This is a genomic window from Streptomyces sp. NPDC014889, from assembly GCF_043081205.1.
Taxonomy (GTDB): Bacteria; Actinomycetota; Actinomycetes; order Streptomycetales; family Streptomycetaceae; genus Streptomyces.
On sequence record NZ_JBIBWH010000012.1, the window covers coordinates 226,330 to 274,161 of the forward strand.

Here is a 47,832-nt window from a genome sequence, read left to right on the forward strand (position 1 = left end):
CACCGCGCGGCGCCGCTCGGGGGTGTCGTAGATGTCCCAGAGGGCGAAATCGAAGTTGGACGTCTTGGCGGTCACCAGCGCTTCGAAGGATGCGTTGACGAGCTTGATCTTCTTGAGCCCGGCCCGGTTGGCGATCTCCGCGTCCAGGCAGTACATGTAGCCGCCGTCGACGGAGTCGAGCGTGTTCCCGCGGTAGCCGGCCGGATAGGGAAGCGACGCGGCCACGGTCAGGGCACCGCTTTCGCGGGTGTCCATCTTGTGGATCGTCGGATTCTTGGTGATCGCGCAGTCGCCGAAGGGGTGTCCCCCCTGTGCGTTCCCCGAACCCTGTGTGCTTGAGCAGCCGGTGAGGGCGAACAGCCCCGCGGCCACCGCGGCGGCGCTGCCGCGCCAAAGCGACTTCTTCACTAGAACCTCGTCTCGTGGGGCCGTTTCCGGCGACATCGGAGCGATCGACGCCAAGCCCCCGACGTCAGTGGAATTTCACTGACATGTCAGTGATGTGGGCGTGACGCTACCGAACCCCCGGCCCGCTTGACCAGACCCGCCGAACGACTTTTTGCCATGAGCGGGCGCTTCGGTCGCGCCAGTGGTGGCCCGGGACGCGCCTCAGCTCTTTCTCGCGGCGGCGGCGCGTGCTCCCCTCGTCGCACCGGACGGAGTGCTTGACTTCACGACAACACAGGGCATTTATGACTACTCGTATCAAGGTGCGTCTCTATGCAGGCAAGCAGGGCAGGATCCCCGTACCCCTGGACCGACGAGTTCGAGGCCGTCGTCCGAGAGATCGTCGGACCGCTCGCCGACGACGTGGACCGAGCCGGCCGTTTCCCCAACGAGGGGATCCGGGCACTGGGCGAGGCAGGCATGCTCGGCCTGCTCCTGTCGCGCGACAGCGGCGGCGCGGGCGCGGGACTGCGCGAGGGCGCCCAGGTGATCGAGCGGCTCGCGGGCGCCTGCGGGTCGACGGCCATGGTGCTGCTCATGCACTACTCGGCCATGAGCGTCCTCGACCGGTACGCTCCCGACGACGTACGGCGCGACATCGCCGCCGGCCGTCATCTGAGCACCCTGGCATTCTCCGAGCGGGGCTCCCGCAGCCACTTCTGGGCCCCGGTGGGCACCGCCACACCCGACGGGGCCGACGCGGTGTGCCTGGACGCGCAGAAGTCATGGGTCACCTCGGCCGGCCAGGCCGACAGCTACGTCTGGTCGAGCAAGCCGGTACAGGCGGACGGCGCGATGTCGCTGTGGCTGGTGCCCGGCGGCAGCGCCGGGCTCGAAGTGCGCGGCGAGTACGACGGGTTCGGGCTGCGCGGCAATGCCTCCAGCCCCATGTCCGCGAAAGCGGTCTGCGTTCCCCGGACCGCGCTGCTGGGCACCGACGGGGAAGGGCTGACCACGGCTCTCGACGTGGTGCTGCCCTGCTTCCTGGTACTCAGCGCCGCCTTCTCGCTCGGTGTCACCGAGACCCTGCTCGGCCTCACCGCCGCACACCTTCGCGACACGCGACTGGAGCACCTGGACCGGACACTCGCCCAACAGCCGCTGACGCGCCACGAGTTCGCCCAACTGCGGCTGCGTGCCGACGCGCTGCGCGCGATGGTGGGGGAGACGCTCACCGCGATGCAGAGCGGACGCCCGGAGGCGACGCTGCGGGTCCTGCAGATCAAGGCACTCGCCGCCGAGACCGCCGCCGCGGTCGCGGACGGCGCGATGCGGCTGTGCGGCGGCTCCGCCTTCCGCCGTGAGACGGGCCTCGAACGACGCTTCCGCGACGCGCTCGCGGCCCGTGTGATGGCACCGACCACCGAAGCCCTGCACGACTTCTGCGGCCGCGCGGAACTGGGCCTGCCGATCTTCGACGAGGCCCGATGAGAGAACTGGTGCTCGGCGCCGTCGCCTACGACCCCAAGGTCGTGACCATCTGGTCCGGATTCCGGTCCTGGCTGCGCGCGCAGGACCTGCCCTTCGACTTCGTGCTCTACTCCCACTACGAACGGCAGGCTCGCGACCTGGTCGACGGGCGGATCGACGCCGCCTGGCACTCCCCGCTGGCCTGGCTGCGCACCCGCCGGCTGGCCGCCGCGGCGGGGGCGGCGGTGCGACCGCTCGTCATGCGGGACACCGACCGCGACCTGACCTCCGTGGTCGTCGTCCGCTCCGACAGCGCGCTCCGCTCGCCGGCCGACCTCAAGGGCAGGACCGTCGCCGTCGGCGCGGTCGACTCGCCCCAGGCGACCCTGATCCCGCTCCAACACCTGGCCGATCTCGGCCTGCTCGCGGGCGCCGACTTCGAACTGCGCCGCCACGACACCGGAGTAGGCCTGCACGGCGACCACATCGGCGGTGAACGGGACGCGGCACGCGCCCTGATGGCGGGCCGGGCGGAGGCCGCCTGCATGATCGACGCCAACCACCTGCTGTTCGGGCAGGAGGGCACCCTCCCGCCCGGCGGCACCCGGCTGCTGTCCCGCACCCCGCCCTACGACCACTGCGTCCTGGCGGCGGGACCGTCCCTCGACACGGAACTCGGGGACCGGTTCGCGGCGTTGCTGCTGGCCATGTCCTACGACGACCCCGAGGTCCGCCGGCTCCTGGACCTGGAGGGGCTCACCCGGTGGATGCCCGGGCGGGAGACCGGCTTCGGCCCGCTGACCGAGGCCGTCGACGCCACGGGCTTCTACGACGCGGACGGCCGGATCACCGCGGACGGCTACCGGCCGTGACACCCGGCACGGCCGCGGTCGACCTCGGGGCGCTCGGCTTCGAGCAGGGCGCGCACCTGCTGCTCGACCGCGCCCTGCGGCAGGCGCCCCCCGGCAGCCGGGTCGAGGTCCTCGGCACGGACCCGGCGCTGCTGCCGCACCTGTCCGTCTGGTGCCGCCGTGAAGGACACGAGCTGGAAACCGCCGGGCCACGGGAGGCGCCGGTGGTGGCGCGCCTGCGGGCGGGGCCCGCCGCGGGCGCCCGCCTCCACGCCGCGGAACGCGCCGGCGGCCCGTCCGCCGCGCAGATCGCCGAGCGGGCGCCCCTGCACTGGGGCCTCGCGGCACGCGGGGCGCTGGTGGAGGCGGGCGGCCCCGAGGTCCCCTTCACGGTGGTCGACCGGGACATCGCGTGGGCGGACCTCGCGCCGCGCCTGTACCGCCAGGCGGCCGCCTCGCAGTGGGACCCGGTCGAAGCGGTCGAGTGGGACGCCGACTTCACCCTGCCCGACGAGATCGAGGCCGCCGTCGTCCAGGTGATGACGTACCTCGTGGAGAACGAGCAGGCCGCCCTGGTGGTGCCGGGGCGGCTGCTGGTCCAGGTCCATCCCCACTTCCGTGAGGTGCTCCAACTGCTCGCGGTCCAGGCCGCCGACGAGGCCCGGCACGTGGAGGTCTTCACCCGGCGGGCGCTGCTGCGGGGCGGCGCGATGGGCACCTCCTCAGTGGGCGGCAGGGCGTCGCTCGCGACCCTGCTGTCCGAGCCGGACTTCTCCATCGTGTCCTTCCTTCTCTCTGTGCTCGGGGAAGGCAGCTTCCTGAGCCTCCTGGCGTTCCTGGAGCGGTACGCCCCCGACCCGGTCACCCGCCGCGTCAGCCGTCTGGTCCGTCAGGACGAGGCCCGGCACGTGGCGTTCGGGGTCGGGCACCTGGAGCACCGGGCCACTGTCGACCCGCTGCTGCATGACCGGTTGCGGGCCGCGGTGGAGCGGCGGCACGACGCGCTGGTCGGGACGGCGGGACTCAACCGGGACGTCTTCGACTCCCTGGTACTGCTGGCTGCCGGCTCCTTCGAGCCGCAGGACGTCGCACGCGGCTGGCAGGCGGTGCAACGGCTGCGGACCGACATGGACGAGGGGCGCCGCCACCGCCTGTCCCGCCTGGGCTTCTCCGACGGGGAGGCGGCCGCCCTGTCCGCACTGCACACCCGCAACTTCATGTGAGACGCTCCGGCGCCGTGGCCCGCGCGACGGTCGCCGCACGTGTCTTCCGCGGGTGGAGCGTGATGGCGACGGTCGGCGTGGTCGCCGGTCCAGCGGTCTGCCATCATGAGTGAAGCGGAACTTTGTTCCACCAGTGATACGAAGCATGTTCCGCTTTGCGGGTTCACGGAAGGACCACCGCGGTGAACGACAGCGGCCAGAGCGCGAAAGACGCAGCCGGACCCAAGCGCAAGGACGCCCGGCGCAACCAGCAGACCCTGCTCGACGCGGCCGCCGCGGTCTTCGTCACCTCGGGCGTGGAAGCCCCCGTACGCGACATCGCAGCCAAGGCCGGCGTCGGCCTGGGCACGATCTACCGTCACTTCCCCACCAGGGCGGACCTCGTCATCGCCGTCTACCGGCACCAGGTTGACGCCTGCGCCGAAGCCGGGCCGACCCTGCTGACGACCAGCCCGACCCCTCACGCGGCCCTGGAACGATGGGCCGACCTCTTCGTCGACTTCCTGGTCACCAAGCACGGCCTCGCGGCCGCACTGCAGACCGACAACGCCGGCTTCGAGACGCTGCACGCCTACTTCCTCGACCGCCTCCTGCCGGTGTGCACCCAGCTCCTCGACGCTGCCGCCGCCTCCGGTGAGATCCGCTCCGGCCTCGACGCCTACCAGCTCATGCGTGGCATCGGAAACCTCTGCATAGGCGCCGACAGCGACCCCCGCTACGACGCGCGCCGACTGGTCGCGCTGCTCGTCGCCGGGCTGCGCCGACCCAACTGACCACGCCGACGAGGGAGGCTGTCGATGCTGGCTGCCGTCGCCGACGCGCCCGGACCGCTCGCCGAGGTGCTGACCGTGCGCGACGTGGACGGGCCCGCGGCTCCTGGCCCGGGTGAGGTCGTGGTGCGCATGGTCGCGTCGACCGTCAACCCGTCGGACGAGGTCACCGTCTCGGGTGCCTACGGGTCGCGGACCTCGTTCCCCATGGTCCCGGGATTCGAGGGCGTCGGTGTGATCGACGCTGCCGGCCCGGGGGTGCCTGCCGGGGCGGTGGGCCGGCGTGTCCTGCCGCTGGGGTCTGCCGGTGCCTGGCAGCAGTACAAGCGGCTCGACCACTCCTGGTGTGTTCCTGTGCCGGACGACCTTCCCGACGACGTCGCCTGCTTCGCCTACGTCAACCCCTTGACGGCCGTGACGATGGTCGAGCGGTTCTGCCCGCCGGGCGTGCGGAACGTGGTGGTCACGGCGGCGACATCGGCCATCGCCCGACACCTGGCGGAACTCCTGACCGATCGTGGTGTGGCACCCGTCGGGGTCGTGCGGGGAACGCCGGGCCGGACCGTGGCCGAGCCGTCCCGGTGGCGGGCCGTGATCCGGACGAACGAGCCCGGGTGGCGCGAACAGCTGAGGTCGGTGACCGGCCCCCGAGGCGTCGATGTGACCTTCGACTGCGTCGGGGGAGGCGTGGGCGAGGAGGCGTTCACACTGACGGCCGGCGGCGGCGTGTTCGTCCACTACGGCCTGCTGTCGGGAACGCCGCTCTCGGCGGAGTGCCTCACCGGCCGCGGGGACGTACGCGTGGAGTTCTTCCGCCTGCGCGACACCGTCCACAAGGACGGCGGGCAGCACCTGTCCGACCTGTTCGTACCGGTCTTCGAGAGCCTGCGCCGCGGACGCCTGCGCACGGCCGTCGGGAAACGCATCGGGCTCGGCGAACTCACCGGCCACCTCAAGAGCCCGGCGACGGTACCCGCGGGGAAGCTCCTCATCGAACCGCAGAGGTGACCACCGCGGCGGACCCGGCCGGCGCCGTTCCCGGCGGAAACGCCCCAGGCGTCGCTCATCCGCGCTCGCGGAGGTACGCCTCCAGTTCGGCGGCCCCGGTCAGCATCGCCCGTCCGCGGGCGGACAGCCGGCCGCGCCAGTCGCCCAGTGCGGCCTGCAGCGGCTCCAGCCCGCCGGCCGCCCGCACCTGGGCGATCAGCGGGGCGATCTGCTCCAGCAGGTAGCCGCCGCGTCTGAGTTGGTGGGCCAGCCGGACATCCCGTACGTCGGCCTCGTCGTAGACGCGGTAGCCGGTCCGCGGGTCACGGCGTGGGCGTACGAGCCCGGCGCGTTCCCATGTGCGCAGGGTCGCGGGCCGGATGCCGAGCCTGCGGGCCAGCGGTCCGATGAACGTGCCACGGGGCCCGGACACCGCGTCCGGCCCGGACGCCGCCGTGGGCTCCAGGTCACGGAGGGCACCCTCCACGGCCTGGAGGGTCCGCCGGTCGTCGAGGAGCTGGGCGTGGCCTTCGTCGATGAGGCGGAACGCCTCGTCGGCCGCGCCCTCGTTCACCGCGCGCATGATCGACGTCGCCGCCGGGTGGCCGTGGCCGGGCACCAGGGCGAGGAACGCGCGCAGGGCCGCCGCGTGCAGCGGGGTGTAGGTGCGGTAGCCGTGGGGTGTGCGATCGGCGGCCGGGAGGATGCCGGCTTCCTCGTAGTTCCTGATCGCCTGCGTGGACAGCCCGTGCCCGCGCGCCAGATCAACCGGCCTGAGCCGCTCACCGCTTTGAGAGTTTCTCCCCATGGAGCCGACGATATCGCCGAAAAGTTTCAATCGAGCCTTCAACGATAGCGTTGAAGGCATGGCTACCGACATCAAGGACACCGCCCATGCCGTCGAAGCGGCGGCCGTCATGAGACTGCTCCCGGCGCGGCCGCGGCTGCTCGCCCTGGGCGAGCCCACCCATGGCGAGGACGCTCCGCTCGCCCTGCGCAACGAGCTCTTCCAGGAACTCGTCGAGCAGGAGGGTTACCGGACGATCGCGATCGAGAGCGACTGCCTGAAGGGCCTGGTCGTGGACGACTACGTCACCTCCGGAACGGGCACCCTCGACGACGTCATGGAGCATGGCTTCAGCCACGGCTGGGGCGCCTTCGCGGCCAACCGCGAGCTGGTGCGCTGGATGCGCGCCCACAACGACGGCCGGCCCGCGTCCGAGCGGCTCCGCTTCGCCGGCTTCGACGGCCCGCTGGAGATCACCGGCGCCGCGAGCCCCCGGCCGGCCCTCACCGCACTCCACGGCTACCTCTCGGCCCGGGTGGACGCCGACCTGCTCCCCTGCACCGGGGCAACACTCGACCGCCTGCTCGGCGCCGACGAGCAGTGGACCGATCCCGCCGCGATGATGGACCCGGCCCAGTCCGTGGGGCGGTCGGCCGAGGCCGGGCAACTGCGGCTGCTCGCCGACGATCTGGTGGCGCTGCTCGACGCGCAGACACCCCACCTGCTCGCGGCGACCTCGCAGGACGACTTCGGCCGGGCACGCTTGTACGGGCGCACCGCCACCGGTCTGCTGCGCTACCACTACGGGATGGCCGACACCTCACCGGCCCGCATGACACGGCTGTGCGCGCTGCGGGACGTGATGATGGCCCACAACCTCCTCGCCGTCGCCGCCCGGGGCCCGGCACTCGTCCACGCCCACAACTCCCACCTCCAGCGGCAGAAGAGCACGATGCGCATGTGGCAGGGGCCGGTGGAGTGGTGGAGCGCCGGTGCGCTGGTGAGCGCCCAACTCGGCGAGGAGTACGCCTTCGTGGCCACGGCCCTCGGCACCATCCGGCACCAGGGTGTGGACACGCCGCCCCCGGACACCGTGGAAGGACTCCTCTACGCGCTCCCGGAGGACCGCCGCGTCATCGACACCCGGCGGCTGGCCACCGCCCTCGGCGACACCCTGCCCTCGCCCCGGGTGTCCCCCTGGTTCGGGTACGCTCCGCTCGACCCGGCCCAACTGGCGGACACCGACGGGCTGGTGTTCGTCAAGGACGTCCCACGGACATAGCACCTCCGGCTTCGGCTCCGATCTTGAACGGCCTCTCGGGTCAGTCGCCATCGCCTCTCGGCCCGCTCGGCTACGTCGCCCGGATGGCGTCCGCCGGTGCCGTGCGCAGGGCCTAACGGGTCGGCAGCTCGATGGTCAGGAAGGCCGTGGCCACCACCGTGGCCGCGAGGGCCGGAAGGAGCCAGACGGGGCCCGCCGGCCAGGGGCGGCCGAGGAAGCCCTGGCCCAGCAGGGCCAGGGGAAGGGCGGAGAGCAGCAGACCCGCGGCGAGCGCCGCGGTGGCGATCACGGCCGCCTCGCGGCGCATCATCGCGCGGACCTGGCGCGGGGTCGTGCCGACCAGGCGGAGGGCGGCGATCTCGGTCCGTCGCTGGGCCGTCGCGGCGACCAGCTTGTTGGCGATGCTCAGCAGCAGGTAGCCCAGGAGTACGACGATGGTCGCGAGGTTGATCCACACTTCTGGCGGGGTGTCCTGCTCGCGGCCGGAGGCGTCGGCCGCCCGTTCCAGGACCAGGCCGGGGCGCGCGGCGGTCAGCGCGGCCAGCCGGTCCCCGGCCGTGGCCCTCCCGTCGGTCCGTACCAGCAGGCTCGGGGTGAGGGGGGAGGTGGTGTGCCCGGCGGCCAGGTCGCGGGAGAGGACCAGGGGGCCGAAGCCGAGCCCCCGGTCGTAGACGGCGACGACCCGCGCCTGGACCTTCGCGCCGTCGCCGAGGAACAACGCGATGCGGCGCCCGAGTCCGGCACCACGTGATGCCGCGGCTTCGCTGCTGACGGCGATCGTGGCCCCGGTGAGCCGGTCCAGACCGCCCTCGCGCACCCCGACGTCGAGGACGCCCGCCATCCCGGGTGCGGCGATCAGCGCGGGCACGGAGTCGGTTTCGGTCTCGCCGAACTGCCGGTACGGCCACACCACGGTGGTCGTGCCGACGGGCACGGCGGCCCGCACGCCCGGCACCTCCCGTACGGCCTTCTGCGTGTCCGCCGGCAGTCCGCCGAGGGCGGGCGCGGTCACGCGGTAGGCGGCGAGGGTGCCGGTGCGGGTGTCCTGCACGGTCGCGGCGAGCACCGTGGTCTGCGCGAGGGCGTACGTCAGGACGAAGACGACCGCCATGGCCAACGGACTGATCACGCCGGCGACCCGCAGCGCGTAGGCCCGTACGTTGGCCACCGCCAGCCAGGTCGGGGCGGCGGCGTGGGGCCGCAGCCGCCGTACCGCCGCCTCGCCCGCATGCCGCAACAGCGCCGGTGCACAAAGGGCGAGGCCGGTCGCGGCGATGATGCCGGCAATGGAGGTGGCCGAGGCGCCGAGCAGGGTCCGTGACAGCAGCGGAGTGACGGACAGCGCGCACGCGCCGGCGATCAGCACGACTCCGGTGAGGGTGCGCCCGGCCGACGGCCTGCGCAGCTCGCTGCGGGACTCGGCGACCGCCTCCGTGGCCGGCATCCGCGAGGTGCGCCAGGCCGCGGCCCGGGCTGACAGCTGTACGACCGCGGCCAGCAGGACGGCGGTGGCCAGAGCGGGCAACGGGCTGACCGTGAGCGGGAGTTCGGGCGGCAGTACGCCCCGGTCGGCCAGCAGTTCGCGGAACCGGCCCGCCAGCAGGTAGCCGGCCACCACCCCGGGGACCGCGCCCACCACGGCCACGGCCGAGGACTGCGCGGCGGCCAGCCGGCGGATCTGCCTCGGTGTCGCCCCGACCGCCCGCATCAGTGCCAGGTCACGGCGCTGCCCGGCGATGGACACTCCCAGCGCGCCTGCCGTGACGAACCCCGTGATCAGCAGCACGATCCCGTCCAGTGAGCCGGCCAGCAGCACCAGCAGCGAGCGGGCCGCGCCCGCGCCTGGTGCCACGCTCTGACCGATCGCCGCCCCGGTGAGGACCTTCAGGCCGGTCCCGGTCAGCCGGTCGCGGACCGCGTCGGCGGCCCGGTCCGTGGCGCCGGGCTCGGTACGCAGCCCGATCAGGTCCACCGTGCTCTCGCCGGTGCGTCCGGTCAGCCGCGCGGCGGTCGTATCCGTGAAGTAGATGCCCGCGCCCGGCGCGTCGACCACGGCAGTGACCCGGTAGTCCGCGGCGGGGCGGCCGGCGGCGACGACCCGTACCCGGTCGCCGGCGTGCGGGCCGGCCGAGGCGGACACGGCGACCTCGTCCGCCGCGGCGGGGGCCCGGCCGGTGAACCGGGGACGGGTGAGGAGCTGTGCCGAGGACCAGCCGTGTCCGGCCGCCGCAGGGTCGTCCCCGGTCGGCACGACCCGGCCCCGGGTGTCGACCAGCGCGGCGGGGAAGCCGATGTCGCCGATCACGGCCGTCACTCCGGGCACGGTGGCCAGCCGGCCGGTGAGGGCGGCCGGGACGCGGGCGCGTTCGGGCAGCGCCAGGGGCGGGGCGGCGTCCACGTGGTGTTCCTGGTCGGCGGCGACCACGATGTCCCCGCCGCCGAGCCGGCCGGGCGGCAGCTGTGAGCGCAGTCCCGACTCGGCGAGCACTCCGGTGACGGTGATCAGGGCGGCCCCGCCGAGTACCGCGCACACCACGGCGAGCAGGGCGGTGATCCGGTGGGCGGCCATCCGTACAGCGAGCGGGAACATGGTCTAGCGTTCCCCCAACGCGATGAGCCGGTCGGCGAGTTCGGGCGCGGTGGGGGAGTCGAGGGCTTCGACCACCCGGCCGTCGGCCATCACCAGCGCGTGGTGCGCGCGGGCCGCGGCGGCCGGGTCGTGGGTGACCATGACCACCGTCTGACCCAGTTCGTCGACCATGTCCCTGAGCAGGGCGAGGACTTCGTGGGCGCTGCGCAGGTCGAGGGCGCCGGTGGGTTCGTCGGCGAACACGACGGCGGGCTTGGCCGCCAATGCCCTGACGAGGGCGGCTCGTTGCTGCTGGCCGCCGGAGAGTTCGGCGGGGCGGTGGCGCAGCCGGCCGGTCAGACCGACGCGTGCGACGAGGGAAGTCACCCAGTCCCGGTCCGGTGTGCGGCCGGCCAGGCGCAGCGGCAGCGTGATGTTGTCCTCGATGCTGAGCGAGGGGAGATCAGGTTGTACGCCTGGAACACGAACCCGACGCGTTCGCGCCGCAGTTCGGTGCGGCGGGACTCGTTCAGGCCGGCGATCTCCCGGCCGTCGATGCGGACGCTGCCCGAGGTCGGCGTGTCCAGGCCGGCCGCGCAGTGCATCAGGGTGCTCTTGCCCGATCCGGAGGGGCCCATCACGGCGAGGAAGGTTCCGGACTCGACGGTCAGTGACACTTCGCTCAGGGCCCGCACCCCGCCCGGGTAGGTCTTGCTCAGTCGCTCCAGGGCGATGGCGGGGGCGCGTACGGCGGTCGTGGCGTGGTTCATCGACGGCTCCGCAGACGCTGTACGACGAGGACGGCCGCGCAGAGTCCGGCGACCGCGCCGCAGGCCAGGTGGAGGCCGACGCCGGCGCCGGCGAGGGAGACCACCGTGTTGACGGCCACGCTGACCACCAGCAGCACCCAGAGCAGGACACGGGCCACGGCGGCACGGCTGACGGCGGGCCGTGCGGGATCTTGGTGCCGGGTATCGGCGAGTCCGTAGGGGTCGGTGGTCGTCATCGCGGGGCTCCTTCGACGGGCGCGGTTCCTTGGCGGCCTGCACCGGTCACGCTATGGATCACGCACCCCCCGGGCCGATCCCGCAGCCCGCCCAAGGGGAAGTACAGCCTGCTGTACTTCACGCCGCAGCCGTGTGAGCCGTAGGGTCGGCTGCGCACAGGAGCGGAGCGAGTATGACGACCACCCCGCAGGACGCCGCCGACAGCCTTGGGGACGTCCTGGTACGGGCCCTGAGAGCCTCCACGGCCGCGCTCCGGCAACTCGTCTCCGGTCTCCGTACGTCCGTGCCGGCGTCGGCGGTACTGGTGCTGGCGGCGGTCTGCCTCGTGACCGCGCCGGTGGGCGTGGGCCTGCTGCCGGCGCCCGTAGTGCTGCGCGCGTCGCACGCTCTGGCCGACCGGGAACGGAAGCGGCTGGCCCGTTGGGGGATGGAGGTGCATGCCCCGGACCGGCCGCCGGTCCGGCTGCGGGCAGCCCTCGTCGACCCGACCACCCGGCGTGAACTGCGCTGGCTGCTGCGTCACTCCACGCTGGGGCTCCTGCTGGGGCTGCTCGGGTTGTGGCTCCCGCCGGCCGCGTTCCGCGACAGCGTGTTCCCGCTGGTGTGGCCGCTGTTGCCGTCCGGCGCCACCAGTACGTCGCTGGGGTTCGGGACCGTGCACTCCTGGCCCGGCGCCGTGTCGGTGAGCCTGCTGGGAGTCGGCTGGATCGCGGTGATCCTGGGCCTGACACCCGGCATGGCCCGCCTTCAGGCCCGCCCCGGGCGCAGCCTCCTCGCGGCCGGCCCGGACACCGACCTCTCCCTGCGGGTGGCCGAGCTGACGGCCAGCCGCGCCGCCGCTCTGGACGCCCACGCCGCTGAACTGCGGCGCATCGAGCGTTCGTTGCACGACGGCACGCAGAACCGGATCGTCACGGTCGCCGTGCTGCTCGGCGCCGCCCGCCGCATGGCCGCCCGCGATCCGGAGCGTGCCGACGAACTCCTCGAACGCGCGCAGAGCGCGGCCGAGCAGGCGCTGGCCGAACTGCGGGCCGTCTCCCGCTCCATCCTGCCGCCGGTGCTGTCCGACCGGGGCCTGGCCGGGGCGCTCGCCGGTCTCGCCGCCGAGTGCGCGGTGCCGTGCCGGACCGACGCGGACACGACCGAACGGTGCGCCGCGTCGGTGGAGGCGACCGCGTACTTCGTGGTGGCCGAGGCGCTGACGAACATCGCCAAGCACAGCGGCGCCGCACAGGCCGCGGTGACCGTCCGCGCGCGCGGCGGCCGGCTGCATGTGCGGATCGAGGACGACGGCCGGGGCGGCGCGGACGAGGAGGGCGGGACCGGCCTGGCCGGTATCCGCCGCCGTGTGGCGGCCCACGACGGTACGCTCCGCGTGACCAGCCCGCCGGGCGGCCCGACCATTCTCCAGGTGGACCTGCCCTCCGGGACCTGACCGCCCCGAACTGCCCTGTGAGACAAGTGAGTTGCCGACATGCGAATCGTGATGGCCGAGGACGACCCGCTGCTGCGCGAGGGGCTCGCCCTGCTGCTGGGCGCGGAGGGCCTGGATGTGGTGGCCAGGACCGGCACGGCCGATGAGGTCCTGGACGCCGTCGACGAGCACGCGCCCGACGTCGCCATCCTCGATGTGCGTATGCCGCCCACCCACACGGACGAGGGCATCCGCGCCGCCGTCGAGGCCCGGCGCCGCCACCCCCGTCTGGCCGTCCTCGTCCTGTCCGCGTACGTCGAACAGAGCTTTGCCACCGAGCTGCTCACCGGCGGGGTCGGCGGCCTCGGCTACCTGCTGAAGGAGCGGGTCGGCCGGGTCGAGGAGTTCCTCGACGCCCTGCACCGTGTGGCGTCGGGTGGCACGGCCATCGACCCCGAGGTCGTCGCCCAGCTCTTCACCCGGTCCCGTCGGGACACCCGCCTGGAACGCCTCAGCCCCCGTGAACGGGACGTGCTCGGCCTGATGGCGGAGGGCCTCGGCAACAGCGCCATCGCGGAGCGGCTCGTCGTCACCGACGGCGCCGTGCACAAGCACATCCGCAGCATCTTCGCCAAGCTCGACCTGTCCCCGGCGGACCGGCTGGACCGGCGGGTGGCGGCGGTCCTGCACTACCTGGAGGGCGCGCGGCAACGGACGTAGCACAGCCGGGGCCTACGCTGCGGTGCCGGTGGCGCGGGCCGGCGGGAGGCCGAGCCGGCCGCGGGTGGCGATGAGGAGGACGACCGTCGCGGCCCCGGAACTCACCAGGAACGCGTGCGTGGTGGAGGCGGGCGGCAGCGACGGGAACACGTCGCTCCAGCCGAAGGAGAAGAAGTTGTTGACACTGGCGTGAAGCAGCATGGCCGGCAGCAGGGTCTGGCCGGTGTGGTTGAACACCCAGGTCATGACGAAGCTGAACGCGGTCGTGGCGGCGACGAACTCCACCGGCGCGCTCCAGTGCACGTCCGGCCATCCACCCCACTCGGTCAGGAACAGCGGCAGGTGCCAGACGCCCCACAACGGGCCGAGCACGAGGGTGCCGAGGAAGGGACCGTACCTGCGCTGCAGGCGGGGCATGGCGTAGTCGCGCCAGCCGGGTTCCTCGGCGAGCCCTGTGGTGATCATCTGCAGGACCAGGCCGGGCAGGAGCCCGATCAGCACCGTGGCGGCCGGCAGCACTGGGCGCGCGCCGGACAGTACGGTGGTGACCAGCGTGAGCGCGGCGGGCACCGCGACGACGATGCCCGCGTACCAGCGCCATCCGACCCGCCACTTCGTCATCCGCGCGGTCCAGGACCGCAGCCCCGGACGGCCGTCGGAGACCGCCGTCACCAGCAGAGCCGACACGATCGGGCCGAGGTAGGCACCGGGAAGAACGCCCACGAGCTGTGTGGTGCCGAGCACGGACGGAAAGCCGAAATCCATGACGCCCAGGCCGTCGCCGGACAGGACGTACGGCGTCCACGCCGCCCAGCTCATCAGGAAGGCGAGAAGGAAGAACCAGACCAGCGGGCGGCGCCGGACACGGTCCCGTAGGCGCGTGCGCGTGCGCGCCCGCGGACCGGCGTCCGACGGAGGACGGACGACGTTGACAGATGCCTGATGGCTCACCTCGGTGACCTTTCCGGGCTGTGGGGCATGACGCTCCCAGCACACCGGGCGGACCGTCGCCGATCATTGCCGTACGCACCCCAACTTCCGGTACAGCAGGCCGTACCCGCCCGTCAGGCGCCGCCTGCGAACCGCCGCTGATCTGCATAAACACACTTCGGCGAGTCGGACGGGGCGTCGCTTCTGCCCGGAACCCTCCACCCCAAACGCGTTATGACGCAGATCACATCGTCCTGGCTTTCTCGCGCATGCCCGCACTTGATACAAATTGCCCCGCGTTCCTGTCCGTCGACGGTCGCCCCCTTCCTCTCTCCATCCCCCTGCCGCTTCCGCATGCCCTGGGAACGCCCGTGTCCTCCCTCGCGCCCGCGCACTCGCGCGGCTCCTCCTGGCCCCTCGTCGCCCTCTTCACGGCGGGCTACCTCGCGCCCTATCTGCTGCCCACCGTCGTCGGCCGCCTCGGCGACCGGCTCGGCCTCGGACCCGCCCAAGCAGGGCTCGTCGGCAGCGCCCTGCTGCTGAGCTCGGCCGCGGCGGGCTTCACCCTCGCCGCACGCGTCGAGCGGTTCGGGCCACAGCGCCTGGCCCGAACCGGACTGCTGCTCGCGGCCCTCGGCTACGGCTGCGCGGCCCTGTCCGACAGCGTGCCGGTGGTGGTCGCCGGGGCGATGGCGGGCGGCTTCGGCTCGGGCACGGCCACGACGGTCGCCGCGTCGGGCATCGCGGCCCAGCGCGACCCGCACCGCACCTCGGCCTTCGGCCTGCTGAGCGTCTCCGCGCTCGCCGGCACCGTGTACCTGACGATCCCGCACCTCGGCCCCGGACACGGGCTGCCGTTCGCCGCGATCGCGCTGACCGCGCTCCTGGTGTGGCCGGCGACAGGCCGACTCGCCGGCGCCATGGCGCCCGGTCACACGGCGGCGCCGCGCGGCCCGCTGCCCTACCGTCGCGCGGGGCTCGTCCTCGCGGGCTCGATGCTGTTCTGGTCCATGGCGCAGAACTCGCTGTGGGGCGTGAGCAGCCGCATCGGCCTGCACCAGGCAGGACTGAGCGAGGTCACCGTCGGCGCGGTCTTCGCCACGGCGCTGGGCACCGGACTGCTCGGCGTCATCGGCGCGAGCGCGCTGGGCGCGCGGCTCGGGCGGGCACTGCCGATCGGAGCGGGCACCGCGCTGATCGCCTGCTGCATCGCGGTCAGCGCCTCGGCCGACGACCTGCCGTCGTTCGCGACCGGCGAGATCGCCTGGAACACCGTCTACCCGATCGTCCTGTCCTACCTCATCGGACTGGCGGCCTCACTCGATGCGCGCGGCCGGTGGGCGGTGCTGGCCGGATCCGCGTCCTCCCTGGGCACCGCGTGCGGCCCGCTCACCGGAAGCCTGCTGTCCGCGAGCGCCGGCTACCCGGCGATGGGCCTGGTACTGGGTGCCGGACTGCTCCTGCTGGCGCTGCCGCTGACGGCGGTCGCCCTGCACACCGGCGGCCGCCCGCTCGTCCCCGGCGCGGTCCGGCGCCGGGGCGGCGCCCCGGCCGCGGTGGTCGCGGTCACCACGGGCACCGCGTCCAGCACCGTGCCCCAAGTCGGCGCCCCGGAACAGCCGGTCGTCGAGATCGAGGTCCCGCTCACCGGCCCCGCGCTCGACCGGCAGGCATTCGGCACCGCGGGCCCCCACGGACTCACCCCCACCCAGGCAGCCCCGGCCACCCACTGACCCCGTACACGGCCCCGACCAGGCCGCCACGAGTGCCGGGCCGGGGCGAACACCGGCCGTGCTACGGGGGAGGGGCGCCGGGCGACCTAACCCGTCGCCGGGCCCGCCCTGATCGGTGACCGCGACCAGCACCGGGCGGCGCATCGGCGGCCACTCCGGCAACACGTCGCTCACACTGCCCTGTTGACGCGTGTCAATGATGATCATAGGCTCCCACGCCGTCGGCTCCGGCGCGCCACCGGAATCCGGATTCCGTCCGCCCGCGCGCGACCGTTCCTTCGTCGACCCGTCGACGGCGGGTCCGGGGCCGCTGCCTGACAGCGCCACCTGCACCGCCCCGTACCTACAACTCCGGGAGGAGCAAGTGAAAAGACGTCGCACGGCCCCCTGGGCCGCCTCGGCCGTCATCACCACCTTCGCGTTGACCGGCACACTCGCCGGACCCGCCGCCGCAGCACCCGATACGACACCCGCGTCCGCCACCGCGGCGCAGACCCGGCCGCAGTCCGCGGCCACCGACCCCGTCACGCACGCGGAGAACGACCGCGTCCCGCAGGGCGCGCTCTGGACACAGCACTACTTCCCCTCCTCGGACGGCAGCGGAGTCGAACTGCACGCCGACGTGCTGCGCCCGGCCAACCTGCCGGCGAACGCGAAGACGCCGGTGATCCTCTCGGTGGGCCCCTACTTCTCCCACGCGGGAGAGACCGCCCCCGCGGGCTGGGACAAGGTCGGGCCGTCGGCACGCTTCCAGGACTTCATCGACGGCGCCCGGCTCATGGAGCGCGGATACACGTTCGTGATGGTCGACCTGCGCGGCTTCGGCGGCAGCACCGGCTGCCTGGACTTCCTCGGCCCCGGCGAGCAGGCCGACATCAAGGCCGCCGTCGAATGGGCGGCGAGCCGGCCGTGGTCGACCGGCAAGGTCGGCATGTACGGCAAGTCCTACGACGCCAACACCGGCCTGGCGGCCAACACCCTCAAGCTCAAGCCCCTGCGAGCGATCGTCTCCCAGGAACCGACGTGGAACAGGTACAACTACCTGTACAGCAACGGGGTACCGCGTTCCAACGTGACCAGCACCCCGCGGAGTTACTACTCGATCGCGACGATGGCGCCGCTGGCCGACGACAGCGACCACTACAAGGCGAACGCGGGATACGAGAAGAACCACCCCGAGTGCGAGAGCGACAACCTCACCAACACGCAGAACCCCGACCCGAAGTCGTCGTTCTGGCGAGCCCGTGACTTCGCCTCCCGCGCCGCCGGATCCCAGACGCCGCTGTTCGTCACCTCGGGCTTCATAGAGGACAACACCAAGCCCGAGGAGATGCAGAAGTACCTGGCCAACCACCAGGGCCCGGAACGCGGTTGGCTCGGCCAGTGGGAACACGTACGCGGCAACGAGACCACCGCCAAGGGCCAGCTCAAAATGGGACGGGCCGGCTGGTTCGACGAGGTCATGCGGTTCTACGACCAGTACCTCCGCGGCATCGAACCGTCGGTGACCGACCCGGCCTTCTCCCTGGAGGACAGCCTCGGCCACTGGCGCGCCCAGCCGACCTGGCCCATGACCCACGACGCGTACAAGGTGCGGCTGGCGCCCGGCCAGTACGTCGACGACGGCGGCAAGACGCAGAAGGCCACCCTGTCAGCGCCGCAGCAGCAGTCTCAGGGCTGGGACATCGAGTACGGCCCGGAGGCCGGCTCACTCACGACCGACCAGCCGAGCACACTCAGCACCGGCACCCCCGCCAACAGTTACTGGACCTGGTCCACACCCGCCGCTGAGCAGGTACGGATCACGGGCAGCCCGCAGATCACACTGAAGACCAGGGGCCACGGCAACGTCTGGGCACGCCTGTGGGACATCGCCCCGGACGGCAGGGCGACCATGTTCAACGAGAACGTCGCCCTGCTGAACAACAGCGGATCGACCTCCTTCGCCCTGAAGGCCACGGACTGGACCTTCGAGCAGGGACACCAACTGGGCGTCCAGCTCGGAACCATCACCTCGAAGGGCTGGCAGAGCGTCCCCTCGGGCGAGACGATCACGGTCTCCGACGCCCGGCTCTCCCTCGAGGTGCAGGACCCCCGGTCCGACGCACCGACCCAGGGCGACCGCTCCCCGTACCTGGACACCTACGTGAGGGCGAACACCACGACCCTGACCGACATCGGCACCCCCACCTTCCCCCTGCACATCTCGAAGAACCGATGACCCCGGCGCTGCCCGGCACCCGCCCCTGTGCGGGCGCCGGGCAGCCCGAATGTCCGGGCCGGAGTCTAGGGAGTCGACGGGAGGACGGCTCCGGTGGCCAGTTCCGCGTAGCCGCGGACGAGGCGTAGCGCAGTCGGGCGGTCGAACTGGTGGTCTCGCGCCACGATGCGGTAGCCCAGGTAGTCCTCCAGGGCCATGATCGACTGGGCCAGGTCGCGGGCAGGGCCGGCCAGCGTGAAGCGGCCCGTAGCGGCTCCGTACTCGAAGATCGCTTCGTAGAGTCCGACCTGCCGGTGGTAGATCTCCTGCACCTCGGGCCGCTTGTCGAACTCGAACCCGGCGGCGAGAACGGCCCGCCAGATCACCCGCCACTCCACGTCCTCCGCGCCGCTGGGCAGGCCCGCGGCGATCGTGACCGCCAGCCGCTCGGCGGCGTCCTCGAGCGACTCCGCGACGCGCAGACGTTCGGTGTAGAAGCGCTCGTTGGAGTGTGCGCACAGCTCGGAGAGCAGATCGTCGATGTCCTTGTAGTAGTAGCGGATCGCGTTCGGGGTCATGCCCAGCTCGTCCGCGACGTCGCCGATCCTCAGCGCCGCCAGGTCATGCCGCTCCAAGAGGCTCTTCGCCGCGTTCAGGATGTCCCTGCGTCGTTGCTGCTGAGTGCTCGGGCGAGCCATGCCGGCGGTCTCCCTTGGTTGTCACGGTCGTCCTTGTGTCCACCACACCTTCGCACGACTCGGCGAGAAGACCTTCCCGAGGGTCTTGCGTCGGCCGGCTCCCGGAGTCATTCTTTTCCGCACCGGAAAATAACTCTGTGGGAGACGGTACGAGATGCGGGCACGCGACCTGGGCATTGTCATCGGCCGGCACGAGACGGGCCGGCACAACGCCATCACCGACGTCGAGGGAGTGCGAGTCGGTCACGTGACCCTCGTGGACGGCGAGGACGGCAGGCCAGGCCCGGCGCCCGCGGCAGGGGCCGGTCCGGTGCGAACCGGGGTCACCGTCGTGGTCCCGCACGACAAGATCTGGGACGAGCCGGTGTTCGCGGGCACCCACCGCCTCAACGGCAGCGGCGAGATGACCGGCCTGGAGTGGATCCGCGAATCCGGCGAGCTCACCTCGCCCATCGCGCTGACGAACACCCACAGCGTCGGCGTCGTGCGGGACGCCCTGGTGCGTGCCCAGGTCAGCCGACGCGGCGAGGGCACCTACTGGTGTCTGCCGGTCGTCGCGGAGACCTACGACGGCCTGCTCAACGACATCAACGGGCACCACGTCAGCATGGCCCACGTGGACCAGGCCCTGGAGGCGGCCGCCTCCGGACCGGTGGCGGAAGGCAACGTCGGAGGGGGCACCGGCATGATCTGCCACGAGTTCAAGGGCGGCATCGGCACCGCGTCACGGGTGGCACGAGGAGGGGGACGTCCGTACACGGTCGGCGTCCTGGTCCAGGCGAACTACGGCCGCCGGGAACGACTTCGCATCAACGGGGTGCCGGTCGGGGAGAAGATCGGCGCCGAGGCCGTCCCGTTGCCGGACCGTCCCGCGACCCTCGAGCGCGGGAGCGGCTCGATCATCATCATCGTCGCCACGGACGCGCCGCTGCTGCCGCACCAGTGCACGAGGATGGCCCAGCGAGCCGGTCTGGCCGTCGGCCGGATGGGCGGCACCGGCGAGCAGTACAGCGGCGACATCTTCCTCGGGTTCTCCACCGCGAACCGGCTGCCTCCCTACGCCTGGGACGAGGACCGCGACACCGGCCGTCCCGAGATCGCGGTGCGCATGCTCGCGCCCCAGCTCCAGACCCTGCTGTTCGACCTGACGATCGAGGCCACCGAGGAGGCCATCGTCAACTCCATGGTCGCGGCCCGGACCATGACGGGACGCGCGGGCGTCACCGCCCACGCGCTGGACCACGACCTCCTCACCAAGGCCATGGCCTCCGCCTGACTCCATGCCGCCTGCCAGGGCCCAACCAAGGAAGAGGGACACCATGTCGGACCACACAGGCAGCGACATCGGCTCGCTGACGGTCGAGACCCATCCCGCCGAGCCACCGGGCAAACGGCTGACCGGGCGCCTGGGCACAGCGGGAGTCGTCTTCATGGTCATCGCCGCCGCGGCGCCACTGACGGTGATCGGTGGGAACATGCCCCTGGCCATGGGCCTGGGCAACGGCGCGGGAGCACCCGTCGGCTTCATCATCGCCGCGGTCGTCCTGCTGCTGTTCTCCATAGGGTTCGTCACGATGACACCCCACGTGCGTGAGGCGGGCGCCTTCTTCTCGTACGTCACCGAGGGCCTCGGAAAGCGCGCCGGCATGGGGATCGCCGTCGTGGCGCTCATCGCCTACACCGCCATCCAGGTCGGGATCTACGGCTACATCGGCTGGGCCGTCGACGACACCGTCGAGTTCTACGGCGGACCCAGCGCCCCCTGGCCGGTCTACTCGCTGCTCGCCCTGGTCATCGTGGCCTTCCTGGGCTACCGGCACATCGAGCTGAGCGCGAAGGTGCTCGGCGTCGCCCTGGTGCTCGAGATCGGCATCGTCCTCGTCCTCGACGCGGTCGTGCTGGCACGCGGTGGCCAGGACGGGATCAACTTCGACTCGTTCACACCGCATGTCGTCGGCTCGGGCTCCATCGGCATCCCGGTCCTGTTCGCGCTCACCGGGTTCATCGGCTTCGAGTCCACCGCGGTGTTCCGGGACGAGGCCAGGGACCCCGAGCGCACCATCCCGCGCGCGACCTACCTCGCGGTCGCCATCATCGGCGGATTCTACGCGCTGACCTGCTGGTCCTTCGTCATCGGCAACGGCAGCGACAAGGTCAGGGCCATCGCGCAGGACACGTTGGCCGGCCGGGGCAACATGCTGCTGGACACGACCGCCACGTACCTCGGCACCGTCGGCCGTGACATCGTCAACGTGCTGCTCCTCACCAGCCTGTTCGCGTGTGTCCTGTCGTTCCACAACGTGATCGCCCGCTACCAGTACGTGCTGGCTCGCAAGCGCCTGCTGCCCAAGAAGCTGGCGGAGGTCCACCCCGTGCACGAGGCGCCGTCCGTCTCCTCGGTGGTCCAGACCGTGACGGCGGCGGCCCTTCTGGCGCTCCTGGCGATCGCACGCGTCGACCCGCTCGTCGGAGTCTTCGGTTCGATGGCCGGAGTGGCCACGGTGGGCATGGTCATCCTCATGCTCGCCACGGCCGTCGCCGTCGCGGCGTTCTTCATCCGCCGTCCTGACCTCGTCCGCGGGCGGCACTGGCAGACCCGGGTGGCCCCGGCACTGGCATCCCTCGGACTCCTCGCCAGCGCGTGGATCATCCTGGCCAACTTCACCCTGGTCACCGGCGGTAACGCCGGACTCAGCACGGTGCTGGCGCTCATCCCCTTCCTCGGCCTCGCCTTCGGCGTCATCGTCGGTCAACGCACCAGGACCAGTTGACCGTCGCGCCCCCGTCGCGCCCGCGGCAAGCGGCGAAGGGCGCCTACTCAGGCGCCCGCTCTTCCCGCTGGTTGAGCACGCCGGCACGGTAGGTCCCGGGGGCGGTGCCCATGGCCCGGGCGAAGACGTCGACGAAGGCGCTGGTCGAGGCCCATCCACAGGCGTGGGCGGTGTCGGTGACGGTGGCGCCTTCGGCGAGCATCACCATGGCGTTGAAGAGACGGGTGCGGGTGGGCCATTGGGGATAGGTCATGCCGAACTCGTCGCGGAACAGGCGGGAGAGAGTGCGTTCGCCCGTGTGTACGTGGCGGGCGATTTCAGCCAGGGTGTACGGACGGCTGAGGTCGGCCTCCACCAGGTGGCAGGCGTCCCCGAGCCGCTGCTCCCGGGGTGCGGGCAGCATGATCGGCTGTTCTGCCATGCGGCGGAGCCGGTCGCGCAGGACGGCTTCGATGTGACGTGTCTCGGTGCGGGTGAGTTCGGGGCTCGTGAGCGCGACGATCAGTTCGCGTACGAGCGCGGCGACGGCGATGACCGCCAGTGTCCGGGTGTTGAGCAGGGGGTTTCGTGTCCTGGGCGGGGAAGCCGACGGTGTGGAAGCGGCTGGGGCCGTAGAAGCGGTGCTCGTGCCAGGTGTGCGCGGGGATCCACACCGCCCGGTCGTTCGGTGCGATCCAGGAGCCGTGTTCGTTGCGGATCGCCAGCACGCCGGAGCTGACGTGGATCAACTGGTGGTCGTCGTGGCGGTGGCGGTCGATGACGTCCCCGCCGGCGCGCGACTGACTCCTATCCGCTGGTGTTCGCGCTGCTGCTGCTGCTCGCCGGCGTCGGCATCGCGATGTTCCACCCGCCTGCCGGGCGTGACGCCCGCCGCGCGGCCGGGGGCAGCGCGACCGCGATGAGCTACTTCGCGGCCGGCGGAAGCGTCGGCGCACGAGGCCGGACAGGGCCGCCCCGATGCCCGCAAGGCTGATCCCGAGCGGCGACATCCACCGCAGCCGGTGCCGGTCGGCGAGCAGGCCGATCGGCACCTGGGGCAGCGCGCTGCCCAGCGTCGCGGCCGCGCGAGCCCGGAGGCCTCGACGTAGCTGAAGTGGCGTTCCAGCACGAAGTAGGGGACTGCGGCGGGCACGAGGCCCTGATAGAAGTCGTCGACGGCGTGGGCGGTGGCCCACACCCGCATCCGGCGCCAGTGGCAGGGCGGATCGCCGACGCCACCGGGACAGGTCGTTTCCTGGAACGAAGTCACACCTCAACGATCGACAATCCAGCTCAGGCGTGCTTCCCGTATTCTGCCTGCCAATACCTGAAACCCGCCGGCTCACGGGGGTCGTCGACATTCCGGCGGCGCGGACCGGCCAAGGGAACGACCGCGCGCGGCCTGAAGCGCGCGATCACGCGGGCGGTCGCGGGTCCGCGCTCATGTTCAGGCCGTTCAGGAGCATGTCGAGGCCTGTGAGGAACTGGTCGCGGTCGTCGTGGTCGCGCAGGTCCTAGGTGGTGCGCTTCAGGAAGGGGTAGTCGGCGGGGTCGAGTTGCTGCCGGCGTTCGGCGGTCAGGTCGAGGAAGGCGTCGCGGCTGGTGGCCGTGTCGAGGGTGGCGGGCGGGGCGATGATCTGGGCGCTGACGCCTGTGACGTAGTACGAGATCGCGGTTCGGTCGCCAGCGGTCGCGCCGTCGCCCGCGCCGCCGCGGACAGCCTCAAGCGCGTGCATCTCGAACTCGGCGGCAAGGCACCCGTGGTGATCTTCCCGGAAGCCGATCTCGCGGCCGCCGCATCGTCCCGCGCATCGCGGGCTTCTGGAACTCCGGCCAGGAATGCGGGGCCGCCTGCCGCGTCCTCGTCGACGGGCCCGGCTACTTCGTGGCCCCGACCGTGCTGGTCGACGTCCCCGAAGGAGCCGAGGCCGCCCGGGAGGAGATCTTCGGCCCCGTGGTCACGGTCGAGTCCTTCACCGACGAGGAAGAGGCGGTACGGCGCGCCAACGACGTCCCCTTCGGCCTGTCGGCATCGGTGTGGACCGAGAACGCCCGCCGCAGCCACGACATCGCCGCGCGCCTCGACTTCGGAACCGTTTGGGTCAACTCGCACCTCGTGCCGGCCGGTGAGGTCCCCTGGGGCGGCTTCAAGGGCTCCGGCTACGGCCGAGACCTGTCGGTCTACGCCCTGGACGACTACGCGCGCACCAAGCACGTCATGCACAACCACGCACGCTGATCCGTTCCTTCCGGGGGAGCGCGGGTCCGTGACCGGACGGCGGGGTTGTGAGTTCAGGTGGGTGCGCGGGATCGTTTGACGCGACACTGCCGGTGCCGTCTGCTGGAGGACCCTCCGTGACCGATCCCACGCCCGCGTCGCTGCCCGTCCCGCCGTACTACGCCGTGGTGTTCACCGCCGTGCGGACCGCCGGCGACAACGGCTATGCGGAGACGGACGAACGGTTGCTGCAACTGGCTGCCGAGCAGCCGGGGTTCCTCGGTGTCGATTCCGCTCGCCGTGCGGACGGCCTGGGGATCACGGTGTCGTACTGGAGGGACGAGGACTCGATCGCCGCTTGGCGGGATCACGCGGAGCACGTCCTGGCCCGTACGCAGGGACGCGAGCACTGGTACGCCTCGTTCTCGCTCCACATCGCCAAGGTCGAGCGCGCCTACGGGTTCACCCGTCCGGCAGATCTGTAGGTGCCACCGCCGCCCATCCCGGCCGCACCGCCGGGGCTACCGGCGACGCGGACGCCGAGACCAGCGCCCCGGGCCACGCCTTCGCCACCGAACCGTCTGCACCTTGACTGGTACAGACCAATACGGTTGAGTGGGCCTCACACCCCCCACCACGGTCGGCCCCGCGCCCCGTCCGGTTCCGCCGGCACGCGCCCAAGGCTCGCTCCGTCCTGCCTGCGCCGGGTACGACCGTTCTCCGTCAAGGAGTTGATTCCGTGTCGAGGCGTCGTATCTCCGCGGTCGTGACCGCGCTCGCCCTCTCCACCGCCGTACCGGTGCTGCTGCCGACCAGCAGCGCGTCCGCCGCCGCCTGTTCGAGCTACCCCGACTGGGTGGCCGGCAGGTCGTACGTCACCGGTGACATCGTCCGCTACACGGACGGCAAGGCGTACATCGCTGAGCACGACAACCCGGGCTACGACCCGGTCATCAGCACCTGGTACTGGGAGCCGTACAGCTGCGACAGCGGCAGCGGCACGCCCGTCGGCAACTTCGTCGTCTCCGAAGCCCAGTTCAACCAGATGTTCCCGAACCGCAATGGCTTCTACACCTACAGCGGTCTCGTCGCCGCGCTCGGCGCCTACCCCGGCTTCGCCAACACCGGCGGGGACGAGACCAAGAAGCAGGAGGCAGCCGCTTTCCTCGCCAACGTCAGTCACGAGACGGGCGGACTGGTCTACGTCGTCGAGCAGAACACCGCCAACTATCCCCACTACTGCGACTGGAGCCAGCCGTACGGCTGCCCGGCCGGACAGTCCGCCTACTACGGGCGCGGCCCCATCCAGCTCAGCTGGAACTTCAACTACAAGGCCGCGGGTGACGCGCTCGGCATCGACCTGCTCAACAACCCGTCGCTGGTGCAGAACGACGCCGCCGTCGCGTGGAAGACGGGCCTCTGGTACTGGAACACCCAGTCCGGCCCCGGCAGCATGACCCCCCACAACGCCATGGTCAACGGCGCGGGCTTCGGCCAGACGATCCGTTCCATCAACGGTTCCCTCGAGTGCGACGGCAGGAACCCGGCGCAGGTGCAGAGCCGTGTGAGCACCTACCAGCAGTTCACGCAGATCCTGGGCGTGTCGGCGGGCGCCAACCTGTACTGCTGACCCGGCCCCGGGTGGTGCGCGGTGTCATGTTCCGGGGACTTCGGAACGGGACACCGCGCACGGACCCCCGGGGCACCTCTGTGAAACACCGGTGCCGACGCGGCCGCTCCTCAAGGCGGCGGCATACGGGGTCGGACCGTGGGAAAAGACGGAACGCCGGATAACGGTTCCGTAACCTTGACTGTATTGGTCCAGTCCAATAATGTCACCCGCGCACAGAACCCCACATGAAACAACACCCCCCAACCGTCGATGGTTGACGGACCGTCACCCCTTCCGGGAGGGCCCCTGTGGTTTCCCGACGTTCCTTCCTGGCCGCGGCCGGTGCCGTCACCGGCGCGGCCGCGCTCAGCCCGTTCTCACCGGTCTCGCCGTTGACTTCCAGCGCGGCGGCAGCGGGAGTCTCACTCCCCGTGAAACTGGCGAACAACTCCGGCCACGACACCGTCTACGCCTACATATCCGGCACCGACAGCAGCGGCTTGCCGGTCTTCGTCTCGGCGAACGGCGCCCTGAACCGGCTGCCCAACCCGTCCTCCCCGGTGACCCCCATCGCCGACTACTCCATCGCCCTGGGCGCCTCCGGTTCGGCTGCCAAGACCGTCACCCTGACCGACTACATCATCGGCGGCCGTGTCTGGTTCTCGGTCGGGCAGAAACTCCAGTTCTTCGTCAACCCGGGCGCCGTGCCCGGCGTGGTGCAGCCCGCCCTGGTCAGCGCCGACCCCAACTGGGCCACCAACTGGACGTTCTGCGAGTTCACCTTCAACAGCGCCAATCTCTACGCCAACATCTCCTACGTCGACATGGTCGCGCTGCCGATCTCGATGGCCAGCACCGGCAGTGGCGGCACCCAGTCGGTCAGTCCGCTGCCCTCCGGCGCGCTCGCCTCCATCGCCGCCGGCCTGCAGGCACAGCACGCCGCCGACGGAGCTCCCTGGGACAGGCTGGTGGTCACCGACTCCTCCGGTGCGGTGCTGCGCGTCATGTCGCCCTCGCACTCGCCGGTGGACTTCGGCAACTACTGGGACGACTACCTGAACCGCGTCTGGAGTCACTACGCGTCCACCCCGCTGACCATTAACGGCCAGGGCGGCATCGGTTCCTACACCGGCACCGTCTCCGGCAACGCCATCGTCTTCTCCGGTCTCAACACCAACGGCGTGCCGTTCACCAAGCCGAGCGCCGTCGACATCTTCGGCTGTGCGTCCGGCCCGCTCTACAACTCCGGGTCGGACGCCCGCGGGGCGATCGCCGCCCGGCTCGCCGCCGCGCTCAACCGCAGCTCGCTCCTGGTCCCGGGCGGCAACAACCAGCCCGACGGCGTGACACCCTCGCAGTACTACCAGGACTCGATCACCAACCACTACGCCCGGCTCGTCCACAAGTACGCCAGCATCGGCTACGCCTTCCCCTACGACGACGTCGGCCCCACCGGCTCGGCCCCCGTCGACGGCCACATCCAGGACGGGGCGCCCACCTCGTGGACGATCACCCTGGGCGCCGGCGGCTCCGGTGGCGGACCGGGTGGCGGCTCGGGCGCCGTCAGCGCCTACAGCACCATCCAGGCCGAGTCCTACTCGGCACAGTACGGGACCACCACCGAGAGCTGTTCCGACTCCGGCGGCGGCAGCGACGTGGGCTACATCTCGAACGGCGACTGGCTGAAGTACTCCTCCGTCGACTTCGGTCCGGCCTCCCCGAACCAGTTCAAGGCCCGGCTGGCGTCGGGCGCCGACCCAGGCGTCAGCGGTGCCATCCAGGTGCGCCTCGACAGCACCAGCGGCACGAAGATCGCCGAGATCAGCTTCGCCAACAACGGCGGCTGGCAGAACTGGCAGACCGTACCCGCGAACATCATCGCCCCCGCGACCGGAGTGCACGACGTCTACCTGGTCTTCGCGGGCAGCAGTTCGGACTTCACCAACATCAACTGGTTCACCTTCACCCGCTGATGAGACGACGGTCTCGTGCTCACTCGGCTCAGCGCAGGATGCGGGCGTCACGCGCGGCGGCCAGCCAGGAGGGGAACTCCTCGAGCAGTTGGTCGTACACCAACTGGTCGTCGACCGTACGCGGATCGCGGCCGGCATGGAAGAAGCCGGCGTTGTCGACGACGCGGCGGGCCGGCACGGCCAGCTCGTCGAGCCTGCGCAGGAACGCGAACTCGTTGTCGTCCGGGTCGCCGAACCCGATGAACTGCCAGAACAGGGGAAGGCGGGCGGCCTTGCACAGGTAGCGCTCGGCGGCGGCCCGGCTCGTCGGGCCGCCGTCGGTCTGGAAGACCACCAGGGCCGGGGCGCGGCTGCCGCAGTCGAGGTAGTGGTCGATGACCGCGTCCATGGCCCAGTGGTAGTTCGTACGGCCCATGTGGCCCAGGTTCTGGTGCAGTTTTTCGATACGGCCCCGATGGCCGCTGAGTTCGAGGTCGGTGGCGCCGTCGACATCGGTGGAGAAGAACACCACCGGCACGGTGCCGTCGTCATCGAAGTGCGCGGATAACGTCAGGACCTGCTCGGCGAGGTGCTGAACGGTGCCGTCCTTGTAGTACGGGCGCATGGACCCCGAGCGGTCCAGTACGAGGTAGACCGCGGCGCGTAGCCCCTCCAGGCCGTGTCGGCGGATGCTCGCGCCGGCCGTTTTGTAGAGGCTGACCAGGTCCGGCGCCGCCTGTTGGACCTTGGTCAGGCTGATGGCCGCGGTGCCTTCGCCGAACCGCGGTGCGGGCGGCCGGATGTGTTCGTGGGGCGGGCGGGTCGCCATGCGGATCTCCTGAGCTCTCGAACGGGCGTGGACAGCGTCTCGCGAGCTGTAGAGCGGCGTAAGCCGTCCACTGGGTGATCACTCTGCTGGCCGCCGTGGATGACTTTCAACGCTTTCACCCAACCGTGACGGTGGCCGGCCGTCCGCCGGCCGGCACCGGTCTGCATCGTCCTACAACCCCCAACACCCCTTGATCGTCAAGGAGATGTGGCCAGGCGTGGTCCGCCGATCGGCGACCACGTCGACCGCGTGACCTGACCGTCTCTCACCTGGAGATGTCATGAGAGCTGACTCCGTCCGCCGCGCACTGCGGCTCGGAGCCTGTACGACGCTCGCCGCCGGACTCGTCGCCCTGGGGCTCACCACCGCTCCCGCGTTCGCCGAGACCGAGCCGGAGACCGACCAACTCTGGATCACCGCCCCGTACGAGCCGACCCTGCCGCTCGGCATCGACGGCGGGACACCGCTGACCCGCACGCTCGATGTCAGGCTCAACCACGACAACGACCATGTGACGGTGACCGACGCCCGGCTCACCGTGGACGCCTCCGGCATCGCCGGGGTCGCCGAGATCACCTGGCCGGACAACTGCACGCCGAGCGGCGCGACCGCGGTGTGCGACGTGGCCGAGGTGCCGGTGACCGGGAACACCGGCGGCGAGGTGCATCTCAAGGTCCGCGCGGCCGACGGGGCGGCCGTCGGGGCGCGGGGCCGCATCACCTTCAAGGCGACGGCCAGCGGCGGCCCGAACGGTACGCTCACCGCCGCCCGGGACAGCACCACGGTCACGGTCGCGTCGGGCCCCGACTTCGGGCTCACGGGCGGCGGCGGCATCGAGCACACCCGGCCGGGCAGCAGGCAGACGCTCCCGTTCACGCTCACCAACCACGGCAACGAGACCGCGCACGGCTTCACCATCACGATGATGGCCTCGTACGGAGTGCGGTACCTCAACCGGTACGACGCCTGCGTCTATACGACGTCGAGCGGGGATGATTACGCCCCGATGTCGTACGCGACCTGCACCTTCGACCAGGATCTGGCGCCGGGAGCCTCCTTCGAACTGCCCGAGCCGCTGCGGATCGCGCTCACCCGGCGCGCGCTGCAGGAGAGGGTGGACATCTGGGCGCAGCCGGTCGACGCGACCGATCTGGGGGGCTACGACGACTATATGGTGCTGGCGATCGGCGCCGACAACACCGCCGACTTCTCGGTGACCGGCGCGGCGGTCACGGGCGCCGCGGGCGAGACGGTCACCGCGTCGCTCACCTTCAGGAACAACGGGCCCGGCTGGCTGGGCAACCTGGGCTCCGGGGACCCGGTCGCCGCGGTCCGCCTGATCGTTCCGCCCGGCACCACGGTCACGGGCGTGCCGGAGGGCTGCGGCCCGCGGACCCTCTCCGGCAGCTACTACCCGAACCGCACGGGCGCCCCGCGCTACGACTGCACGCTGCCGTACTGGGTGCTGGAGAACACGGAGCGCTCCTTCGCCTTCAAGCTCCGCATCGACACGGTGGTGCCCGGCGCGACGAGTGAGGTCAGCATCCATCCCCCGTTCGGCGAGTTCCACCACGACCCGAACCTGACGAACAACACAGCCGCCCTCACCGTGAACTAGCGCCCACCAGCGCCCTGAAGGACACCTCGGTCACAGCGCCGCGCGGGCCTTCTCCGCGCGGCGCCCCCGCCTTCGCGATCTCCTCGCCGGCCGCCGGGGCTCAGCTCTTCTTTGCCGGGTGAGCCCGCCTGGCGCATGTTCCCCTCGTGGGTGATGGTGGGGCCCAGGACGGCTTGGCGCCATGCGGTTCATGAGCGAACGGGCCGGCTTGCGCATCGCGGAGATCGATGGCGTGCCCGCGATGCTGGCTCACGGCATCAGGCTGCCACCGCCTGCCGAAGGGAGCAGCCATGTCGAACTTCAACGTGTACCTGGAGCGCAACCAGGTTTTCGCGGCCTCCGGTGCCCAGGCCGACATCCCCCAGGTCCCTTTCATCCCCTTCAAGCAGCTGTACCTGATCATCTGCATCGATCCGCGTGTGGAGCCCGCGGCTGTGCTGGGCGTCCGGCTCGGAGAGGCGATCGTCGCCCGTAACATCGGCGGCCGCGTGACGCCGACGGTCATCAAGGAGGTCGCCTGGATCGTGCACCTGCACGAGAACAAGACCCCCGACGCGGACTGGTTCGAGATCGCCGTCATCCACCACACCGACTGCGGTTCGGGACTGCTCGCCGACGACGATCTGCGCGCCGGCTTCGCCGCCCGCGGCGGCTGGGACGAACAGACCTCCTTGGAGATGGCCGTTCTGGAGCCGTCCAAGACGGTCCAGAAGGACGTCGCGAAGCTGCGCGCGGCACCCGAGCTCGCGTCGGCCATCGGCCACATCAAGATCGGCGGCTACGCATACGACCTCGGAACCGGGAAGATCACCACCGTCCTCCAGCCCGGCTGAGCCCTGCCTGAGGCGTGCGGGAGCCGGGGTCAGGGGCGGATGACGACACGGCCACGCATCCGGTTCTCCACCGCGAGATAGGCGTCCTGGCCGTTCTCCAGGCTGTGGTGGTTGGCGATGGGCAGGGGGCGGAACCCTCCGGAGTCGAAGAACGGGGCGACTCGTTGGAGCCTCGCGCCCGACTCGACGACGTCGTAGTGCCCGCTGTTGCACCCGTAGACCCGGATCTCGTTGCGGTACAGCGGGACCAGGTCGATCTCCACGCTCCGCGTGCCCACGGCGGCCGCCGCCGGAACAGCGAGCATCTGCGCATGTGAGCCGTCGCGGGTCAACCCGACATCCCCTCCGGTGCCCCAGACCTCGGCGCCGACACGGTCCTGCGGCCCGTCGACGACAACGCCGGCGAAGTCGCGCCCGGGGACACGGGGAAGGGACGTTCTCTTCACCTGACCGGCGACGCTCTTCAGATCCGACAGGTTCACGGAGGCGGCCTTGACGGCTATGACAGCCTCGCCGTCCCCCGCCACGGGGTCGGGCATCTCGGCCGGGCCCGCCGGGCCCAACCTTCTGGCAACTCAGGTTCGTCCGTGAAGCCCATAACAATGGTTGTGAGCGGTCGGCTGGCCATCGGCGCGGGGATGGCTTCGAGTCTCGTTTGCGCGACCGTGAACCGAGGCTGAATGAGACGGAAACTGAGACGGCTGTCCTTAGGCATCGCCCTCTCCAGGCCGAGTCGAAGACGGGGGCCTCAGCGGGGCGAGGGGGTAGGAGAGCCTCCGTCCAGGCAGTGGTCGTATGCGGCTTTCATAGAGGGGGACGCCGCGCTCAGAGCAATTCGACTGCCCGGCGCGTTGACTTCGCAAACGTATCCCCCTGGGCCCGACGCTGTCTTGACGTGCAGCATTACTTCGTACGAGGAGATGTGCACGTTGCGATTTGTCCCGGCTGGGATGACTCCTAGGCTGTGCTGCTCCGCGCATTCGTTGCCCCCGTCGCTGGCACACCAGAAGACGTGCATTGGGCTCGATGTGTTGTTCACCAGGGTGATCGGATCGACGTTCTCGGGGTCAGTCGGATCAGGGTTGCAGCCAGCGATAGCGAGTACAGCCAAGCCCACCAGGATCATGGTCGCGAAGCAGGCAACACGGCTGTTCATCAGTTTCACTGGCTCTTGGAGAGGGCGTCATACGAAGTCGCACCGTATCGCAAGACCGCCACTCCGGGACCTGAGCTTGGGTGCCCCAGGGGCGGTTGCTCGCCTGACCTGGGGTGGGGCGGTCTCGAGCTGTAGCCGGCTTCGTCTTGGTCCCCGGTGTCCCCGCGGTTCCCGCCCGATCTGGCACGGGACTGGCACGACCCCCTCGATGCGAACTATGGGCACGGTGGTCGCTGAGGTCGGCCGGGCAGGTCAGCTGGTTGCTTGGGGTGGGCAGCGGTCGGTCCTGGGCGCGGGGGTTGCTGTACAGCAGCCAGATGCGCGATGTACAACATCGGCATGACGACTCAACCGACGCGGGCGATGTGGTGGGCCGAGATGGCAGTCTTCCTTACCGCGGCCGCCGTGACCCTCACGGCGATCGCCTTTCTTGTGTCGTTGGCGGCCGGGGGCCGCCACGTGACCTTCGACGTCGTGTCGTCAACTTTGTTGATCGCGCTGTCCATCGGCGTCGGTATCTTCGTGAGCGGTCGGTTCAGGGCATGGGGGTTGCGTCGCAGAGCCGCGTGCCACACACAACCTTGAAAACCGTCGTGGCGCACCGTGCCCCGTCCGTGCCCGGCGCGGCCGAGGCCGTGCCCGGCTACGTCGGGCTGGTCACCCATACGCGCGCTGGTTGATCGACTAGCTCAGGTTTTGCTCAGAAAAGACGTGAAGGCCAGTGGTTCGCCTGGAGTGCTGGCATGATCTCGACAGCTGTCGGCCGGACAGCAAGCGCAGGGTCCTCATCCACACGCCGCGTCGCGTCGGCTGGGCTGTCTTGGAGAGCTGATATGTCTTGCCGAACCCGTGCGATAGTGGGCATCGCGTGTGCTGCTGTACTTCTGTCCGTCGCCGCGTGCACGACGGATCATTCGGATGCCGGGCAACCCACGCGGCCCCAGGACTCCGCGACGCCGGTCCCGACAACGAACGGCAGCGTGCCCGGCACCACGCAGCCTTCCCTGCTGAAGCCGCCGGAGTTGGACCCTGGGGTATCACTCGCCGGCCGCCAGAAGGTGACCACAGGGAACGCCAGCATTCCCTACAGCAAGGGCAAGAAGGGTAACGCCCTCACCGTCGCGGCGAGCTGCCAGGGCGAGGGGAAGATCACGGTGACGGTGCGGCCCCTGCACGTCTCCTTCCCTCTGGAGTGTGGTGCTGGCCAGGTCAGCACCGTCTCCAATGAGGTGGCGTTGTCCGGCGTGGAGCGCAGTGGAGTCGTGTCCGTCGAGGCGTCCTCAGCCGTGCGTTGGTCGTTGACCGTAGGCCGTGGCGCACCAACGGAAGCAGACCCGGCGGGTGCTGGCTGAGTTTGGCCACCGTGCCGAGCACCCGCACGGCCCAGAGACGGCCCGGAGCCCGGGCGCCGAGCGGGCCGACTATTGACCGTGGTTCCCCGTGGTTGCCCGATTCTTCCCGTCGGATCTGCACGGCTGGATCGATCAAGCCGCGGTCGCCTGGCCACTCCCGGTGAGACTGACGGCGGTCAGCGCCACACCCGCCCCGGCAGTTGCCTTTGGGGAGCGGTCACCGTGACCGCTCCCGAACGCTTGCGTAAAGCTCCCATTCGGCCTCACGACTCCTGACCTGCCGATTCGAGTGCGCCCTCATCGCGTCCAACGACAGTTTTCGATCAACGCATCACCGAGTGAGTCAAGCGGGCGCGGATCGAGCCGCTGCCGCCGGATCGGACTCCGGCCAGGGTGAGCCGGTGTGGTGCTTCCAGTCGATCGCATCGATCACCTGCCGACGATCCCGCCACCGGTCCATGAGCCAGGTTTCAGTCCTTCAGCAGCTCATTGCGCACCGGCATCCAGTCCAGGGCAGACCGGATGCCGTCCTCCAGGGACAGTTTCGGCGTCCACCCCAGCAGCGTGGCCGCCCGGTCGCTCTTCGTATAGCTGCCGGCGACGTCTCCGGGCCGCCGATCGGTGTCGAAGGTCGCCAGGGGCGTGCTGACGACGTTGTTGAACGCGGCACAGAGCTCCCGAACCGTGGTTCCCGAGCCGGTGCCCAGGTTGATCGCGATCGAGCGTTTCCCACGCACGAGGATGGAGTCGAACCGCTCGATCGCGGCGAGGTGAGCCGCGGCGAGATCCCAGACGTGCACATAGTCCCTGATGCCAGAGCCGTCGCGCGTCGGGTAGTCCGTCCCCGTGACCGGGAACGGACGGCCTTCCTGATGTGCCTGGATGAGCACACCCAGGGCATGACTGGGCCGCTTGAGCTGGAGCCCGGTACGCAGCCGCGGGTCGGCCCCGACCGGGTTGAAGTAGCGCAGAGACAGCACGCGCGGTCCCGCCACGGCGATGTCGGAGAACATCTCCTCGCACACGGCCTTGGTCCGTGCGTAGGGACTCTGCGGCGCCAGCGGCGAGTCCTCGTCGACGGGCGAGCCGTCCTCGGACTGGTAGACGGCGGCTGAGCTGCTGAAGATGACGCGGTCGCAGCCGTTGCGGTGCAGGTGACTGACGAAGGCCAGGCTCTTGGCCACGTTCGCTTCGTAATAGCCGATCGGGTCCGCGACGGACTCGGGCACCACGATCAGCGCCGCACAGTGCACCACGGCGGAGATGTCCGGGTGCTCCGAGAAGATCCGGTCGACCAGCGCACCGTCCGCGATGTCGCCCTCGTAGAAGGTACGACCCTGGGTGAACTCGCGGCGACCCCGGACGAGACTGTCGAGGATCACGGGGGTGATGCCTGCGTCCAGGCAGGCCGAGGCGACCGTACTGCCGATGTAACCGGCTCCCCCGGCGACAAGGACCTTCATGTTCTCTCCCGGCCTCGTTGCAGCCCCAGTTGGCGACCGGCGGCAAGGCTAGCGGAGAATCCCGTCGAGGCGCGGCCGGGCCGCACACGTCTGCCTTTCGAGTTCTGCCCAGCGGATCATGTGCCTACTAGGCTGCGACGATGGAACGCGTGAACGACGTGCCCGAGAGCTCCGACAGGTCCGCGGATCGGGACCAGGCGAATGACTACGACAGCTTCGCGGAGGCCTACTCGGCGGAGAACGAGAACAACCTGGTGAACGCGTACTACGAACGGCCCGCGGTGTTGGCCCTCGCCGGAGACGTGGCCGGCCGTCGGATCCTGGACGCCGGTTGCGGCTCGGGCCCCTTGTCCGCTGCGTTACGCGACCGCGGCGCGCTCGTCACCGGAATTGACGCCAGCGCCGGGATGCTGGAGTTGGCCAGGCGGCGGCTCGGCGACGACGTGAACCTGCACGTGGTCGACCTGCGCGACCCGTTGCCGTTCGACGACGGTGCGTTCGACGACGTGGTGGCGTCGCTGGTGCTGCACTACCTGGAGGACTGGGGGCCAACGCTGGCCGAGCTGCGGCGAGTGCTCAGACCTGGCGGCCGGCTGATTGCCTCGGTGGACCACCCTTTCGTGGCCTACACGTTCCAGGATCCTCGGCCCGACTACTTTGCAACCACCAGCTATGCCTTCGACTGGACGTTCAACGGGCAGTCCGTCCCGATGAGGCTCTGGCGCAAGCCCTTGCACGTGATGAACCATGCCTTCGCCGACGCCGGCTTCCGCCTTTCCGTCATCAGCGAACCGCAACCCGACCCGGCCGCCCGTGACCTGTTCCCCGACGGCTTCCACGACCTCTCGACCAAACCCTGCTTCCTGTTCTTCGTCGTCGAGGTACCGCCATCGGCTGCGGGTCCGGACGGTGGCTTCGTTGATCACTAGGGATTCCGGCAGAGCCGTTTGTGATCCAGAATGACTGGATGGTCATGATTGAGACTTCTCGTTTGATCCTGCGTCGCTGGCGGGAGGAAGACGTCGCCCCCATGGCTGCCGTCAATGCCGACCCCGAGGTCATGCGGTGGATCCGTGACGGCAGCGTCCGTGACGAACAGCAGACTCGCGGCGGGATCCAGGCATGGGAGAGCGAGTGGGAGGCACAGGGCTTCGGCCTGTTCGCCGTGGAGATCCGGTCCACTGGCGAGCTGGCCGGGTTCACCGGTCTTTCGGTGCCTCACTTCTTGCCGGAGGTACTGCCGGCGGTTGAGGTCGGCTGGCGGCTGGGACGTTCCCACTGGGGGCAGGGCTTGGCCACCGAGGCCGCTGCGGCCGCTGTACGGTTCGCGTTCGAAGAGCGAGGGCTGGAGCGGATCGTCAGCATCGCTCAAGTGGGCAACGACGCCTCCGAACGGATCACGACCAAACTGGGGATGCACCCGGTCCTTGAGACCGTCAATCCCACCTGCGGTCGGCGAGTACGGGTGTTCGAGTTGTCGTCGGACCAGTACGCCACAACCCATGGACACGGGCTTCTGCCTCTGTCCGACGGCCAGACGCAGCCTGGTGGTAAGACTGCCGCAGGATCGTCCTAGCCCGTGGCCGCCCGGGGCGATCCCTGACGGGTCATCAGGGTCGGCTCAGGGTTGAGGCAGGGGAGTCACCGATAGCCGTCGGCGGTCACGGCCAGCAGGCTGTTGGTCATGTTGGAAACCACCGCCGATGGCCCCCGCCCGTCTCTCGCCCGCCGCGCCGCGGTCACCCTCGCCGGCGCCGCTGCCCTCACAGGTCTTGCGGGGGTGTACACGCCGGGTTTCGCGTACGCCGAGCCGAGTGCCCCCACCGCTCAGTTCCCGGCTGATTTCAGCGACTGCCCGGCCCTCCCCACCGGGGCCGATCCGGCCCGCTGGAAGTGCGAAGTTCACACGGCGGCACCGCAGTTGACGATAGGAAAGGTCACCGTAACTCTCGCTCCGATCACCATGACGCACGCCGAGGGGCCGATGCCGGACGGTACCGATGGGCAGGTGTGGGGTGCGATGCACAGTGCACCGACCGCCATTCCGGGCGGGCTGACCGGCACTGCGGCAGGTGAGCATGTGCGGCTGACTCGACTGGCGGTCAAGCCGGAGTACGGCGACCGATCCGACTTCTATACGGGGCAGTTCAGCCTGCGCCTGCGGCTGCTGAGCCCACTGCTGCCGCAGGGATGCACCGTCGGGGCGAGCGAGCCGGTCGACTTTCAGATGAAGCGGCCGAGCCCCTCGCAGTGGGTCTCACAGGATCCACCCCTGATCAAGTTCTCCGCGTACGATGACACCTTCGCCGCCCCCGCCGCTGAACACTGCGGGCCGCTGACAGGGCCCCTCAACCGGCGACTCGGGCTGCCGGCGTCGAGCGGAAATCTGATGACCTACGACGCGACCTACACTTTCCGGACGTATGACCAGCTGCCGACGCCCTGAGGGGTGGCACAGGACGGTCACGGTCTTCGAACGTGTCGGTCGCCGGCAGTAGGTCTTTCGCCTCATGCGCGCTTTGAGCCCGCTGGTTCCTTCCTGTATGTGTGCGTGGTGCCGAAGACTGTGCGCGCTTGGCGCGGCGAGCCGGAACTACGCGGCAGAGTCATCATGCGCGACGGGACGTGGCTGGAATAGCGGCCGTCCCGGGCTGACGCCCAGACTCTCAGGTCAACGACCGTGGTCGGCTCGTCCGCCGGCCCCCAGCGGGCCCGTGGCGCGCAACGGCCGCCCGGTGTCCAGGTGGGGCAGTTCGTGTCGGGACACTCGCAGCACGATGGGCGGCAGGGCTGAACGCACCGCCTGGAGGAGACGCAGCCACGACGGCACGTAGACGGCGCCACGGCGGCGTTCCACCGCGCGCACGAGCCGGGCGGCGACCACGTCGGCCGGGTGGACGGCACGGGCGGGCGGGGGCATGTGGGTGCGCGCTCGGTGCATGACCGTGAACTGTTCGGCCTCGCGGATCATGTCGGTGTCCGTCCAGGCGGGATAGGCGATGCCCACGGCGACCCCTTGGTGGGCCACTTCCGCCCGCAGCGCGTGGGCGAAGGCCTCCACGCCTGCCTTGGAGGCGCAGTAGGCGCTCATCATCGGGGCGGCGCCGAGCGACGCCAGCGAGGCGACCTGCAGAAAGTAGCCGGCCGTTGCGACCAGGTCGGGCAGGAAGGTGCGGGCCGTGTGGGCACTGCCCGTCAGGTTCACATCGATGATGCGACGCCAGGAGGCGGCCTCCGACGTCGCGAAGGGCCCCTCCTTCGGCGATGCCCGCGTTCGCCACGACCACAGACGGCCGGCCCAGGCGGCGGTGGATCTCGCCTGCCGCATCGTCCAGCGCGGCGTTGTCGGTGACGTCGACTTCGACCGCCAGCGCCGCGGTGGGCAGGGATGCCGCCAGAGCACGCAGCTCCGGCCCCTCATGGCCGAGGAGAGCCAGGCGCGCCCCGCGCCGCGCCAGTCCGTGCGCCAGCGCCGCGCCTAGCCCGCGCGCGGCCGCTGTCACCACGATGGTCCGGTCCTCAAGGGGGCTGTCCGTCACCCGCTGTTTCTCCGCCACCGATCCCGCCTCATGCCCGCCGCACGGACCGCACCCGCCAGGTGGCGAGCGGTGAGTCCGCGCGAGGCCAGAAGAGTCGCAGCGGCCCCCGGCATCGCCCGGGCCGGTGCCGCGCCCGGAGGGTCGAGCCAGCGGGTGCGGATGTGCACTCCGTCGACCAGCCGCCCGCCGGAGGCCGCGACGGCGGACAGGCAGAACCGGACCCACATGTTCAGCTGAATCTCCTTCGCCAGACGCAGGTGCGCATACAGCATGTGCACCAGGCGGCTGGCGGAGCGGGCCCACAGCTCGATCTCGAACACCAGCAGTTCGTCGTCTTCTCGCGCCCGGAACTGCACCTGCCCGGCCTCCATGTGGCCGCGCAGGGTCACCAGGTGCAGGCGATCCGCATCGCGGCGGACGACCCTGACGGGGCCGTTCCAGGGTCCCGGCATCTCCACCACCAGCTCGTCGGCGACGTCCAGGCCGTGGTCGCGCAGCTCACCGGTATGGATGTCGACCACCTCTGAGGGGACGAAGCTCTTGAAGTCGCGGCACACCCCTTCGATGAGCCGTCCTGCGTCAAGGTCGGCGGCGGCGATGCGCACCCTGAAGAGGCGATGGCACAGGGCCCCCCAGCCGTCCTCCGCCCGTTGCACCCGGTCGTCGATCGCCGCCAGGGGGAGTGGGGGCGGGCGGTCGCTGTCATCACCGGGCGTATCGCAACCACGATGCAGGGGGGTCGTCTCCCACAGATAGCGCCAGGTCACCAGCACCGTGCCCAGAAGCCACCGCGCCAGCACGGCGAGCATCCGAGGACAGGCCGGTCCCGACATTTGCACCCCTTCGAACCCTCATACCCTCTCAACATCGTAAAAAGGCATGAATATGTGCATACGTTGGTATAAGGGTCGCAGCAAAGCGTGATGTCGCAAGCGGACGAACCGGGAGGCCACATGGTGGTCCGGCTCCTGCACCGGGCGGGTGCACGCCGTGCTCACCTGCACCTTGCCTCCGTCGGGGCGATCGGCCTTTGCCTGACGTTGTGGGTACGGGCGAAAACGGTCGACCAGGAACAGCGGGGGAACGCCGAGCGGCGAGCCCTGTTCGTGGGCCTGTGGCCACCGACGCTGTGGCTGATCGGCGAGTCACTCCCAGAATCCGAGTGATCGCCATGGGCGACGCGGTCTTCGGGCGGGTCGACGCCGCACGGGTGTGGAGGCGGCTCGCGACGTCCCCCGTCAACTACTCGGCTGACGAGGTGCGCCGACCGGACTGGAACATCGACAGCTACCGCACCGCGCTGCCGACGGAGCGACCGGGCGCTCCGGAGCCGGGAGGGCCCTGGGAGCACGCCTGCCGCCTGGTCCGCGACTACGAGTTCTCCCCGCCGGAGATCGTCCGGGCACTCTACGACCCGGCCGCACCCCTTCTCGGCAGGAACATGCTCCTCGAGGCCCGGTTCCACGGCATGCATTTCTACTGCGGTGTGCGCGTCACCGAGGTGGTGAACGAGAGACGGAGCGACGCAGAACGCACCTGGGGGTGGGCCTACGAGACCCTGGAGGGCCACCTGGAGCGCGGCAAGGTCACCTACGAGGTGGTCAAGCAGCAGAACACGGGCCAGGTGCAGTTCGTCGTCTCCTGCCGTTCGCAAGGCGCCCCCACCCTGGACCGGATCACTCTTCTCGGGTGGCGCCTCTTCGGTCGCCGCACCCAGCTGCGCTTCTACCGGCGGTGCGGTGAACGCCTGAAGCACTTCGTCGAGGCCGCGCGGAACGGTCAGCACCCGACCCCCGGCCCTCCGGCCGGCGTCGATCACCTGGTGTGCGCACCGTCCGACGCGAAAACGCGCCGCTTGGACGTGCTGGCGATCCATCGCGTCGCCCCCGGCTGAGGCCGAGACACCCTGGCATGCGGCCGGCGCTCACCCACAGTGACGAGCGCGGTGCTGTTCCCGCTTCGTGTGCTCCGACGCCGCCTCGGAGCGCTCGTGGCCGCTCGCACCGTAGTCTCCCGGTCGCGCTGCCGGCGGACACTCGCATGTCGGCACACGCGGTTGCACACTGGTGAAGTTATGGACGCGAGGAAGCAGCGTGTCGTCGGCCTCCGGCAGCCGTGGCAGTCGAGCCACCTGTTGCTGCTGATACCGGTTGCACTTATCGTGATCATCGCGGTCTCGGACATCATGACCCCGGCCGACATCGTCCTCGGCCCCCTGCTCGTGATCGCGCCCGCGCTGACCGCCTGGTTCGCAGGTCCGCGGTTGACCAGCGCCATCGGAGCCCTGACCGTCCTGGTCCAGGGGTTCGTCGGCTGGCGTGACGGCCTGCTGCTGTCTCGGAACGTGCTGGTGGAGATGGTCGCTCTGGCGGTGCTGTCGACGGTGGTGATCTCCTTCTCTGTGGCGCGTGACCGGCACAGGCGTCAGCTGGCGCGGGTAAGAACGGTGGCCGAGGCCGCCCAGCGCGTCCTGCTGTGGCCGCTTCCCACCCGGCTGGGCCCGCTGCAGCTCGACTGTGTCTATCTGGCCGCCGAGGCGGAGGCCGAGACCGGCGGGGATCTCTATGCAGCCGCCCGCACCGACAACGCGGCCCGCGTGTTGATCGGTGACGTGCGCGGCAAGGGCCTGCCGGCCCTCGGTGAGGCCGCCCTCCTGCTCGGCGCCTTCCGGGAGGCGGTCCACCAGCACGCCTCCCTGCCCCAGCTCGCCGCCGCCCTGGAGCGCAGCATCGCCCGCTACCTCACCGACTTCGACCAAGACGACGAGGCGGGGGAGCGCTTCGTCACCGCTCTCCTGCTGGAGATCCCCGACGACGAACCCGTCGTCCGGATCACCAGCTGCGGCCACCCGGCGCCCATGCTGCTCAGCCCGGACAACGGCGTGACCGTGCCCAGCCTCAGCCCCGCACCGCCGCTCGGCGTCGGCTTGACGGACCCCGACGACCGCACCCTGGACGTCCTTCCCTTCGGCCCGGGCGACACCCTGCTCCTGTACACCGACGGTGTCATCGAGGCCCGCAACCGGCACGGCGCGTTCTACCCCTTCGCGGAACGTGCCGCCCAGTGGACCGACCACAATCCCGAAGCCCTGCTGCACCGCATCCAACGTGACCTGTTCACCTTCACCGGCGGCGGCCTCGGCGACGACGTCGCCCTCATCGCCATCCGCCGCACTCTCATTCCCCGTCCTGGCCACGATCTGGGACACGCCGTCCATTCCCGGCGTTCCCGGCGCGCCATGGCAACTCTTACGGGAGCAGACCGGCCCGGCTCGCCCACTGGCGAAGATCGCCGCAGGTCAGGGAGGGTGTTCGGGAGCGATCAGCGAGGGTGATCAACGTGTGGCGCAGTTGGCCGCGGAGGCAGAAGAGCCAGCGGCTTGCCGAACCGCTCTGGTAGGCGAGCAGACGGAAGGCAGCGACGGCCGTCTCCTCGGCATCGTCGGAAAAGCGGTTCGGGGCACCGGCCAGGAACTCGTAGTCCTGTTTGCTGACCACTGTTTGTGCCACCTCACGCAAAGGCGTGGCGTGAAGAGTCCCGGTACTGGCCGGCCTGCCTGCCGCGACTGCGTCGGCGACGGTCGCGTGCATCGCGAGTGTGGCGAAGGTCGCGAGCAGGAACTCGCCCTGGCCGACACCGAGCCCGCGTTCACGGAATTCCTCGTGGCGCCTGGCCCGCCGCCACGCTTCCTGATCCACCAGCGGCAGGACGCACCGTCCGAGACAAACACATTCGCGCCACACGGCGTCGCGGTCGGATACCACGGACTCGTCATACCCTTCGTCGTGTTGCCGGGGACTGCTGCGGCCGGGCCGCGCGGAAGGAAGGCCCGACCCTGGAAGCGGAGCCTTCAGCGCAACAGGGCTTGTTCAGGACATTAGGCAAAAATCTCATGGGCGGTCGCGCGGATCCGTCGCTCTCTCAGGATGTTTCATCCCGGAATGGATGCTTGATCCTGTGATGCCGGGTCGCGTCAGGAGATGGTGGCTTCGCCGGTGAGGCGGCTAGCATGAGCACTGGCCTGCCCCGTTCGTTGCGGGGACGGGTGGTGTGCCGGGAAGTCTGGTCGGCGACGTTGTCGTCGCGCTCGGAAGGCTTGCCGTGTCTCTCTCGTTTTGTGTTCGCCTGCGGGCCCGCGAAGTCGCACGGCGGCGTGGCGAGCTGAACCACCGCACGGCCGACACGGTCCGAAAGAAGCTTTCCGGGGCCATCGCTCGTGGCCCTGACGCAAGTGGCGCTCGCCGGTCCGGTGTGCGGTTCTGCCTCACCAGCGGCTCGCACCTGAGCTTCGACGTGCTCCGCAGGCCTGGCCTGGAGCGCCTCCTCGACGCGCGTCTCCTTTCCGACCAGTAACACCCGACCGACGAGAGTTCAGCCATGCCTGCGCACACTTCCTCTCCCGATCCTCAGGAGCCCATTCAGCAGGTCCTCGCCTGCTTCGATGCCTACGACCGCGTCCGACGTGCGCGTGACAGCCTGCTCTCCGCCGGTCGGATCTCCCCGTGGGAGGAACAGCGGTCCTTCGACGATCTACGACGAGCGATAGAACGTCTGCGCGATTCTCTCTACTGAGAGTCCAGCCCAGGGGTTGGTCGGCCTCCAGCGGCAGACGCCGGGCTGTCGCAGCACGGGCTGCAGCGCACGCACAACACGACGTGGCGACCGGTGTGCGAAGCTACCGGTTGCAACGGAGGGGGTATGGGACGGGCGCGTACGGTGGCGGGCGACGGCGGCACGGCACAATCGGGCCCGCACAGGACGCGTTGACGGTACTGGTCGCAGGCGGAACCGCCTTGGAAGCACTGAGCCTCCGCCAACTTGAAGGCGCAGGTCAAAGGGCTGGTGTGACGGTAGTTCGGGGTGCTCATGCTGGTCAGGGGCGGCAGTCTGTGCAGTAGATCATCCGTCACCCCGCACCCCGGCGTGACGGATGATCGGGGGCTGTAAAGCGGGTGCTGCCAAGGGCTGGAGGTCTTGGTATATCAGCCGCGTTGGTATCTGGCTGCCATCGTGTGGAATACCCTCTTCGGTTCCCAGCGCCTCTCGTCGAGCATCCGGACGACGCCGTAGGAGCCAAGGTCTTGCTCCCCGGGCCTGCTGTAACCGGCGAAGGTGAACCAGAGCGCGGTGTCCACGCCTTCCTCCTCGAAGATATCCAGCAATTCGGTGAGGTAGCGCGCCTGCTCGTCTTCGTGCGGGACCGCGCCGTGCGGCACCTGCCAGGCCATGCCGCCACGTTCTCCCGCGCCGTGGTACGCACAGGTTCCGTACTCGGTCACCGCGACGGGCTTGCCGTGGGCGAGGTGCCCACGCAGCTCGTCACGGAAGCTGTCGGCGTTGTAGGCGGCCCGGTAGGCATCGATGCCTACGAGGTCGAACGCACCCCAGTCGACGAACTCCCAGGGAGCCGAAGCGTAGGTGACCTGCCCGCCGAAGTGTGTACGGACGGTCGCGGCGATCTGGGAGAGGAAGTCGTTGAGGCGTTCTTGCACCGGTCCGAGGGAGGACCACCACTCCATGTCGGCGGCAGCCATGGCCCGCACACGGTCGCCGTAGGTGTCGCCCGGGAGGAAACCGCCGCAGAACGCGCTGATCTCGCAGCCGGCGACGAACACCACATCGGCGCCAGCCTCCCGTACGGCTTCGGCCCGAGCGGCGCAGTCGGCGAAGAACGGGAGCAACTGGTCGCGGGGAAGGTCCACGGGAAAGGGGGCGAACCAGACCTCAAGGCCGGTCGCAGCAGCGTGCCTTGCGGCGATGCTCAACCGTTCAGGCTCTCGTCCCGAGATACGAACGGCGTCACAGTGGAGATCTCCGGAGATCACCGCCATGTCGTGCCGGACCGTCTCAGGGATGAAGCTCTTGCGGGAGAGTTCTTCCCCTGGGAGGAACCCTGTGTCGTAGTTGATGCCCCGTGCGCGCACGTCCGTGTCCCTTCAACGCCGGTTCTTGAGGTGGGCGAAGCCGTGCTCGACCGGTGCACGCCCGGCGAGGACACGGTTGGCTTCCTTCTGGCCCGGGGTGAGCTTGTGGGTGCGGATGGCGGCGAAGCCGGTGACGATCACGGGGTCCCGAATGTCGTTGTCCAGGCCGCGGAAGCCGAGGTCGGCCAGCGCCCCGAGGCCGGCGGCGCGCAGGTGCGCCAGGAAGTGGTCGTGGCGGACCTTCGCCAACTCCTTGGCCAGCCGTTCTTCGAGTTCGTCCAGCTCCGCACGCCGCGCGGTGATCCGTTCCAGCAGTTCGGGATCCATACACCGGATCGTAGAAGGCACCCCGGCCCCAGAGAGCAGGAACCGGCAAGTCGCCCCCTGACGGACGATCTGCTCCTCAGACAGTCGCACACGACCAGCGTGAGCACCCCGAGAACCGGTCACACCAGCCCTTTGACCCGCGGCTTCAAGTTGGCGGAGGCTCACTGCTGTGCACCCCGCCACGGGCCTGTTCGCCAACGGCCCAGGCCATTGACTCAGGGCGCCGCACCAGCTGGACGGAGCCGACGCCCGCGCAGCCGTCGTCGCCTGCTATGCCCCCACTGGTCGGCCTGGTCGAGAGCGACGAGTTCACGCAGATCCTTCACCGCCTCGACGCCTGACAGCCGAATCGGTGAGGAACGGCGGGCCGTGGGTGCGGCGGCGATGCGGCGGGGCAGGGCCCGCGCGCGCCCGTTGCCCGGCGTGGAACCGGCTAACCGGCTACGCCTGGCAGGTCACGTCCTGAGCCGGCAGGCGGCCGGTCGCGAAGTACCTGTTGACGCTCGCCTCGGCACAGGCACTGCCGAAAACGCCGCACACCGCGTGCTGTTCGGCGCCCCGCAGAGTGATCAGACGGGAGCTGGGCCAGCTCCGGCGCTGTGCGACGGCGCCGGAATAGATGCTGCGCGGGTCCCCGGTGGCGTTGACGAGCAGCGCCGGGAAATCGTTCCGGATGACCGTCGGGGCCTCGCGCGGCGGGTCCCAGAAGGCGCAGGGGCCGAGGTTCCGGGTGACGGGGACGAAGAGCGGGTCCCGCGCCCGGGAACGCTGGATGTCGCGCCAGTACACCTCCGGGTCGCGCGGCGCGGCCACATCGCCGCACAGGATGGCGGACTGCACGCTGCCGTAGGCGGAGTCGGAGCCCGTGAGCACGAACCGCAGCACCTCGGCGAACTCCTGACCGGGCACGACATGTTGCCCCCGCGCGGCGCGGCTTATGTCCCGCACGGCCCGTGCCAGGGCGCCGTAGGCATCGTCGTTGTCCTGGGAGAGACCGCTGAGGACGATCGCCGGCACGGTGTGCTCGTCCAGCCGGTACGGGCCCACCTGGAGCGGGGCGCGCGTCGCGGCGGCCTGGACGCGGTTCACCGCTGTCCGCACGGCATCGCGGGTGCAGCCCAGGCCGTACGCCGTGTGCCGGGCGGCGGTCCAGGACGCCCAGTCCTCCAGCGCGTGCCGGTTGGCCGCCTCGGCGCCCCGCAGCAGGCGGGGTGAGTAACGGTGGGGGTCGATCACCCCGTCCAGGACCATGCGGTCGACCCGCCCGGGGAACATCGTGGCGTACACCTCCCCGAGGTAACTGCCGTAGGAGTACCCGAGGTAGGAGATCCTGCGCTCGCCCAGCGCGGCCCGGATCACCTCCAGGTCCCGGGCGGTGTTGCGGGTGGTGACATACGGCAGCACCGGGCCCGCGGACGTCCCGCAGCGCTGCGCGAGGTCACGGGCGAACGCTGTCATGCGGTCGAACCCGGCACGGTCGGCACCCGCGCTGAACGAGCTGCCCGTCGGCCAGTGGCAGTCCAGCGGGGTGCTGCGGCCCACGAAGCGGGGGTCCACCCCCACGACGTCGTACCGTGCGCCGACGTCCTTCATCGCCCTGCGTATCCACGGCGGGTCGCCGAGCGTCTGGCCGCCGGGACCACCGCCGTTGAGGAGCAGCGGGCCGATACGGTGCCGGGCGTCGGTGGCCCGGATCCTGGAGATGGCGAGGGTGATGGTCCGGCCGCCGGGGTCGTCGTAGTTCAGCGGGACGGTGACATCGGCGCACTCGGCGCCGGCCGACTGGAGTTCCTTGCCGAGGTCGTCGTCCGGGCCCTGCACACAGCTCTTCCAGTCGAGGCGCTGATGGTGGAAGCGGGCCAGGGGGTCGCCCTTGGCGGCGGCGGTGGCGGGCGCGGACAGCAGGGGGAGGGCCAGGGCGAGGGCCGCGCAGAGCGCGGTGCGGCGGCTCATGACGATGTCCTTCCGGAGGGGTGGTCCCCGCAGAACGCGGTCTGCACGGCATCGAGGAAGTCCTGTTCGGCGCGGAGCGTGTCGGGCACCTGGTTGAGCGCGAGGGACACAATGCGCCCGGGCCGACGGCGGTGAAGGCGCGATGGCCGCCCGGTACGGTCCCCGCATGCCCCCACCATGCCCCGCCACAGCGCAGCGGGGTGGAGATCAGCCCCAGGCCGTAGCGGGCCCCGGGCCAGAGCCGGTCCGGGTCGGCGGCCACGGTCTCCCGCATCGCCGCGAGTTGGGCCGGGGGCAGCAGGCGGCCGGAGAGCAGGGCGTCGCTGAAGCGTGCGAGGTCGGCCGGTGTGGAGACCAGCCCGCCTCCGACACCGCCGAAGGTCATGTTCCAGGCGGTGCCGTCGATACGGCGGCCGTCCTCGTCGACGAAGTAGCTGCGGGAGCGCTTCCCGCGCAGGCGCAGGTCGTCGCCCGGCCAGTAGGTGTGGTGCAGCCCCAGCGGGCGCAGGACGCGGCGGGTAATCTCCGCTTCGGGGGTGTTGCCGGTGACCTCTTGGATGATCAGACCCACGATCAGGTAGTTCGTGGTGGCGTAGTGCCAGGAGGACTCCGGGGATGCGAGTTCGAGGGCGCGGGCGACGAGTTCGCGCGGCTCGAAGTGGCGTTGCCGCATCCGGTCCGGGTGTTCCCATGCGGGCGCCTCCAGATTGTCGGGCAGCCGTCGCTCGCGTTCATGGGGCGCCCGGTGCGCAGGTCGGCCGTTCCGGCGGCTTTCGTCCAGCGGGCACACGAAGGCTCATCGGCGTGGGCGGGGTCGGTGACCGGGACAGCGGCTCCGGCAAGGCCGTCTCGTGCGACCAACGTCCTTACGGCCTGGCGCAGTTGCCGGTGGTCACCGCAGGAAGCGGCTGTCGACGGAAGGGGCTGCGAGAACGCCGTCGGGGCGGCGGACAGGACCAGGCCGACGACCACGGCCGCGACTCTCGCCCGCCGGACGGCTGAGGACAAGGAGAACATGGCCAGCCACGGTAGGCAGGTCCGCGCGACCACTCACTCCGGGCAGCAGGTGTCCTGCCAGGGGTGTAGGCCCCCGGCGGTCTCCTGGAGGCAGCCCCAACGGCCGCTCGTCAGCGGCATCCCTCACGCCGTCGGCTGTCCCCTCGCAGGGTGGGCCGGCCGGATGGCCGGCGCACCGAGCGGGCACGATCAGCACACCGTAAGGGCGCCCCGTTCGGGTGCGAGCCGTGCGCCCGCGCCGGGGGCGCCCACGCCGCACTC

The 47,832-nt window shown here is 70.5% G+C and carries 42 protein-coding genes and 5 pseudogenes (1 of these 47 only partly in view); 28 read left to right on the forward strand and 19 right to left on the reverse strand.

What is annotated here, in order from left to right; genetic code table 11:
- On the reverse strand, positions 1 to 408 hold the beginning of the coding sequence (locus ACF09J_RS24760) for an ABC transporter substrate-binding protein (protein WP_392307616.1). 465 nt of this gene lie to the left of the window's left edge; the window shows 408 of its 873 coding nt (coding positions 1-408); the start codon lies at positions 406 to 408; its stop codon lies beyond the left edge, outside the window.
- Positions 409 to 720: 312 nt separating this feature from the next.
- Here ACF09J_RS24760 and ACF09J_RS24765 point away from each other — a divergent pair, with 312 nt between their 5' ends.
- The 5 genes from ACF09J_RS24765 to ACF09J_RS24785 all read left to right on the forward strand — a co-directional run bounded on the left by ACF09J_RS24765 (position 721) and on the right by ACF09J_RS24785 (position 5,709).
- A complete protein-coding gene (locus ACF09J_RS24765) occupies positions 721 to 1,878 on the forward strand; it encodes an acyl-CoA dehydrogenase family protein (protein ID WP_392307617.1) in 1,158 nt (385 codons plus the stop codon).
- Positions 1,875 to 2,729 (forward strand): phosphate/phosphite/phosphonate ABC transporter substrate-binding protein, encoded by an 855-nt coding sequence (locus tag ACF09J_RS24770; RefSeq protein ID WP_392307618.1) that lies wholly within the window; start codon positions 1,875 to 1,877, stop codon positions 2,727 to 2,729. Before ACF09J_RS24765 ends, ACF09J_RS24770 begins: the two co-directional genes overlap by 4 nt.
- Complete coding sequence (locus ACF09J_RS24775) at positions 2,726 to 3,931, forward strand: ferritin-like domain-containing protein (protein ID WP_392307619.1); 1,206 nt, start codon at positions 2,726 to 2,728, stop codon at positions 3,929 to 3,931. The genes ACF09J_RS24770 and ACF09J_RS24775 overlap by 4 nt, the downstream gene beginning before the upstream one ends.
- A 182-nt stretch (positions 3,932 to 4,113) precedes the next feature.
- A complete protein-coding gene (locus tag ACF09J_RS24780; RefSeq protein ID WP_392307620.1) occupies positions 4,114 to 4,704 on the forward strand; it encodes a TetR/AcrR family transcriptional regulator in 591 nt (196 codons plus the stop codon).
- 24 nt (positions 4,705 to 4,728) lie between these two features.
- Entirely contained in the window at positions 4,729 to 5,709 is a 981-nt protein-coding gene (locus tag ACF09J_RS24785; RefSeq protein WP_392307621.1) for a zinc-dependent alcohol dehydrogenase family protein, read from the forward strand.
- 55 nt (positions 5,710 to 5,764) lie between these two features.
- Here the strand turns inward: ACF09J_RS24785 and ACF09J_RS24790 are convergent, their stop codons facing one another.
- A complete protein-coding gene (locus ACF09J_RS24790) occupies positions 5,765 to 6,496 on the reverse strand; it encodes a TioE family transcriptional regulator (protein ID WP_392307622.1) in 732 nt (243 codons plus the stop codon).
- A 58-nt stretch (positions 6,497 to 6,554) separates the two neighbouring features.
- Here ACF09J_RS24790 and ACF09J_RS24795 point away from each other — a divergent pair, with 58 nt between their 5' ends.
- On the forward strand, positions 6,555 to 7,757 hold the full coding sequence (locus ACF09J_RS24795; RefSeq protein WP_392307623.1) for an erythromycin esterase family protein: 1,203 nt from the start codon (positions 6,555 to 6,557) through the stop codon (positions 7,755 to 7,757).
- Between the two features lie 112 nt (positions 7,758 to 7,869).
- On the opposite strand, the gene ACF09J_RS24800 is transcribed toward ACF09J_RS24795, so the two are convergent.
- The 3 genes and pseudogenes from ACF09J_RS24800 to ACF09J_RS24810 form a co-directional block, all read right to left on the reverse strand.
- Positions 7,870 to 10,347 carry an FtsX-like permease family protein gene (locus ACF09J_RS24800; RefSeq protein WP_392307624.1) on the reverse strand — a complete coding sequence of 826 codons (2,478 nt, stop codon included), beginning with the start codon at positions 10,345 to 10,347 and terminating at the stop codon, positions 7,870 to 7,872.
- 3 nt (positions 10,348 to 10,350) lie between these two features.
- Positions 10,351 to 11,096 (reverse strand): annotated as a pseudogene (locus ACF09J_RS24805) (ABC transporter ATP-binding protein).
- Positions 11,093 to 11,332: a hypothetical protein gene (locus ACF09J_RS24810; protein ID WP_392307625.1), complete on the reverse strand. Its 240-nt coding sequence runs from the start codon at positions 11,330 to 11,332 to the stop codon at positions 11,093 to 11,095. The pseudogene ACF09J_RS24805 and the gene ACF09J_RS24810 overlap by 4 nt, the downstream one beginning before the upstream one ends.
- Before the next feature lie 173 nt (positions 11,333 to 11,505).
- On the opposite strand from ACF09J_RS24810, the gene ACF09J_RS24815 reads away from it, so the two are divergent.
- Together ACF09J_RS24815 and ACF09J_RS24820 are read left to right on the forward strand one after the other, a co-directional pair.
- Complete coding sequence (locus tag ACF09J_RS24815) at positions 11,506 to 12,768, forward strand: sensor histidine kinase (protein ID WP_392307626.1); 1,263 nt, start codon at positions 11,506 to 11,508, stop codon at positions 12,766 to 12,768.
- Positions 12,769 to 12,807: 39 nt separating this feature from the next.
- Positions 12,808 to 13,467: a response regulator gene (locus ACF09J_RS24820; RefSeq protein WP_392307627.1), complete on the forward strand. Its 660-nt coding sequence runs from the start codon at positions 12,808 to 12,810 to the stop codon at positions 13,465 to 13,467.
- A 12-nt stretch (positions 13,468 to 13,479) separates the two neighbouring features.
- On the opposite strand, the gene ACF09J_RS24825 is transcribed toward ACF09J_RS24820, so the two are convergent.
- Complete coding sequence (locus ACF09J_RS24825; protein ID WP_392307628.1) at positions 13,480 to 14,418, reverse strand: CPBP family intramembrane glutamic endopeptidase; 939 nt, start codon at positions 14,416 to 14,418, stop codon at positions 13,480 to 13,482.
- Between the two features lie 350 nt (positions 14,419 to 14,768).
- Here ACF09J_RS24825 and ACF09J_RS24830 point away from each other — a divergent pair, with 350 nt between their 5' ends.
- Positions 14,769 to 16,130, forward strand: a complete 1,362-nt coding sequence (locus tag ACF09J_RS24830; RefSeq protein ID WP_392307629.1) for an MFS transporter — start codon at positions 14,769 to 14,771, stop codon at positions 16,128 to 16,130.
- 364 nt (positions 16,131 to 16,494) lie between these two features.
- Entirely contained in the window at positions 16,495 to 18,351 is a 1,857-nt protein-coding gene (locus tag ACF09J_RS24835) for a CocE/NonD family hydrolase (protein WP_392307630.1), read from the forward strand.
- Between the two features lie 65 nt (positions 18,352 to 18,416).
- Here ACF09J_RS24835 and ACF09J_RS24840 read toward each other — a convergent pair whose 3' ends face one another.
- Entirely contained in the window at positions 18,417 to 19,028 is a 612-nt protein-coding gene (locus ACF09J_RS24840) for a TetR/AcrR family transcriptional regulator (RefSeq protein WP_392307631.1), read from the reverse strand.
- Between the two features lie 154 nt (positions 19,029 to 19,182).
- On the opposite strand from ACF09J_RS24840, the gene ACF09J_RS24845 reads away from it, so the two are divergent.
- Together ACF09J_RS24845 and ACF09J_RS24850 are read left to right on the forward strand one after the other, a co-directional pair.
- Positions 19,183 to 20,304 (forward strand): P1 family peptidase, encoded by a 1,122-nt coding sequence (locus tag ACF09J_RS24845; RefSeq protein WP_392307632.1) that lies wholly within the window; start codon positions 19,183 to 19,185, stop codon positions 20,302 to 20,304.
- 43 nt (positions 20,305 to 20,347) lie between these two features.
- On the forward strand, positions 20,348 to 21,799 hold the full coding sequence (locus tag ACF09J_RS24850; RefSeq protein ID WP_392307633.1) for an APC family permease: 1,452 nt from the start codon (positions 20,348 to 20,350) through the stop codon (positions 21,797 to 21,799).
- Positions 21,800 to 21,842: 43 nt separating this feature from the next.
- Here the strand turns inward: ACF09J_RS24850 and ACF09J_RS24855 are convergent, their stop codons facing one another.
- On the reverse strand, positions 21,843 to 22,220 hold the full coding sequence (locus ACF09J_RS24855; RefSeq protein ID WP_392307634.1) for a helix-turn-helix transcriptional regulator: 378 nt from the start codon (positions 22,218 to 22,220) through the stop codon (positions 21,843 to 21,845).
- Positions 22,117 to 22,506 (reverse strand): hypothetical protein, encoded by a 390-nt coding sequence (locus tag ACF09J_RS24860; protein ID WP_392307706.1) that lies wholly within the window; start codon positions 22,504 to 22,506, stop codon positions 22,117 to 22,119. The genes ACF09J_RS24855 and ACF09J_RS24860 overlap by 104 nt, the downstream gene beginning before the upstream one ends.
- Before the next feature lie 89 nt (positions 22,507 to 22,595).
- On the opposite strand from ACF09J_RS24860, the gene ACF09J_RS24865 reads away from it, so the two are divergent.
- From ACF09J_RS24865 to ACF09J_RS24890, 6 genes and pseudogenes are all read left to right on the forward strand, one after another.
- Positions 22,596 to 22,772, forward strand: a complete 177-nt coding sequence (locus ACF09J_RS24865) for a hypothetical protein (protein ID WP_392307712.1) — start codon at positions 22,596 to 22,598, stop codon at positions 22,770 to 22,772.
- 505 nt (positions 22,773 to 23,277) lie between these two features.
- Positions 23,278 to 23,529, forward strand: a pseudogene (locus ACF09J_RS24870) (hypothetical protein); the annotation flags it as partial.
- A gap of 134 nt (positions 23,530 to 23,663) precedes the next feature.
- Positions 23,664 to 24,017 carry an aldehyde dehydrogenase family protein gene (locus ACF09J_RS24875; protein ID WP_392307635.1) on the forward strand — a complete coding sequence of 118 codons (354 nt, stop codon included), beginning with the start codon at positions 23,664 to 23,666 and terminating at the stop codon, positions 24,015 to 24,017.
- Between the two features lie 116 nt (positions 24,018 to 24,133).
- Positions 24,134 to 24,481 (forward strand): antibiotic biosynthesis monooxygenase family protein, encoded by a 348-nt coding sequence (locus ACF09J_RS24880; protein ID WP_392307636.1) that lies wholly within the window; start codon positions 24,134 to 24,136, stop codon positions 24,479 to 24,481.
- A 254-nt stretch (positions 24,482 to 24,735) separates the two neighbouring features.
- Positions 24,736 to 25,626: a glycoside hydrolase family 19 protein gene (locus ACF09J_RS24885; RefSeq protein WP_392307637.1), complete on the forward strand. Its 891-nt coding sequence runs from the start codon at positions 24,736 to 24,738 to the stop codon at positions 25,624 to 25,626.
- Between the two features lie 290 nt (positions 25,627 to 25,916).
- The gene (locus ACF09J_RS24890; RefSeq protein ID WP_392307638.1) at positions 25,917 to 27,581 is read left to right on the forward strand and encodes a beta-1,3-glucanase family protein; all 1,665 of its coding nucleotides are present in this window, start codon (positions 25,917 to 25,919) and stop codon (positions 27,579 to 27,581) included.
- Between the two features lie 28 nt (positions 27,582 to 27,609).
- Here the strand turns inward: ACF09J_RS24890 and ACF09J_RS24895 are convergent, their stop codons facing one another.
- Complete coding sequence (locus ACF09J_RS24895) at positions 27,610 to 28,389, reverse strand: vWA domain-containing protein (RefSeq protein WP_392307639.1); 780 nt, start codon at positions 28,387 to 28,389, stop codon at positions 27,610 to 27,612.
- 280 nt (positions 28,390 to 28,669) lie between these two features.
- Between ACF09J_RS24895 and ACF09J_RS24900 the strand changes: the two genes are divergently transcribed.
- Positions 28,670 to 30,007, forward strand: coding sequence for a hypothetical protein (locus ACF09J_RS24900; RefSeq protein ID WP_392307640.1), 1,338 nt, complete (start codon positions 28,670 to 28,672; stop codon positions 30,005 to 30,007).
- A gap of 290 nt (positions 30,008 to 30,297) precedes the next feature.
- Positions 30,298 to 30,840 carry a carbonic anhydrase gene (locus tag ACF09J_RS24905; protein ID WP_392307641.1) on the forward strand — a complete coding sequence of 181 codons (543 nt, stop codon included), beginning with the start codon at positions 30,298 to 30,300 and terminating at the stop codon, positions 30,838 to 30,840.
- A 29-nt stretch (positions 30,841 to 30,869) separates the two neighbouring features.
- Here ACF09J_RS24905 and ACF09J_RS24910 read toward each other — a convergent pair whose 3' ends face one another.
- On the reverse strand, positions 30,870 to 31,379 hold the full coding sequence (locus tag ACF09J_RS24910) for an alcohol dehydrogenase catalytic domain-containing protein (protein WP_392307642.1): 510 nt from the start codon (positions 31,377 to 31,379) through the stop codon (positions 30,870 to 30,872).
- A 956-nt stretch (positions 31,380 to 32,335) separates the two neighbouring features.
- Here ACF09J_RS24910 and ACF09J_RS24915 point away from each other — a divergent pair.
- Both ACF09J_RS24915 and ACF09J_RS24920 read left to right on the forward strand, forming a co-directional pair.
- A complete protein-coding gene (locus tag ACF09J_RS24915; protein ID WP_392307643.1) occupies positions 32,336 to 32,581 on the forward strand; it encodes a hypothetical protein in 246 nt (81 codons plus the stop codon).
- Between the two features lie 395 nt (positions 32,582 to 32,976).
- The gene (locus ACF09J_RS24920; RefSeq protein WP_392307644.1) at positions 32,977 to 33,348 is read left to right on the forward strand and encodes a hypothetical protein; all 372 of its coding nucleotides are present in this window, start codon (positions 32,977 to 32,979) and stop codon (positions 33,346 to 33,348) included.
- A gap of 470 nt (positions 33,349 to 33,818) precedes the next feature.
- Here ACF09J_RS24920 and galE read toward each other — a convergent pair whose 3' ends face one another.
- A complete protein-coding gene (gene galE, locus ACF09J_RS24925; protein WP_392307645.1) occupies positions 33,819 to 34,811 on the reverse strand; it encodes a UDP-glucose 4-epimerase GalE in 993 nt (330 codons plus the stop codon).
- A gap of 140 nt (positions 34,812 to 34,951) precedes the next feature.
- On the opposite strand from galE, the gene ACF09J_RS24930 reads away from it, so the two are divergent.
- The 4 genes and pseudogenes from ACF09J_RS24930 to ACF09J_RS24945 all read left to right on the forward strand — a co-directional run.
- Positions 34,952 to 35,740, forward strand: a complete 789-nt coding sequence (locus tag ACF09J_RS24930) for a class I SAM-dependent methyltransferase (protein ID WP_392307646.1) — start codon at positions 34,952 to 34,954, stop codon at positions 35,738 to 35,740.
- 44 nt (positions 35,741 to 35,784) lie between these two features.
- Positions 35,785 to 36,387: a GNAT family N-acetyltransferase gene (locus tag ACF09J_RS24935; RefSeq protein WP_392307707.1), complete on the forward strand. Its 603-nt coding sequence runs from the start codon at positions 35,785 to 35,787 to the stop codon at positions 36,385 to 36,387.
- Between the two features lie 108 nt (positions 36,388 to 36,495).
- Positions 36,496 to 37,257: a hypothetical protein gene (locus ACF09J_RS24940; RefSeq protein WP_392307647.1), complete on the forward strand. Its 762-nt coding sequence runs from the start codon at positions 36,496 to 36,498 to the stop codon at positions 37,255 to 37,257.
- Between the two features lie 84 nt (positions 37,258 to 37,341).
- Positions 37,342 to 37,449: pseudogene (locus ACF09J_RS24945) on the forward strand (pyridoxamine 5'-phosphate oxidase); the annotation flags it as partial.
- A 33-nt stretch (positions 37,450 to 37,482) separates the two neighbouring features.
- Here ACF09J_RS24945 and ACF09J_RS24950 read toward each other — a convergent pair.
- A pseudogene (locus tag ACF09J_RS24950) lies at positions 37,483 to 38,350 on the reverse strand (SDR family oxidoreductase).
- Positions 38,347 to 39,159 carry a DUF1990 domain-containing protein gene (locus ACF09J_RS24955; protein ID WP_392307648.1) on the reverse strand — a complete coding sequence of 271 codons (813 nt, stop codon included), beginning with the start codon at positions 39,157 to 39,159 and terminating at the stop codon, positions 38,347 to 38,349. The pseudogene ACF09J_RS24950 and the gene ACF09J_RS24955 overlap by 4 nt, the downstream one beginning before the upstream one ends.
- A gap of 362 nt (positions 39,160 to 39,521) precedes the next feature.
- Here ACF09J_RS24955 and ACF09J_RS24960 point away from each other — a divergent pair, with 362 nt between their 5' ends.
- Both ACF09J_RS24960 and ACF09J_RS24965 read left to right on the forward strand, forming a co-directional pair.
- Complete coding sequence (locus tag ACF09J_RS24960; RefSeq protein WP_392307649.1) at positions 39,522 to 40,244, forward strand: DUF1990 family protein; 723 nt, start codon at positions 39,522 to 39,524, stop codon at positions 40,242 to 40,244.
- Between the two features lie 180 nt (positions 40,245 to 40,424).
- Positions 40,425 to 41,684: a PP2C family protein-serine/threonine phosphatase gene (locus tag ACF09J_RS24965; RefSeq protein WP_392307650.1), complete on the forward strand. Its 1,260-nt coding sequence runs from the start codon at positions 40,425 to 40,427 to the stop codon at positions 41,682 to 41,684.
- Here the strand turns inward: ACF09J_RS24965 and ACF09J_RS24970 are convergent.
- The 5 genes and pseudogenes from ACF09J_RS24970 to ACF09J_RS24990 all read right to left on the reverse strand — a co-directional run.
- Complete coding sequence (locus tag ACF09J_RS24970; protein ID WP_392307651.1) at positions 41,599 to 42,048, reverse strand: hypothetical protein; 450 nt, start codon at positions 42,046 to 42,048, stop codon at positions 41,599 to 41,601. The genes ACF09J_RS24965 and ACF09J_RS24970 overlap by 86 nt on opposite strands.
- Positions 42,049 to 43,332: 1,284 nt before the next feature.
- Positions 43,333 to 44,274, reverse strand: coding sequence for a hypothetical protein (locus tag ACF09J_RS24975; RefSeq protein WP_392307652.1), 942 nt, complete (start codon positions 44,272 to 44,274; stop codon positions 43,333 to 43,335).
- Between the two features lie 12 nt (positions 44,275 to 44,286).
- A complete protein-coding gene (locus tag ACF09J_RS24980; protein WP_392307653.1) occupies positions 44,287 to 44,601 on the reverse strand; it encodes a hypothetical protein in 315 nt (104 codons plus the stop codon).
- Positions 44,602 to 45,042: 441 nt separating this feature from the next.
- Positions 45,043 to 46,554: an alpha/beta fold hydrolase gene (locus ACF09J_RS24985; protein ID WP_392307654.1), complete on the reverse strand. Its 1,512-nt coding sequence runs from the start codon at positions 46,552 to 46,554 to the stop codon at positions 45,043 to 45,045.
- A 178-nt stretch (positions 46,555 to 46,732) separates the two neighbouring features.
- Positions 46,733 to 47,227, reverse strand: a pseudogene (locus tag ACF09J_RS24990) (serine hydrolase domain-containing protein); the annotation flags it as partial.
- Positions 47,228 to 47,832 lie beyond the last annotated feature (605 nt).

Coding starts and splice junctions, on each gene's coding strand:
- ACF09J_RS24765 (WP_392307617.1), top strand. CDS start 721: ATGCAGGCAAGCAGGGCAGGATCCCCGTACCCCTGGACCGACGAGTTC.
- ACF09J_RS24770 (WP_392307618.1), top strand. CDS start 1,875: ATGAGAGAACTGGTGCTCGGCGCCGTCGCCTACGACCCCAAGGTCGTG.
- ACF09J_RS24785 (WP_392307621.1), top strand. CDS start 4,729: ATGCTGGCTGCCGTCGCCGACGCGCCCGGACCGCTCGCCGAGGTGCTG.
- ACF09J_RS24790 (WP_392307622.1), bottom strand. CDS start 6,496: ATGGGGAGAAACTCTCAAAGCGGTGAGCGGCTCAGGCCGGTTGATCTG.
- ACF09J_RS24795 (WP_392307623.1), top strand. CDS start 6,555: ATGGCTACCGACATCAAGGACACCGCCCATGCCGTCGAAGCGGCGGCC.
- ACF09J_RS24800 (WP_392307624.1), bottom strand. CDS start 10,347: ATGTTCCCGCTCGCTGTACGGATGGCCGCCCACCGGATCACCGCCCTG.
- ACF09J_RS24810 (WP_392307625.1), bottom strand. CDS start 11,332: ATGACGACCACCGACCCCTACGGACTCGCCGATACCCGGCACCAAGAT.
- ACF09J_RS24815 (WP_392307626.1), top strand. CDS start 11,506: ATGACGACCACCCCGCAGGACGCCGCCGACAGCCTTGGGGACGTCCTG.
- ACF09J_RS24820 (WP_392307627.1), top strand. CDS start 12,808: ATGCGAATCGTGATGGCCGAGGACGACCCGCTGCTGCGCGAGGGGCTC.
- ACF09J_RS24840 (WP_392307631.1), bottom strand. CDS start 19,028: ATGGCTCGCCCGAGCACTCAGCAGCAACGACGCAGGGACATCCTGAAC.
- ACF09J_RS24845 (WP_392307632.1), top strand. CDS start 19,183: ATGCGGGCACGCGACCTGGGCATTGTCATCGGCCGGCACGAGACGGGC.
- ACF09J_RS24850 (WP_392307633.1), top strand. CDS start 20,348: ATGTCGGACCACACAGGCAGCGACATCGGCTCGCTGACGGTCGAGACC.
- ACF09J_RS24855 (WP_392307634.1), bottom strand. CDS start 22,220: ATGGCAGAACAGCCGATCATGCTGCCCGCACCCCGGGAGCAGCGGCTC.
- ACF09J_RS24895 (WP_392307639.1), bottom strand. CDS start 28,389: ATGGCGACCCGCCCGCCCCACGAACACATCCGGCCGCCCGCACCGCGG.
- ACF09J_RS24900 (WP_392307640.1), top strand. CDS start 28,670: ATGAGAGCTGACTCCGTCCGCCGCGCACTGCGGCTCGGAGCCTGTACG.
- ACF09J_RS24905 (WP_392307641.1), top strand. CDS start 30,298: ATGTCGAACTTCAACGTGTACCTGGAGCGCAACCAGGTTTTCGCGGCC.
- ACF09J_RS24910 (WP_392307642.1), bottom strand. CDS start 31,379: ATGCCCGACCCCGTGGCGGGGGACGGCGAGGCTGTCATAGCCGTCAAG.
- ACF09J_RS24915 (WP_392307643.1), top strand. CDS start 32,336: ATGACGACTCAACCGACGCGGGCGATGTGGTGGGCCGAGATGGCAGTC.
- galE (WP_392307645.1), bottom strand. CDS start 34,811: ATGAAGGTCCTTGTCGCCGGGGGAGCCGGTTACATCGGCAGTACGGTC.
- ACF09J_RS24930 (WP_392307646.1), top strand. CDS start 34,952: ATGGAACGCGTGAACGACGTGCCCGAGAGCTCCGACAGGTCCGCGGAT.
- ACF09J_RS24935 (WP_392307707.1), top strand. CDS start 35,785: ATGATTGAGACTTCTCGTTTGATCCTGCGTCGCTGGCGGGAGGAAGAC.
- ACF09J_RS24940 (WP_392307647.1), top strand. CDS start 36,496: ATGTTGGAAACCACCGCCGATGGCCCCCGCCCGTCTCTCGCCCGCCGC.
- ACF09J_RS24955 (WP_392307648.1), bottom strand. CDS start 39,159: ATGCTCGCCGTGCTGGCGCGGTGGCTTCTGGGCACGGTGCTGGTGACC.
- ACF09J_RS24960 (WP_392307649.1), top strand. CDS start 39,522: ATGGGCGACGCGGTCTTCGGGCGGGTCGACGCCGCACGGGTGTGGAGG.
- ACF09J_RS24965 (WP_392307650.1), top strand. CDS start 40,425: ATGGACGCGAGGAAGCAGCGTGTCGTCGGCCTCCGGCAGCCGTGGCAG.
- ACF09J_RS24980 (WP_392307653.1), bottom strand. CDS start 44,601: ATGGATCCCGAACTGCTGGAACGGATCACCGCGCGGCGTGCGGAGCTG.
- ACF09J_RS24985 (WP_392307654.1), bottom strand. CDS start 46,554: ATGAGCCGCCGCACCGCGCTCTGCGCGGCCCTCGCCCTGGCCCTCCCC.